Here is a 57,671-nt window from a genome sequence, read left to right on the forward strand (position 1 = left end):
CGGTTTTAACATGGCAAATGATGAAATTAATGCGATTAATGACGCCACAACTGCTAATACTAGCAAACCTAGCCACACCAGTACGATTTATAATCAAGCTACTTATGATGCTGCATATCAGGCTACAGTTAATGGATATACTGACGGTAGTCAATCAGTTACCACTAATCAACAATCAACCGTTGCAAGTCAATCCTTGGTCTACACCGATGCCTATGCTAAGGCTAAGTTACTTGGTAATTGGGCTGCCAGAGGTGGTGCCATGAAATTTAGCAACAATAATGGCAGTGGCGATACATCCGGCCAAGATGTTAATTCTAAAGCGTTCCATCAAGGATATATTGATGCCCAAAGTGCTTATACTAATGCGTTTAACGACTATACCAGCACGCAAGGCAATGGTCAGGATAATAAGACCCAAGCCTATAATGGTTATGCAGATGCAATTAAAGATGTTGTAGCTGGCAATGTATCTAAACAATTAAGTAATATTTCTGTTTACAATGCGGCTTATATTCGTGCCTTCACTGATGCCCAAGTCATCACTAGAAACGGTGCTGCCGATTACTTTGCTACTAAGAAAAATCAAAGTACTAAATCTAATACAGATTTATACAATAAAGGATATACTGACGCTACCAACGCCTATGCAGCTGCAGTAACTAGTCCTATTAGTGAACCACCAACCTATATAGCAGGAAGTAATGCTGATATTGTTTATTCCGGTGCTGCTTTAGCATTTAATGAAGTGGCGGTAAATAACACCGATATTGGAACAAATGGTAATACTAATCCAATCTATAATGCTGCTTACCAAAAGGCGTTAAATGAAGGTAATAGTTATGCTAATCAAGGTGCGATCGAATTTGGACATTTGAAGTCTCTAACTGACGCAGTTAGTGGATATTCGAACCAAATCGGTTACTCCGTTTCGATTGCCATTGGATATATTAATGCGCAATCCGCATACACTGAAGCGCAAACTAATAACGCTGATGTTCACAATAGTAATTCTTCATATGATCAAGCATATCAAGGAGCAGTTGCTGCCTTTAACGATGTAATTAATAACACCGATAAGGGTTCTGATGGTCAAAGTGATGTATTTAAGGCGATGTACAGTCGAGCATTAAGTCATGGTAAGGCATTAGCTAAACGTGGTGCGGTAGCTTTTGGTAATGGTAAAGATAGATCCAAAACCACTGATACGAATGCAGCTATGTACAATCGTGGATATGATGATGCTTCGAATGCATTTAATGCTGCTCAAGTGAATCCAAGCCAAACTCAACAAAATGGTGATACTGCAGGTAGAAACCAAAGTAATTACAATAATGCATACCTTGGTGCTGCTAATGCATTCAATGATGTTGCTACTGGAACCAACACAAATGTGAAAGCGGTTGATAGTACTGTTTATCAAGCTGTTTATGCTAAGGCACATGCTGTCGCACAAACCAATGCAGAAAATGGTGCTACCGTAGCAATGCAATTAATGCCTAACAAAGATCAAGGTTTATCTGAATTAACTGGACAAGCAGCTAAGAATGATTTCAGCCGTGGTTTCTCTGATGCAACAATCGGATATAAAGCAGCACAAACCAATATTGCTGATTCAGCAAGTCATGGAACTACTTCTAATTTAGATAGTGCTTACCGTGGAGCAGCTGCCGCGTTTAAGGATGTAATGAATAATACATTATACGCAGGACAAAAAGCAGATAGTAGTTCTGTTTACCAAGCTGCTTACACAAAGGCGTTGGCTGAGGCACGTATGATTGCTAATAAAGCAGCTGCTGACTACTCCAATAATAAGGATGACACCGATACACAAACTTATGATGCTGCAACTAAGGCGTATACAGTGGGTCGTAGTGATGCAATTAAGGGTTACCAAGCTGCTCTAGCTAACCCAAGTGATAAAACTTATACTAGTGAGTCTAATAAAGACGAGGTCTTTAGAGGAACCGTAGATGGTTATAATGCAGTGGTAAATCATAAGACTAGTGATGCAGGTAAAAATGTGAACGATACAAATCAAGCATATCTTGCTGCTTACAATAAGGCATTTAATGAAGCCACTAGCTATGCAGAAAATGGTGCTACTGCCTTTGGTAATGCTGTTGATTTAATTATTGGAAGAAATAATTTAGGATCTAATCAAGCTGCCAAAATGGTTTATTCAGTGGGCTATCAAGATGCAAATCAAGCTTATCAAGCTGCTCAATTAAATCCTATGGATGCATCCAGTCATAGATCTAATAGTAACTTTGATGAATCATACAAAGGTTTTGCAGCAGGATTTAATGATGTAACGGATACTAGTTTTACTCATGCTAATGCAGACGATAATTCAGTTTATCAAGCTGCATATCAACGTGCAGTCAAGGAAGGAAAAGCAATTGCTACTAATGGTGCCCAAACAGCATTCTTAGGAAATGGTGCAATTCAACAAGCCATATCTGCTTATGGAACAAATCAAGCAGCGATTAACATGTTCAACCAAGGAAAAGCTAATGCTTTAGCAGGATATCAAGCAGCAGAAAATAATCCTAATGATTTACCATCTAACCATGCTAGTGGTTCAGATGCTGATGAAGCATATAATGGTGCGGCAGCAGGATTTAATGATGTTGCTAATCGTTCCATTGGCAGTTTGCAAACGGCTGATGCAAGTCCAGTTTATCTAAATGCATATAATCAAGCTGTTGCAGACGGCCAAGATTACGCAAGTAGAGGTGCACAATACGCAAGTAAGGCTAATGCTGACCTTAATACAGGTGTTGCTAATATTAGTCAACAAGCATTAGTTAATGCCTTTAGTACTGGATACTCAGATGCACTTAATGGATATAATCAAGCGGTGCAAGATCCAAGTAAGAACTTCTTGCATAATAGTGGATCTAATGTGGATAAAGCATATTTAGGTGCTGCTGCTGCCTTTAATGATGTTGCTACTGATAATGCAAATGGTAAGAGTCGCAGTATTAATAATGATCCAGTATCAACGGCTGCATATGATAAAGCATACGTGGACGGATTAACTTATCAAAATCAAGGTGCGGCGGATGCTGCTAAAGGTTCTGATAAGCAACAAGGTTTAGCTCAATTCAGTAGTACGCAGGCATACTATGATGCCTATTATCGTGGGTTTACCGATGCCAATAATGGATACCAGTTAGCCCAACAAAATATAGACAATATGGCAAACCATAGTAGTACCAATAATGTTGATAGTGCTTATCAAGGTGCTGTTAATGGTTTTAATGATGCAATGTCTAATACTAATATTCATCAAGATGACCATGCTAATGTGGTTTATCAAAATGCCTATATCCAAGCAATTGCAGAAGCACAAAAAATCATGAATCAAGCTGCAGCGGATTACAATCATGGTTTGAATCAAGAAACTCAAGCCCAGTTACAACCTAATGCAACGGATACGTTGATATACAATACTGCATATAAATATGTAAAAGAGGCATATCAATTAGTACAAACTACTGGAGTTGATGATAATAATCACAGATCCAACAGTATTTCTGATCAAGAATATCGTGGGGCAATTGCAGCTTACCAAAATGTTATTGATGTAAGTGCAAATAATCATCCAAATAAAGAAGATACTATTATTTACAATGCAGCCTTTAAAAAAGCTCAGGAAGAATCAATGAATTTGGCTTTAAATGGGGCAATAAGCTATATACAACAAAATGATGATAATAGGCCAAATCAAAATAATATTGCGCAAGTTAAGGCTTATGACAAGGGTGCAAGTGATGCCCAAAGTGCTTATGAATTAGCTCAAAACGATAGAACTCAAGGTTCAAATCATTCAACTAATAGTAACTTTGATGTTGTTTACACCAATGCTATTGCTGGTTTCAATGCTGCCATCGATAACCCGTTAGCACCTGCTAAAGAAGGAAATGACCTAGCTACATTGACCTTCAATAAGGCATTGGCACAAGCTAAACAGTCTGCTCTAAACGGTGTATTGGCCTTTAACAATGATAATCATGATGAAGCGTTTGCAAAGGAAACTAAGCCAAGTGATAGGGATGCATTTACTGCTGGTTTCAAACAAGCAAAACAAGGATTTACAGATGCTGAAACTAATTACTTAGACGCAGCTCATCACGACAGTAATTCATACGCTGATCAAGTATATACAGCTGCTGCCAAGGCATTTAAGGATGTCCATGACAGAACTGGTCAAGTTAATGCCAACGCTACTAATTATGTGGATAAATCTGCATATAACAAGGCATTTAAAGAAGCGTTTGACATTGCAAACAACGGAGCTGACGATTCAGTGAAGGAAGCATCGAAAGCCGTCAATATTGCTCAATACGCTGGTAAGAATGCGTTGATTGATGCCTATGATGCCGGTTACGACGATGCAACTAAAGCATATTCAGATGCTGAAAACGACTATACCAAGGTAAACGACCATATAAGTGATAGTAACTATGATCGTGTATACCGTGGCGCAGCACTTGGATTCGGTGATATTATTGTCCACCAACCTGGTCAAAATGCTAAAATTGATTCCAACAAGGCATTTGTAGATTCCTATAACAGAGCATCACAACAAGCATTCGCTCAAGCCCATGATGGTGCTGTTGATGCCAATGGTCCAAAGCAAGTTCGTCAATTGAACACCAATATTGATAAGCAAGCTTACCAAGTTGGCTTTAACGATGCTACAAATGGTTATAGTGAAGCACAAGGTAATCCTGATGATAAGAGTCGTGCTGATCAAACAACTAATGCAGGGTTAGCATATGCGGGGGCTGCTGCAGCATTTAACGATGTTGCTGATGGCAAACCGGGTGAACATGGTCAAACAATCGCTGATCTTGTTTACCAAAATGCTTATAACAAGGCATTGTCTGAAGGTAAAGCTAACGCCAATCAAGGTGCAACAGCCTTTGGTCAAGGTCACAAATTAAGTGATGATACTAAGCAATTTGCAAGTTCCGGTGCTAAAGTAAAGGATTACAGCAAGGGTTATAATGATGCTCAGACTGCATTTGCCGCAGCTCAAAGCGATGCTAGTCAAATTGAACAACACAAGAGTGGCAGTGATTATGATGAGGTTTATTCCGGTGCTGATAATGCCTTTAATGACGTTTCCAACCATACAATTGGACAACATCGTAATGATTCAAGTAATCCTGCATACATTGCCGCATACGACAAGGCATTAACTTTTGGTCAATCAAACACGCAAGATGGTGCTTTGACATACTTGACTGACATCCAAGACTACGATAAGAAGATGGATTCCTTTACTACTCAAGCTGAAAAGAACTCATTTAAAACTGGTTTTAATGACGCTAAGAAGGGTTACGAATTAGCACAACAAAATCCATTGCTTCAAAGTCATATTGATCAAAATAACTTAGATTACACTTATCGTGGAGCGGTTGCTGCATTTAACGATGTTAAAAATAATCAATCGGGACAACATAGTAAGGATGAGGATAATTTAATTTATCAAAAGGCTTATGACAAAGCGTTGGCAGAAGGAACTAAATCATTAATTGATGGAGCTAATGAATTTGCCGACAATAAGCCAAATTCTGCTCATGAATTAGACTCAAATAGTTTAATTCGAAATCAAGGTTATAAAGATGCTAAATCTCAATATGAGAATTTATTGATTGGTGGAAATGAAAGTTTACCTGTAAATGTAAGCCCAGCGCAAAACATTGGTTATCAAAAGGCTAAGACAGTTGTCATTGGAATTATCGACGCAATAAGTGGTCAATCACAGCATTCAACAGATACTAATTATGTGTTGGGATATAATTCAGCAAAAGCTGGCTTAAATGATGGTCAAAACTTGGCTGAATCCAGTGGTGTGCTTGATAGTCTTAATAATATTTTCGTTCCTGATGGATTGGATAATGATGCATATCGTCAAGTTTTTGCTGGTGCATATGAGGGATATAAGACTGGTGCCGCTTTGCATCCAAATAATCCTAGTCAACATAATGTAGCTTTTGTGTCGGCTTATAACTATGCATACAATATCGCTTCTAGTTATGTTCCAGCCCAAAATGATTACTTATATAATGGTAAGAAGGCTGACTTTAATGGTAGCAATTCTGATATAGCTTATAATAAGGCATACAATAATACTGAAGATGGATTTAAGGATGGCATTAATAATGCAGAAATTAAGAATCCAGATTCCGGTTATTATGTAAATGGTTATAATGCAGCTAGAATCACGATTGCGGCAATGCAAAAAGCACAGACGAATGAGAAATTAACCAATGATGAGTTGATTAACCTGGGTGGACAGACTTATGTCAATGCATTTAACGGATATCGAGAAGGTATCGCAGCTGCTAAAGCGAGTGCACATACTCATAAGAAGTTAACCGATAGTCAATTGGCTGCCAGAGGACAAGTTTTTGCATATACGTACAATCAAGGATTTAAGATTGAAACGGTTCATCAGATAAAGATTGGAAAGAAGTATGGAAGTCTACGTGCTATTAAACGTAGTCCTATCCCAATTAATATCATGAAAAACCACTCGTCTGCTTATGCTAAGGCTTATATCGCAGAGTACAAACGTCAATTCAAGGCTCACATGCCAAGATATATTTACAACGTTAAGACTATCTTTACACACAGAAGAACTAAGTTCTCCAAGGGGTCAAGAATTGTTAAGTACAAGTACTCAAGAAAATACAATGCACATGTCTTCAAGGTCATTGGTATTAAGTATTATAGAAACCGTGTCCCAAGATACATCGTATCGGGAGGACTTCTAGTTACTGCTGGTCAAATGGTTCAAGATGCATATTACCGTGGTAATACTGCTAAGACCGCTAAGAATAGTAGTAATAAGAAGACTAAGAATAAACCAATGGTATTCCGTGTAATTAAACCTACCGGTGCATTGATCCATACAAGTAAGAAATACACTAAGCACAATGTAATCAGAAGAGTTCGTCAAGGACAGTTGATTCACGTTGTCAAAGTGGTTAAGTACTATGGACTAACAAGACTATACCTAGGACATAACAGATACTTTACTTCAAACAAGACCTTTGTTAAGAAAGTAAGATAGTCAAAAAAAGACCTAGCAATTTTTGCTAGGTCTTTTTTTATTATAAAGCTTAAGAAAAAACATAAAAGATTAATATTTTTTTAAGATTAGTTTAATGTTATTAACTAAAGAGTATAAACGGAATAAAATAATCTTGTATAGATATTATATAAAATTACGTCTTATATATATAAACGCTTGCTCTGATTGCATTTATATATTCATTATTGACTTTTTATATAATATATAAAATTTTTAATTGGATATTTTGTATATAGTTTTTTAATCTATATCAAGATGTGGTTTTAGAAATAAAGGGGATGTTTTCTTTTGCAATATAATAAGAATGAAATTCAAAAGACAAACGATAAAAAAATTTTACGAAAGGTAAAGAAACAATGGGTAGTTGTATCATTATCTTCGTTTGCTCTTCTTGGTGCGACATCATTGGCTTTGATGTCACATGATGTTAAAGCAAGTGCTCAGGACAATCCAGATACTCATGTTTCTAGTGTTAATCAAAATACTAGTGACGGCCAAAGTGCCAACGGAAATCAAAATACTAGTGACGGCCAAAGTGCCAACGGAAATCAAAATACTAGCGATGGCCAAAATGCCGACGATAATCAAAACTCTAGTGGCAACCAAACCGCTAATGACAAAAAGAACGATACTGGTAATACACAGCAGACATCTGATAACAGTAATCAACTATCATATAGAGATGGTGATGCTCAAGATGAATCCAGTAATAAGGTAGATGTAAAAAGTAATGCTGATGCAAATACTGCTAATCAATTTAAGCAAAATTTGTACGGTAGTCAAAATGGAACAAAAGATCAATATACAGATTTCACAAATTCTATTAATAAAGGGATTCATGATGCATATGCTGGCAAGATAAATAACTCAAGTTCAGTTAATGGGGGCAATAACCAGGATTTATATACTGCTGCATATCAGGGTGTACAAGCGGATCAGACTAAATCCACCGCGGAGAATATGATTTCTTCCACTAATGATGACGTGAAAGCAGCTGCAAATAACACAAATTCGTTTTTATACACAGCCTACCAATACGGAATCGATTTTAAGAAGACGGCAGATATGGCATATGATGATGCTATTAAAAGCAATAGTGATGTACCTACATCAGGTAAGAATAGATCTTCAATTGCAGCTAACCTATTACCAATTTATGATAATTCATATGTAGGAACTAGACAGGCACTTTCACAACAATTTGATGCATCGAACAACTTTAATACTGGTGGATACAACATTTCACCAGATTCTACTAAAATGCCAGTTCATAACAGTGATAGTAGTCAAAACCAATATCAAAGTGCCTATGATAAAGCGGTTAATAATTTTAATAATGGAATTGTGTATGTAAGTAATGCTGCGCAATATCAAAAGGCATTATATGCTTCATCAACGAGTACCGTTAATAAAATTGTCCTAACTGCTAATATTTCTGCTAGCGGTACTATGGATAATTTAGGTAATGTTATTGTTGATGGACAAGGTCAATATAATTTATCAGGAAGCTACACTTTTAACAAATCTAATAAGAATAACAACATTGTTATTCAAAACATCCGTAGTTTAAATACATCATACACGGTTAATGGTGACGGTTTTGTGGGTTACAACAATGTCAGTTATGTTGGTGGATTCAATAATTTATTTAATCCTACCCAAGGGAATGGTAACTACATTATTGGTGCAAACATTACTACCACTGATAGTTCAACTAATGGTGATGGATCAATTACCTTCAGTAATTTAGATGTAGCTGATACTAATTCTAACGGTGGAAAAATCGTAATTGGTGATAACGCTAAATATAACTTTAATTCTCTATCTGCCAACTACATCGTGGTTAATCAAGGTGCTCAATTAAAGTTAAATCCCGTGGAATTAGATAATTATGTTTATAACAAAAATCTAAAAAAAGAACTAATTAAAGATCCTAATCATTTGGATCCATCAAAAACACCTCGTTACGCAATTATGGCTAACGGTAATATTAGTATTCATCAAGGTGCAGTGGTGACTTTAACCCTTTCTAATAACACAAATGCTATTCGAGTGGGTAACGTTGCTAAGCCTGAAGATACGGGCAGCGGAGACAGTGGAAACGTCACTATCAGCGGAACTTTAAATGTGGTGGTTCCTGACGGCGTCCTTCCTACTTCTTTAGATAAGAGAGTTCAATATCCTAATTCAAAAAGAACCGACGCCGTTATTTGGCTAGGTCATGGAATGCAAGTACTAAGTGGTGGAATTTTTAACGTTGATGCTAAAACTTCCGATCAAGCTAATGCAGGCCTTTATTATGCATTTGTTTATGGGCCATACTCGAACATGCTTAAAGGTGGAGGAAGCCGTGAACCATCAATGAGTCAAATCACCGTCTTACAAAACGGATCCATGAACGTTAATATGAACACTGGTTCTAAGGGTCAACCTATTCGTTTCGCGTATGTGCCAATTGTTGCCTTTAATCCGAAAGCATTTAATATTAATTTAAACGTTACTCCCGGAACAACAACCGGAGCTGATGGAGTTAAGTTGAGTTTATCTTCAATTGACGTTTTTGGTGCCGTTTTAGATCAAGATATCATCGACAGTGTTAAGACCTCCAGTGGTTATTTAGTTAATCCATATATTTATCATTATCGTCGTAATGGAGTTGCTGCAGGTAAGACAGATTCCTCGATGATTGGTAATGAAATTTTCCAAGACATTAATGGGGTTACGAATGGATACAAAAGTTCTGATCAGTACAGTAAAGATAAATTTAGTTTTAGTTATCCTTATACCTGGAAATTAATTCCTAATACCGGAGTTACGTATAATGGAGCTAGTTTTGATAGCGCTTTGGACTATCTAGGACTTTATGTTCAATTGTACGAAGACATTATTGGATATCAGCAATCATTTGATGAACAAGTAGGTAATGGTAATTTTGTTACTAATAATAGTTCACGTGTAGCAGTGGGGGCATATAACCCAGATAAAAATAAGCATGGGGATAATCCAACTCCAGAAGATATTAACACTGCAATTAATAAAGTTTGGAAATCTGACGTTTCCAAAGCAACTGGAATTGGAATGTTTTCTGACAGTAGTTGGAACAATAAGAGCCAACAAACTTATTTAAATGGACAAACCTTTGCAGAAGTTGCGGGAATGTCAATGAATGACTTTAAGAAACGTCTAGCTAATATTTCTTCGGCCGTGTCATTGAAGTCAACAATTATTAACATTGCGAATGCATTGGGTAAAACAGTATCTAATATTGCTGCAAATAATCCTAAGGTTGCAGATAAGATTGATAATCAATTAAATGGTAATAATCCTAAAATTGTATCGGGGCAAAACTCCAGAAATGATACTTCTATTAATTTAAGTGGAGCTCCTTCAATTCAATTTATCAACAACTTATCTACGTATGTGGATGCTAATGGTTATTATCATGCTAAATTTGATGCACAAATGAATAACCAAGGTCAAGATCCACAATCCAAACAAGTTGACGTCCATTTTGTTACGGGTAGTTTTGATGCTGGAACTAACGGTAATGAAGATAGCTACCAAAATATGTATAAACAAAATGGTAATAATGAAAATTTGTACGAGACAATTACGCTGGACAATACAAATTCTGTTAAACAAAGTGATGGCTCAATATTATTTAGTGGTGATGTAAACCTAGGCGTTAAGAAATTAGATACAGTCGGAATTCGCTTAAATACTTTCCTATCCACCGGATTAAACTCTTCACAAGGTGCTTCACGTCAACAAATTGCTAGTGTAACTAGTACGCTTCGTCCATCAAATAATAGTTATCAAACTAATGTAGATGGTTATAACAGTGTTGTTGACAATGGTGGGAAGTTATTAAGAACTACTGATAATAACTTATATTCTGTTCCATCAGTGGTTAAAGCTAATGATTTCTTAGCTAATATTAGTAATACACTTGCTCACTTAAATGACTCAGATCAATCAGAAGCACAATACTATACTAATAAGACTTCTAGTGATCCACTTCCTGAACCTGCATATCGTGCATTCTCAGTTAATAACCAAAACATTACACCTTTTAATGATTCTGATTATGCAGGTGTCAATGCCGAAAGCAGTTTGATTAATGCTAAAACGATTCGAGTATATGCAGGATTGGGTACGAATAAACGCCGCTTGATTGGGGTTACTTCGGTTCCGGGAGATTCAATTCTAGCAGATGGGACCATTGATACTAACAACTTCTCTCAAGCTAGAGATCAAATTAATATCTTAAAGAATAACGTTTCAACAAATAACAAAGGATATGTGCTTGATTTTAGTAAGACACCACTAACTCAATATGACGCTAAAACATATGATGTATTAGTGCCAGAAGTACAATATATGCAAAATGGAGCACAATTATCTTTAGATACCACTAATGGAAGTCAATTACCATTTGCTGGTACTGCAACAGTCGATAATAATGGAAAAATTACGCAAATTACACCTAACTTACCAGGTTATGCAGTCGTAACGAATCCCAACGGAATCACTCCAGATTCTGCAGGAATGTACACCGTGGTACCACAAGCTGGATTAGCCGATGTTTATATTGATGATGCTAATGGTAACCCTACCGGAATCGTTGCTCATCAAATTGAAGTGATTGGTAATGCTAATGGTGGGGTGAATGCTACTAAGACCACTAAGATTCCTTCTGGTAAAAATGATGGCGTGCAATATGTAATCGACCCAAGCACTAAGATTGGTGTAGTTACAGCTGCTAATGGGGTTCAAACTTATCATGTTAAATTAACTGCGACATTAGATAAAACCAACGTGTCGGTTCAAACTGCTGATGGTTCATCTGTTGCAGGTGGTGGTACTAGAACCATTGATGCTAATGGAAACGTGATTACGACTACCAACTTACCAGGATTTGCACCTACTAAGACTTCTGTAAGTAATGGTAAAGATGTGGTTAACCCATCTGATACTCCAGTTCGTACGAAGGTAAATGTTTATGATGCTAATGGCAATCAAGTTACCAAGAACGGCCAACCAGTTACTGTTGATGTAATGGTACAAGGTCAGGCTAATGGTCAATCAATCATTAAGTCTATTAATGGTCGAGATGAAGTTACTGGTGATGACGGTAAGAAATACAAAGTTACTCCCGGTAGCGGAATTAATCCAATTATTAATAATACCGTTTACCAAGGTGCTTCTGTAACTGCAACAGTTGATAACACCAAGACAATTAATACTACTGCAGTGACTCCTAATGGCAGCCCTATTGCCGGAGGAGCTACGGTTGTTACTGATCAAAATGGTAATTCGTCTAGTCAATCTAATGTACCAGGATTTACTGGTAGTAATCCGGTACAAAAGAATGGTAACAGCACTGTTTTAACACCAACGACTTCTACTAACGTGACACTTCCGGTGGTTAATTCATCAACAGGACAAGTAGTCGGAAATGCTACGGTTGATGTCCAAGGTCATAATGATGGAACCAGTAGTATTACTAAGGTGGATACTTCTACTCAAATTACTGATGAACAAGGCAATACCTATCCCGTTGATAGTAATTCAACCATTACGGTGCAAAATGGCCAACCAGTAATTTCTGTGAATCCAGTTGCACCAAAAAACCAAAATGTCGGTGCGGTTACTCCTTCTGGTAATCAAATTTCTGCTGGGGCAGTGATTACTAATAATAACGGACGGACAACTTCAACTTCTAATATTCCTGGATTTGTAGGTTCAACTCCAGCTACAAAGGATGGAAATGGTAATGCAATTCTAACTCCTACAACTACCAACAATGTTACTATCACGATCCAAGACCCTTCTGGTAAAACTGTGGGTACTATTACCGCAACTGTTCAAGGAAATGCAAATGGAACATCCACCATTAAAAGTGTCGAAGGCAATGATACTATCATAGATTCAAGTAATCCTAATAGTGCCTATGTAGTTACTCCGGGAACACAGATTAGTGCCGATCCTAATAATCCACAACAAGCAATTGCTACGATTACACCAACATTTACCGGTTCTAAAAACGTTGGTGCAGTAACAGATTCTGGTAGTTCAATTAGTGGAGGAGCTACAATTACTTCAAATGGTGCTGGTGGCATTCAAGCCACAACAGTTTTACCAGGTTTTAACACTTCAAAAGAAGCTCAATTAGATAATAATGGTAACGCAATAATGACACCATCTAATAATCCAGTTTCTGCTAAAGTTGATGTGTATGATGACGATACTGGTAAAAAAGTGGGTACCGTACCAGTTTCTGCACAAGGTAATGAAGATGGAACTTCTAGTGTAACTTCCGGTACGACCTTTACGAATGGTAATGACAGCTACGTGATTCCTCAAGGGACTAATATTACTATTCAAAATGGTACTCCAGCGATTACCATTAAAAAGAGTAATGGTAACTACAAAGCCGGCGACCGAGTTCCACTGATAAGATCAGATGGTTATTTGCTTCCATTCACGGGAATTGTACAGTCGGATGGTACTACCATAGTGCCTAATTTGCCTGGATATTATTCCGGTAATGTTAACACCATGTCGAATGGTGCATTCACTGTATCGCCAATCCTTGATAATGGGGCAAATCCTATTGCTAATATTCATGTAGTAGACGGAATTAGTGGCCAAGATACTGGTAAATCCATTGCTGTTAACATTCTGGGTTCAGCCAGCAGCTACTATCCTAATCGATTACTAGAAATTCAAGGCGTTTCTCCGCAACAACAAAACGGAGTTATTGCATTGGCAAATACTGATGGCATTACTGCTCATGTTGAGGTAACTGAAAATGATGGTAAAACCAAGCTTACCTACAATGATACGTTTGGAAACCTAGATAATATGATTCAGGCTCACGATGGCACTGGTCCTAACGATAGTTATTACTACGTCGTATTAGGTCTTCCAGCTGATGGTTCTACCGCACCGGTGGTTACATCCACTGGGGCTCAAGTAGGTCTAGGAACCATTCATTCAAGTAATAGTGGACGTCCATATATTACGCCAGATAATCCTGGATTCACGGCAACCAGTTTACAAAGAGATAGTACTGGTAATAACTACGTAGTAACACCGACAATTTCTCAAGCTACATTAGATGTCCATGATAGCAATGGTAATAAGGTAGGAACGGTTAATGTATCCGTTCAAGGTCATGATGATGGTACTACAACAGTCAATGCTCCAAATAATCCAAGCACAGTTCAAGGTACTGATGGTAATACTTACCAGGTTAATGATGGTAATCTAGTTAATGCCAATCAGCCTAATACAATTGGTCAAGGATATAACACGGTTGGACAAATAATCGGTATTGGTACAGCTACTATTACTAATAACGGTAAAAGCACAGGAGTAACCGCTTCTAACGTTCCGGTTAATACCGATGAAGATGGGAATACAGTGGTTGCTTCCAACACAATAAGTTCAGATGGCAAGTATGTCATTCCTGCAGGAACTAAAGTAACTGTTAATAATGGTCAAGCTACGATTGAAGGTCTTCCATATGACAGCAATACACAAACTGCAACGATCCCCGCACACTTCAATCATCGTAATAAAGATACTGGGACAACAGCTTCAGTTCAAGTTACTGTTAATTCAGATGGATCTTTGACAGTTAAAAAGCCAGCTTCTGCAAGTAATAATGACACGATTTATACCACTCCTGCTGGTGGTAATGTTCATGTCGAAACCAATCAAAATGGTCAAACTGAATACCATGTTGATAGTAAAGCCGAAAAATTAACACAAACTTATTCAGCACAAACTGGTTCAAATGGTCCAGTCGTTAAAGATGCAATTACCGTTACGGTCGATCCAGCCACTGGCCAAAAGACTATCACATCTAATGTACCTGGATTTGGTTTGGATAATGGTCAAAAATCAATGACAATACAAAGTAACGTTGATACTAGTTCATTAATTCTAAAACCAATTACTGAAATTATTTCAGGAGTTAAGAATGATAGAAATGGTCAATCTACTGGTTCAACTACAGATAACTTGACTATTAAAGGTGATGATAAAGGAAACATCACCGTAGTAACTGGTAAGGCCTCAAATGACAATAACTACTTCGTACCTGCTAATACACCAGTAACTAAGGGCACTGATGGCAGCTATCATGCTAACTCACTTCCATTGAATTCAGATGGAACAGTTACATTGAATAATACCAAGTACAATGGTCAAGATGGTTCCAGTGTAACTGGTCCAATTAAAGCACACGTTAACTCAGACGGTAGTTTATCAACCGCTGGAGGTCAAACCCAAACAGATAGCAAGGGCAATGTTTATGTTGTTCCTGATAAGACATCAGTTAATATTGGTAAAAACTCAGATGGGACTCCAGCATACAATGTACCTGCTACCAAGGTTCAACAAGATAAAAAAGTACCCGCTAAGACTGGTGAAAATGGTCAAAGTGTACCAAATGGTGCAACCATTCACATCAATTCTGATGGTACTCAAACTGTTCAATCTAATGTGCCAGGATACACAGGTGACACGAACCTACCAATTACGGCAGATACAAGTAACCCAACATTACATCCAGCAGAAACTACATTGAGCAATGTTCATGCTGATGATAACCAAAGCAATGATACTGGTAAGACATTTAGCAGTTTACTAGTAAAGGGTGATGACAAGGGTAACCTAGCTACTACCAAAACTATCTACACTTCAGATGGTAGCCAAGTAGCATTACCAGGTTCTCCTGTAACTAAGGATGCTAATGGTAATTATCATGTTCAAACATTGCCAGTCCAAAATGGAACAGTAACTATTCATGATGCTGCAATATACGATGATAAAGGTAATATTATTGATCATAAGGATATTACAGCAACTGTAGATAAAGATACTGGTAAACTCACATTGAACCAGCCAGATGGTAAAGGTGTTCATACTATTATTAATAGTAACGGAACTGCCTACCAAGCTAACAATAGAACTAAAGTTGTTAAAGACGGTAATGGTTACAAGGTTTTTAGTCAATCTTCATATGTATCTATTAATAATGCACAATTGACTGATACTGCTTCTGGTAATCCAGTTGTTGGTACTGGTAAGGTGAATGTGGATACAACTACTGACAAAGTTCTTCCTCATGCTGATATCTCTAGCTTAAATGGAAAAGGTCCATATAATGCAGGATATCAAATTGCACAAGATTCTGATAAAACAGCACAAACTATCAGTTGGAAAAATCCTGATGGCACGGTAAATAATAGTGCGGTTGTTAAAGTTACAGCCAATTCACCATTTGATTATTACACACCAGTTGGATTCATGAATGCATACACTAAGCAAATGCTAACTAAAGATGAGATTGGAAATACCACATATTGGATAAAAGTAACAAGTGCTACTGGTTTGCCAGTATACTATGGTACTAAAGATGTATATAAATCCGTTGTAAATGCTAAGGGGGCACAAGGTGTTCCATCACTACCTAATAATTATATTTATGATCCTAACCAAACTATTGGTTATGATAATGGAACTAAAGAATATATAGTGTCTGTAATTCCACAAAACACATCTATTCCAACTGCCATAGTGGATGGACCAGATGGTCAAGAAAAAGCTACTACCACCTTACCTGTGACAGTAAGTAGCGATGGACAAAGTGCAACTATTATAACTTCAGCAGACCATGTAACCAAAGGTGATAATAATGATCCTAATTATTATTTCGTTCCTAAAGGAACTAACGTAGTCCAAAATCCAACAACAGGCACTTTCCATGCTGCAGGATATGAAATCAAGTCTAATAATGACGGCACGTTTAATATTGATAATGGTAAATATGACAACCATGGTAATTCATACCCAGGTCCAATGACCGTTAAGATTGATGATAAAACTGGTACTATTACTGTTGCTAAACCATCAGTTGTTAAGGATAGCGATGGTAATCTTTATCAAGTTAACCCTGGTACAGTTGTAACGCCAAAGGCTGAAAATGGAAATATTGAATACCATGCTGATGCTGTTCAAATTCCGGCAAGCACCACTGTTGATGCTCAAACTGGTAAGAATGGTCAAACTGTACCTAATGGAGCGAAGGTAGTGATTAACCCAGATACCAATACTAAGGATGTGGTTTCAAACGTTCCTGGTTTCAAGGGTACTACTGGTCTTCCATTAGATGCTGATACTAGTCATCCAGTATTACAACCATCAGATGATATTGCTAAGGGCGTTACTGTGGACTTCGGTGGCCAAGCCACTAACACTACTGCTGATCTACCAGTTAGAGGTAATGATGACGGTAGCATCACTGTAACTAAGACAGTTACCTCTCCTGATGGCAAGTACGTTATTACTGCTGGAACTACCATGGCGAAGGGTCCAGATGGCCAATACCATGCGAAGGGTTATCAAACTAACTCAGATGGTACCTTTAACATTGATAATGCTAACTTGAAGGCTAACGATGGCACATTTGTAACCCAAAGTGTGAAAGCCAAGGTTGATGCTAATGGTAACATTACATTAGCAAACACCACTGTAGGTGATGACGGTAATGGTAATAAGTTTATTTCTCAAGCTGGCTCAACCATTTACAGATCAACTAAGGATGCTAACTCAGATGGTCAATACAATGTTAGTGCTGTTAAGGTCGCCCAAGATCAATCAATTCCAGCTAAGCCAGGTCAAAACTCACAACCACAAGCAAACGCTGCCCATACCCACGTTAATGATGATGGAACAATTAGTATTGTTTCTGATAAACCAGGTTATGTTGGAACTACACTTCCTGCTGGAACTACTGATATTCCAAATAACCCAGTATTAACACCGACAACCACTAATGCTAACTTGAATCTAAATGATCCAAGCGGTAACCCAACTAGCTCAACTGCTAGTGGCGTAAAGGTTAAGGGTGATGACAATGGTGGTTTAACTACAGCTAACTCCAGCCTTAGTGATGATGGCAATAGTATTGTGCTTATTAACACACCAGTAACTACTGATGGTAATGGTAAGCTACATGCTAACTCATACCCATATGATGCTGGTAACCAAACTATCACATTACCAAATGTTCCAATTAAGGATCCAAATGGAAATGTCATTGGGAACCAAACGATTACTGGTAAGGTCGATCCAAATACTGGGGTTATCACTGTTCAAACTCCAGTTGATGCTATTAATGGTAACCATGCATACTTGGCAGACACTGGAACTGTTGTTGACAGGGGACCTAACGGTTACTCAGTTACAACTATTGATAACACAGCCGTAATTAATAATGCAAACTTATTAGATACTTTGACTAACAGTTCAATTGGAATTGGGGTTGCATATGTTGATAAGAAGACTGGCAATATTATTAACGCAACTGTGCCAACCACTGGTGGTAACCAAAATGCCGGATACAAAGTATACAATCAACCTAATCAACTTGTGGAATGGAGTAATGCTTCAGGGAATGTTAATGACAATGCAACAATTGTTGTTATCGATAACGCACCATACCACAACAACAGTAATGTTTCCTTCCTTAACATCTACACTAACCAAACTGTGTCAACTGATGGTGGTCATTACTCAATTAAGGTTAATGATAATGACCACATGCCAATTGGTGCTGGAACTTCAAATGCATCTAGTGCAGTTGAATCACTTCCAAATGGTTACATGTATGCACAAGGTCGCCAAATTATTGTTGAAGGCTATCCAAACAATGATCAAAATGATACTGATAAGAAGATGTACATCGTTCCAGTTGTCCCAATTGATGGTCAAATCAATAACGCAACTGTAAATGATGAAAGTGGTACAGCACGTAACACAAGTCAAACTCTTCCTGTTCACACAAATTCCGATGGATCAATCGCAACGACCAAGGATGTGATTTCACAAGGTAACGATGGTAATTACTATGCTGTTCCAAAGGGTACTCCGGTGGTCACAGCTATCACTTCCGATGGTCAAACTAGTTTCCAAACTGCTGGTACAAAGATTCCAGGTAATGGTTTGATTGATAACGTTCATTTTGACAACAGTGATAATGCTTCAGTTACTGATCCAGTTCAAGCTAACATCGATACTAATACTGGTAAGATTACAGCTGCTAATACCACGGTAGTAACTGATCCAAACAATCCAAAGAAGGCTTACCAAGTAACTACTGGAACTCAAATTACAATGACTAAGGATGCAAATGGTAATACTGAATACCATGTTGCTGCTCAAACCCTAGAGCAAGATAAGTCAATTCCAGCACAAGTTGGTAACCAAGGTTCAATTAAGGACGCTGCGGCACATGTTCACTACAACAGCGATGGTACCAAGGATATCGTTTCCGATGTTCCTGGCTTCGCAGGTCAAAAGAACTTACCAAATGACTACGATACCATCAAGTCCACACCTCAATTAACACCAGAGGACGCAACATTGAATAATGTTCACGTTGCTGATTTAAACGGTAATGACACTGGTAAGATTATCAATAACCTATCAATTAAGGGTCAATCTGATGGTAGCATTGAAGTTACTAAACCAACTATTACCACTGATGGACGTATTATCCTACCTGGAACTAAGGTTACTAAGGATGCAAATGGTAATTGGACTGTTGCATCATATCCATATGATGCAAATAGTAGAACGGTAACACTTCCAAATACTGCTATTAACAACGAATCTGGTAATAGATTAGCTTCTAAAGATGTCAAGGCTACTATTGACTTAAACACTGGGGCATTGTCATTATCTTCAGACGACAGTAAGGGTGTTCACATTGTGGATCAACCAAACTCAAAGGCATATCAAGCTGATGATGGTACTTCGATTACTAGAAATCCCAATGGTACCTACTCATTAGTTGCTAATGATGATACTGAAGTGATGAAGAACGTCACAATGGTTAATGATAATAATGGTCAAAATCCTGATAAGGCTACTCAAGTAATTGTTGATAAGACTACTGGAATCATCTTGAACGCAACATTACCTAAGACTGGTAGTATCGCCAACGATGGTTATAAGGTGAATAACTACGGTACTCAAACCATTGATTATAAGAATCCAAATGCACCAATTCATGTCATTGATAACGCACCAATTGATAGTTCAAGAAATGTTAAATTCGTTAACATCTACACTGGCGAAGAAGTAACTAAGCCTGGTGATAGTACTGTCACTTACACTCAAAGAGACGGTCTACCAATTTACAATGGAACCGATGAAGCTGGTAATGCGGTTAACAAGTACCCAGATGGATACAACTTTGTTAACGGAACTACTATTCAAAAGGTTAAGGATAGCCAAGGCAACGATCAATATGTTGTTTCCGTATATCCAACCGACGGTCCAATGAAGGCTGACGTTACTAATGCTAACGGAAGCATTCAATCCGCTGGTCAACCATTAACAGTTCATACTGATGATAATCACAACATTACGACTACCAAGGATTCTATTTCTAAAGGTTCTGATGGTAATTACTATGTTGTTACAAAGGGAACTTCTGTAAACAAGAACCAAAATCAAGCTAGTCTAAATGCTGCTGGTTATACAGTTACTGGAAACAAACTTCCAACTAACCAAGATGGTACAGTTACAATTGATAATGCTCACTTGGATAACAAGGATTCAAAGACTGGTGATGTTACCAGCTCAATCCTAGGTTCAATTATTGCTAACGTAAAAAATAACGGTGACGGTACAGCTAACAACCCAGTGCTTACTGTTGCTAATACTAAGGTAGTTGTTGATCCAAAGAATCCAAGTAAGGCATATCAAGTTGATAAGGATACTTCAATCACTGTTTCAAGAGATGATAACGGAAATCCGCAATACCATGTGGATTCTAAGGTAATTCAACAAGACCAAAAGATTCCTGCTAAACCAGGTCAAAATTCACAACCAGTGAACGATTCAGCACACGTTCACTACAACAGTGATGGTACCAAGGATATCGTTTCAGATGTTCCTGGATACCAAGGTCAAAAGGGATTGGATAATAATGCTGACACTTCAAATGAAACATTGACTCCTGTTGATGATGTTGCTAAGAATGTTCACTTTGATCATAATGGTCAAGACACTAACTCAATCGGTGATGTTCCGGTTCGTGGTGATGATAATGGAAATATTGCTGTTACTCAAAACACTACTTCATCAGACGGTAAATTTATGATTCCTAAGGGAACTATAATTGCTAAGAATAACGATGGTAGCTATCATGGTACATCGTTACCAGTTAATTCCGATGGAACTGTATTAGTTCAAAATGTTAACGTCCAAGATAATCAAGGTAAAAATAAGGCAAAGCATGATTTTGTAGCTAAAGTTGACAATAATGGACACTTAACTACTGCTAAGGACCAAGTTGTTCAAGGAAATGATAATAAGCAATACATTATTCCTGCTGGTACACCAATTGTTCAAGACCCAAGTACTCATGAGTACAAGGTTGTTGGAAACGGCTTGCCATTTGATAATGGGGTTGTAACCATTGACAACGGCCATTACGATAATCATGATAATCCTAGTCAATCTGTTCCTGCTAAGATTGTAGCGACTGTTGATAATCAAAACGGTAAGCTAACAATGAAAGATACTACTGTTGTTACTGATCCAAACGATCCACACACTGTATATAAGGCAAATGCCGGAGACCCAATCATTATTAAATCTGATGGTAATAACGGCGTGGAATACCATGTGAATGCAATTAAGCTTGCTCAAGATTATCCAGTTGATGCTCAAACTGGTATAAACGGCCCTGTTGTCCCTGCATCCTCAACTGTTCACTACAATAGTGACGGTAGTATGAACATCAATTCAAATGTTCCTGGATTTAAGGGATACGTTGTTCCAAATGGACAAAGTGTTCCAGATAATCCGGTTCTAACACCAGTAGATGATACAGCATCTGATGTTCATTTTGATAATGCCGGAAATGATACAGGTTCATTCAATGACTTACCAGTTAAGGGTGACGACAATGGTAATATTGTTGTAACTCATAGTACCAAGTCTACTGATGGTAAACGTATGGTTCCTGCTGGAACAGTTATTAAAAAGGGTGATGATGGTAAATACCATGCTGAATCATTACCAATCGATAAAGATGATAATGTTGTGATTGATAATGCCGATGTTAATGATGCAAACGGTATTCCAAGAGCTCAAACTAAGTTAGTCGCTAAGGTTGATGATCAAGGAAATATTGTGACCGTTAAAAATCAAATCGTAATGGGTAATGATAATAACTACTACATGGTTCCTGCTAAATCTGATGTGACAAAGAATCCATCAAATGGCAGTTATCAAGTAAGTGGTAACTTGCTACCAACCAATCCAGATGGTACAGTAACAATTTCAGATGCTCACTTTGACGATAAGACTGACCCAACTAAGTCAGTCAAAGGTGATTTAGTAGCAGTGGTTGATTCGGAAAATGGTACTTTATCTGTGAAGGATAATACTGTTGTTAATGATCCAACTAATCCAAAACGAGCATACAGAGCAGATGCTAACGAACCAATTACCGTTGTTTCAGACGGTAAGGGTGGTGTTCAATACCACGTTAGTGCTACTCCAATTGATCAAGATGCTCCAATAGCTGCCAAAGCTGGAGCCAATGGTCCTGTTGACATTCATAACGCTCACGTTCATGTTAACGGTGACGGTAGTAAGACTGTTGTTTCAGATGTTCCAGGATTTACTGGTCAAACATTTGCAAATCATGAAGATGTTCCTGAAACGCCTGTTTTGACTCCAACTGATAGTATCATTGATGGCGCTCATTTCGATAGTGATGATAAGGATACTAACTCAATTGGAAGACTTTCTGTTCGTGGTGATGATAATGGAAATATTGTTGTTACTCATCCAACTAAGTCGTCAGATGGCAAGTTCCTAGTACCCGCAGGTACTACCGCTATAAGAGATAATAATGGAAATTATCATGCTAACTCATACCCTGTAAATCCTGATGGCACTATTACAATTGATAATGTCAACTTAGATGGACAAGATAAGTCATCAATTAAAGGAACAGTTGTTGCTAAGGTAAATGATGATGGTTCATTAATCGTTGTGAAGACAACAGTAACTAATGACGGTAATGGTCATTTGTACACTGAAAATGAAAACACACCTATTCGTATTGTAATTAATTCTGATGGAACCACTTCATTACATGTTGATTCAGTCAAGAGTTATGACGGATTAACTCCTGAGGAAGCAGCTAAGAAAAAAGCAGATGCATTCCTTCCTGTTCCAAGTTTCAAGGGCAAGGATAAAGAATACATTAGTAGATTTATGGCTGCTTATAAGGAAGAGTTGAGAAGAGTTATCCCAACTTATGTATACAGTACTAGAGGTCTATATGTTCACAGTTCTGAACACTTAACAGTATTTAACAGAGTTAAGGGGTACGCTAAGAAACCAAGAAACTTAGCACATGTCTTCAAGGTTCGTGGCTTTAAGCTAGCTCAAAACAAGTACCCAAGATTAAAGGTTGATGGTGGTTACATTTCATTGAATAAGTACATTAGGGATGCTTACTACCGTACTAACCATCCATTATTCCGTGTTATCAGAAAGACTGGAGTATTGATTCACACATCTAAGAAGTTCCATTACGGAAAGAAACATGTAATTAGACTTCGTCGTGGTGCATTAATCCACGTCAAGAAGGTTGTTAAGTATCACAACATTACACGCCTATACATCGGTAATGGTAAATATGTAACTTCTAACAAGACTTATGTTGCGCTTGCTAAGAAGAGAGCACCACTTTACGTATACTGGACAAACAAACGTGGAGTTTACGTAAATACTCGCTTCACTCGTAAGAATGCTGTTAAGTACTTCTCTAAGAGACCAAGAAATAAAGCTAACGCATACAAGGTATTGAGAATAGTTAAGACTAAGAATGGTATTAAATACCGTATCAAGCCTGGCTACATCAATGCTAAGGGCACAATTCCAGCATATTACGTTCGTCGTACTAAGCTAATTCGTGTCATCAGAAATAGGGGCATCTTAGTTCACTATGCTAAGAAGTTCACTAGACGTAATGCAATTAAACATTTCAGAAAGAATACATTGATTCGAGTAAGAAGCGTGGCTAGATTCTATGGAATTACCAGATTCTATATTGGGAATGGTGAATATATCACTTCAAATAAGACCTGGGTTAACAGAATTAAATAGGATCTAAAAATACCCGTTAGGATTTTTCCTAACGGGTATTTTTTTATACTTTTGTCTAAATTTGGAGTTTTACTCCAGAAAATATTAGAAAAAATATCATCTAAATATTAAGGAGTTATTTATTTTTTTAAAATTTTATAAAATTGATGTTTTATCGAAGTATTCCCCGTGGTTATAGGGTATTATATTCGATGTATAAAAACGATTCTGTAGGTTTATTATTTAAAAATTAAAGGGGAGGTGCCTTTTCATTGAAGTATAATAAGAGAAAAATAAGAAAGCTTAACGACAAGAAAATTTTGAAAAAAGTAAAGAAAAACTGGGTCGTAGTATCCGTTTCTTCCTTTGCTCTTTTTGGTGCGGCTGGTCTTACTCTGATGACAACTCAAGTTAGTGCAAACGCTGATGAGACAATTAAAGGTCAAGCAGCGGCAGTTGTGGATCAAAGTAGTGATTCAAGTAACCAAACAAAGAGTCCAGTATTAACTAGTAAAACGAACACAATGTCTAATTCTCAAAGTAGTTCTACAACAAGTAGTTCATCTTCAAGTGCGTTGAATACTGCTAATAGCGTTAGTAGTGACAATGTACAATCAAATTTAGACACTAGTAACAATAATAGCCAAAGCAGTAACTCTAATAATTCACTAACAGGGGTTAGTCTATCTGAAGCGCAAGCAATCATTGATCAAATGGCTTCATCTGCACAAAGCAACATTGATAGTAATGCTGCCGTGTATCGTGCTAACTTGGCGCAAGGTCTAAGCTATCGTGATAACTTCGCTTCAACTTCACAATCGGTTTATTTTAATGATGTCAATGGTAATCAACCGCTAGGTGGTGGGGCATCACAAGCTTTTGTGGCGAACAACACTAATCCAAATAATTACCAAATTTTGAATTCAGCGACCCCAAATGCTAATGGTGTTAATCAATTAAATAATCCTAATAATATAACTACTCCCGGCACCACTTATGTTCTAACTGCCAACCAAACACCGGTTTTAAACTATTTAGGAACTCCTCAACTTACCGTTGAAATAAAGGGTACTAATTCCACCTTTCTTACTCCAGTTTCATTTGTTGATGGGAATGGAAGTCCGATTATAGGAACAGATGGTAACCCAGCAATGGGGATGGCAGTTTTAAACAGTTCTAATAATTCCTTGCAAAAGGTAACCAGTTTTTACAACATGAATGGTACTAACTATATTGCAAATGTCGGATCACAATTGAAAATGAATTCTAATTATAATTATGTTGTCACATTAGTACCTGCTGCAAAGCCAAAACCACTAAACTTTTATGATGCCAGCGGTAATGTAGTTGGAACAGGAACTGTTAACGTTAATAATGACGGAAGTATAACTAACACTTATAGCACAGGGAACCTACCTACCAAATACTATTACGTTCCTAATGCATCTAATCCAAGTATTACCAGTGATGCCAAAAAAAGTGGTCAGTATGCAGTTATCGTAAATAAGAAAACTGCAACACTTAACTTTGTTACTCCTAATAATCAAGTTTTATCTGATAGCAATAATAATCCAATTACTGGTACTGTATATTTAAATGCTGATGGGACGACCACGTTGGGTGATACAACTAACTTAAATTCAACCGGATATCATCTTTCATATAATTCATCAGCTCAGTCTAGCGCTACAGGTGTCTACACTATTAATGTTTTGAAAAATGCTAGAACATCGACTGTAACATTTACTAATAGAGGTTCTGTACTTCTAGATAGCAATGGTAAACCATATACTGGACAAGTAAATGTTAACGGTAATAATATTGCTCAGTTGGTTGACTATGGTAATTTGGGTAGCAGTAATTACCACATCAGTCCAAATGCTCAATTAGTTAAGGACACGAATGATGATAACTTTACCATGGAAGTATTGCCCAATAATCTTGTCAAGACTGCTAATGCGACCTTTGTTGATAAAAATGGCATCTCTCACGGAACTGGAACAATTGTGTTTGATAGTAATAATAATCCTAAGTTAGTTGATAATGGTAACTTAGATATTAATAACTACTATGTTGTTAATGGTTCCGTAGTGACTGTAAATGGTCAATACCAAGTAGTTGTTAACCCATACTCAATTACTAAAACCTTACCGGTATATTTTATCGATAGTAATGGCAGCAGTCATGGTAAAGGATCCATTGTTTTAAATTCTAATAACACACCAAGATTAGTAGATAATGGAACTTTTGATAGTAATAACTATTACATGACAACAGGTCAAATTATTAATAATAATGGTCAATATCAAATCAATGTTGCTCCAACCGTAAATGTTATCAATTATCCAATCCAATTTATTACTTCAAATGGTAGTCATGTAAGTGGACAAGGCCAAGTAGCTGTATTCAACGGTGATACTAATAATCCAGCTATTACTTCAATTACATCTTTGGATAATAATTATTATCTAAACAACCAAAATAGTACTGGCCATGTTTTGCCACAACTATGGAATGGAACTGCTTATGTTTACGTTCTTCCAAAACCAGAATTTGCTGATTCATTAGCATCCGAAAACAATTCATCAGCTGCATCATATATTCAAAGCTCTAAAGCGGCCGTTAACCAATCAATCGCTGATGCAATTAGTTCAGCATCCAGTCAAGCAAATTCAATCGCAAACAGTATTGCATCATTCAATTCTGCAATCGCTAGTGCCAACTACCAAAGATCACTAGCTGCAATTCAAAATCAATCATTACAAGCTGCACAACAGGCTGCGCAAGCTTCTCAAAAAGCTTCAAGCTATGCTCAATCATTGATTGCTTCTGCTAATAGTGCATTGCAAAGTTTGAGTAGTTCAGCTGCAATTGACAAAGCTAACGCAATTAACCAAACATTGACTTCTGTGCAATCATCAGCTCAATCAGTTCAAGACTCATTGAACACTCAAAATGAAAAACAATTAGCACAGTTGCAAACTCAATATAATAACAGTTTAGCTGCCGCATCTAGTCAGGCTGAAATTGATAAGAGTAGTGCTGTTCAATCAGCAACTGACTCGATGAATGCTGTTAATCATCAAAAGACACAAGAAATTAATTTACAAATTCAACAAAAAATTAACGAGCTAGTACAAAAGTCGATATCAGACTCACAAGCAGCACAAACACTTGCTGATTCATTAAGATCAAGTGCAATTGCTAGTGTGCAACAATCTGCTGCCGGAGTGATGACCCAACTAACTAGTCAAAACCAAAGTTTGACCAACAGTTTGAATTCAAGTTATCAAACAGCGATTCAAAATTTGAGTGATTCAGCTAATACTGCAATTAACAGTGCTGCAACATCAGCTGCCAACTCAGTGACTTCTTCTGCTCAAGGTGCATTAAACAGCACCGTTTCTTCATTGCAACAACAATATGCTCAAAGCAGTTCAGCACAACAAGCACAATATCAAGCAGCTTCTACTGCTGCTTCACAAGCAGCGCAAACTGCACTAAACAACGCTATTTCAAGTATCACCAGTTCAGCTAATGATACTTTTGCAAAACAAAGTGCAGATAACTCTTCAGCAATGCAAAACCTACTAAACAAGAGTGAAGCTGATTCCAAAGCAGCTTCACAACAAGCAGCACAAAACCTAACTGACGCATTGTCTGCAGCTAGTGTGGCTGCAAAACAAAATGCAGATAGTTTGGTTAAGTCAATTACTGATTCTAACAATGCTGCCATTGCTGCACTTCAACAAAAGAGTGAAGCTGATTCAAAAGCGGCTGCTGATAGTGCCGTTGCCGCAATCAACAGTGCGGTTCAATCTGCGATTGATGATGCTAACGCCAAATCAACTGCAACATCAATTGCCAACTCACAAGCAGTTGATCAATTGAAGGCTAAGTACGAATCAGACTCATTACAAGCATCCAACGATGCTCAAACCAAAATGAACAGTGCGGTTAAGTCCGCTCAGGATTCAGCGAGCTCTGTTGCTCAATCAGTAGCGCAACAAAATCAAAACACAATTAACAGTCTTCAAGCTAAGAGTGAACAAGATTCAATTAGTGCATCAAACAGTGCGCAAATTGCGATTTCACAAGCTGCTGATAATGCTAAATCACTTGCAGAAAGCAAGGCGGAAGATGAATCAAAAGCTGCTTCACAAGCTAATGCACAAAAGATTAACGATCTTCAAACTCAATTTAATAATAGTATGCAGGCTGCTCAAAATGATGCTCAAACGAAAATGAACAGTGCGGTTAAGTCCGTTCAAGACTCAGCTAGTTCAGTGGCTCAATCTGTTGCCAATGATAACGCGAGTGCAATTAGTAGTCTTCAAACTAAGAGCCAACAAGATTCAATTAGTGCATCAAACAGTGCGCAAGCCGCAATTGCCCAAGCTGTGCAACAAGCACAAAGTGATGCTCAAGCAAAGGCAGAGGCGGATTCTAAAGCTGTTTCTCTAGCTAACTCTCAAGCAATTTCTGATTTACAAAGTAAAGCACAAAATGATCTAAATAACGCTTCCCAACAAGCAAACAGTGCAACGAGAAGTGCTATTAAATCAGCTCAAGATTCAGCAAGTACTGAAGCACAACAACTATCTTTGGCTAACTCAAAAGCAATTGAAGATTTAACTAATAAATCAATTGCCGACTCTAAGGCTGCATTGCAAAAGGCACAAGAAGCCGTGGATTCTGCTGTGGCATCAGCAATTTCATCAGCTCAAGACTCCGCTAATTCAAAAATGGCATTATTGTCAGAGGAAAATAGTAAAGCAATTGATGCTATCAACGCTCAAAAGAGTAACGAATTAACTCAAGCTCAAAGTAGTGCCAATACGGCAATCAGCGATGCAGTATCAAAGGCATCAAGCGAAGCTTCCAGTCAAGCATCAACAGAATTCTCTGCTCAAAGTAGCGCTAACTCTGTGGCAATCGATGACTTGAACAAGAAGAAGGAACAAGACCTATCAAGTGCAGCTGACAGTGCTCAATCAGCAATTGCTAATGCGGTTAAATCAGCTCAAGCAATTGCATCACAACAAGCTGCTGAACAAATTAAAGCAATCGCAGACGAAAACGCTAGAGTAGTTAATTCATTGAGTCAAAAGGCTGCCGATGATTCTAGAGCAGCTGTTGATTTGATGAATTCCACAGTGAAAGCTGCGGTTGAAAAGGCAAAGAGTCAAGCTCAAGCAGCTGCGGATGCACAATCTACAGCTACATCAATTGCAAATTCAAAAGCAATTGATGATTTGATTGCCAAATCCCAAGCGGATTCTTCTGCTGCTTCTGTAAACGCAGAAAATGACAAGAACAGTGCCGTATCTGCTGCACAAAAAGTTCTAAATGATTCATACCAATCACAAATTAGCAGTTTGAATGCTGATTACGACAGAATTATTAATGAATTACGTAATCAAATTACTGTTGCTAATCAATCACTTGCTTACTTGCAATTAAGTGCTAGCGCCCAAAACAGTCTAAATTCATCCGCAATCAATAGTTTGTCATCTGCTAGTTATGCTTCTTCCATCCAAGCTAGCTATGATAGCTCAGTAGCCGCTAGCTCTTATAGTTCAGTGGTTGCATCATATGAAGCTGTAATTAATAGTTTACAAGCTGATAGAAATTCTGCATCTAACGAGGTAATTAAGTACCAAGATCAATTAAGCAGTATGCAAAATGATTTCAATGCAACAATCTCAGCAGCCCAGAGCGCTGCTCAAGAGGCGTCATTGCAATCATCAGCAGCCATTTCACAAGCAGCTTCTAAGGCTTCATCCATTGCTGCCGAACAATCAAAGAACTCATACGAACAAAGTGTTGCTGCTGAAGTAGCTAGAAGTTCAGCAATTGCTGAAAGAAAATCAATTGCCAACTCATACAGTGATTACATTAGTAACCTACAAAATGAATCACAAGCTAGTTCAGCCGCAGCGCAAGCTAAGATTGATAGTGCAACTTCACAAATGAATAGTTATTCAAACAAAATTAGTAGTTTAATGGCTGATAGTTCCGCTGCAGCACTTAAGAACATCTTAGCGATAACTGACGCTAACAATAAGGCAAATAGTATCGCTAGTTCTTATGCACAAGAATTAAGTGACTTGAATAGTAAATACCAAAAAGACTCAGAAAATGCAGCTAATAGCATTAGCGCACTTCAAAGTTACGCTAATAGTTTGGCCGCAGCCAACGCCATTTCAATTAGTTCATTGAACAGTTCATATGCTACTAAGCAAAATCAACTTGCTCAGTCATACGAATCTGCACAGGCAGACGCGGTTCAAAAGGCAGTCAATGATGCAAATAGTTTAGCAGCTCAACAATCACAAGCTGTTTCACTTGCTAATTCACAAGCACTAGATGCGGCACGTAGTAAAGCAATCACGGATAGCCAAAATGCGTCCTCATCAGCTCAAGCCGCAATTCAAAAAGCAGTCGACGATGCGATTGCTCAAGCCCAATCAGTAGCTGCGGCTCAATCAGATGCAACATCAACTGCGAACTCACAAGCATTATCTGCTGCCATTTCAAAGGCTAACGCAGATAGTTTACAGGCATCATCACTTGCTAAGTCCATTATGGATTCAGCAATCGCTTCTGCGCAAAAATCAGTTCAAGATTCAGCAAACTCAGTCTTTGCTAACCAATCATCAGCAAACTCACAATCATTGTCTGATGCCAAGTCAAAGGCCGATGCAGATAGTGTTTCTGCTTCTAGTTACGCTGATTCATTGATGAATCAGGCCATTGCATCAGCTCAATCAGCTGCTAAGATGGTAACAGATGCTCAAATCAAGGAAATTGAAGATTCCTATGCTAAGGTTCTAAGTGATCAAGCAGCTCAATATCAATCAAGTTTGGCAGCTGCAAGTGAAGCGGCTGATCAAGAACGAAGTAATGCTGTATCATCAGCTCAATCAGTTGCTAAGAGCATCGCTGAGGAACAATCAATCGCTGTTGCTGCCGCTAACTCACAAGCACTAGTGGATGCTCAACGTAAGGCCCAACAAGATAGTTTGATGGCAGATAGTCTATATAATATCAAACTAAGTGCCGCAAGTATTGCAGCTCAACAATCAATCACAGCTGCATTAGACAGTCAATCAGCTGCTAACTCACAAGCGTTGAGTTCAGCTCAACAAAAGGCATTGGATGATAGCTCAGCTGCATCAAGTCGTGCGGAATCAGTCAAGAATTCAGCATTGGATTCAGCAAGACAATCCGCTCAAGATTCAGCTAACTCTTTGATTGCTTCACTAAATAGTGCCAACCAAGCTGCAATTTCTGCTGCTCAACAAAAGGCCCAACAAGATAGTCTAGCAGCACTACAAAGTGCGCAAAGTGCAATTAATGCTGTTGAAGAAGCTCAAAGAAGCCTTGCTGCATCTCAAATTGCTTCATTACAAACTAAGTATGAAGAAGAATTGAATTCAGCAAGACAACAATCAACTGCTGACAGCATTGCAGCTCAACAAAAGGCTCAAAGCGATATTGCCGACGCAATCTCAGCTGCTAAGAGTTTGGCTGCTTCACAAGCCCAAGCAGATATTGATGCCATTAATTCAGCCAACTCCAAGGCTCAAGATGATGCTAAGACTAAATCTATTGCTGATAGTATGTCTGCAGCCAAGAGTGCTCAAGATGCAATTGAAGCTGCGAAGTCATTAGCTGAAAGTGTGGCAAATTCCAATATTGCCGCATTAAATTCAGCTAACGCTAAGGCATTAGATGATGCCAAGCAAAAGGCATACAACGATAGTGTCTACGCTTCAAACAATGCTGATTCAATCCGTAGTTCTGCGGTATCTGCCGCTAAATCTGCTGCGGAAAGTTTAGCTAGTTCACAATCAATAGCGACTTCAATCGCTAATTCAGAAGCACTATCAAGTGCTAATTCGAAGGCCAAAGCTGACAGTGAATCTGCTTCATCAATTGCTCAATCTGTAATGGATTCAACAATTAATTCAGCTTCAAGTCAGGCATCAAGTATTGCTAAGTCAATTGCTGATTCATACGCTGACTCATATGCTAAACAAGTTCAATCATTGAATGATCAAACAACAGCACAATCACTTGCTGCTAGCCAAGCAATTGAAGATGTGAGAAATGCTATGAACAGTTCTGCCCAAGCTCAATTGGACAGCTTAGCTCAATCAAATGCTTCAGCTGAAAAAGTAATTAAGGAAAAATATGATAGCTTAATTGCAGATGAACGTAGTAAGGCCAAATCAGAAGCTGATAGTGCTGCATCCAGTGCGGCAAGTGTTGCTAAGAGTATCGCTGATAATGACATGAGTTCTCAAAAGGCTGCCTTGGAAGAACAATACTTGGCATCATCAAATGCTGCTAATTCGACATTTGCTAGCCAAATGGCATCACTTAGTGCAGAAGTAGAGGGCAACAAGCAATCTGCTCTTGCTCAAGCTAGCTCACAAGCTGATAGCATGATGGCTGCTAAGAGTGCCGAATACGCTAGTGCGATTGCAGCACTAAGCGCTCAACGAGATGCAGAATTGAGCTCTCAAGCATCTGCTAACGCAGAAGCGATGAGAAGCGCTCAAAGCGTTGCTGCAAGTGAATCAGATGAACGTGCAAAGGCAATTAGGGATTCACTTACTGCAGATTATCAAAATGCAGTTAACATCATTAAGGCGCAACAAGAAGCAACTTCAATTGCGGCCATGAATAATGAACACTCCAAACTAAAGAGCCAAGCAGATTCACTACAAACACAATATGAAGCCAAATTAGCAGAATTGACTAAGTCATTCAATGATAAGAATGCTGCTGATGAAGCATTGATTAATCAACTAAAAGCACAAATCAATGATATCAAGGCAACTAACAGTAAGTATTACTCTACTAACGAACCTTCAAACGACTACATTGTCACATCACATAATGGTGTTTGGGTATATGGTAGTCAAAACTTCGCAAAACATGAACGTAAACGTTACATGTCTTACGGAACAGAATTTAAGGTTGAAAAGGTAGTGGAATACAACGGAATTACCAGACTATATGTAGGCAATGGTGAATACATTACTTCAAATAAGAAGTTAGTATCACTTAGAAATGATTTCGATAATGTTCCTAAGTATGTTTATGATCTTAACAAAGAAAGAAGACGTACTTCAGTTCACAAGGTGACGGGATACAGATACGTGGACGGTCATCTACAATTAAAGGTTCTCGGTAAATACGTAGACAATTCTGATTACACAGATGGTTATTATGCCGTTGAAAAGCAAAATAATAACCAATACTACCGTGTAATCAGACACAAGGGTATCATCATTTACAACAGCCCAGTATTTGCTAAGAAACATGCTATTGGACGAATTAGTGCTAATAGTAGAGTAAAAGTAGAACGAGTTGTACATTACAAGGGAATCACCAGACTATATATTGGTAATGGTAAGTACATTACTGCTAACAAGACCTGGATAAACAAAGAATAATAAAAAAGCTCCTATCAAATTGATAGGGGCTTTTTTATTTTATTTATATGGTTTCAAAGAATTGATTCCATTGTTTCATAACATTTTCGGCACTGAACTTATCAGACTTTTCAATCGCATGATTGCTAAATTGTTGATGTTTTTCATCATTGCCTAAAACGTCGATAACACGACTTGCGAATTTGCCTAAGTCACCAGATTCCACTAGGTATCCATTTTTATCATCATCGATGATTTCATTTGGACCATAGTTAACGTCGTATGCGACTTCAGGGATTCCATATTGTAGGCCTTCGATTAGAGCCATACTTAGGCCTTCACCTTTTGATGATTGAACTAGGACACGAGTTTTTTCTAGAACGTTTTGCTTATCTTTTCCGGCCTTGTAATCAATCATTGAGACACTGTCTTGGACGTTTAGTTGTTTGATGATTTCTTCTAGTTCATTCTTGAATTGAGCTGATTCGAAGTATCCCATCATGGTTAGATGAACATCAGGAATAGTTTGTTTAACAGCAGGGATGATTGAAATCAATTCAGCAACATTCTTATCCCTAAAGATACGTCCCATGTATGTGATTTCATGGTTAGTTACGTTTGCAACCGGCTTGTGTATTTCAAGGATGGCTGAATCAAAGATACTGTAGAAGTTCATCTTTGGATAACGTTTTTGCAAATCGTTACTTTGTGCTTGAGTAGGGGTGATGACACCTGCGTAACTGTTTTGATAATTATCAAATAATGGATTCAAATTATCGAATAACTTTGCATTTGGATTACCAGCTTGAGAAGCATCTTCGGTGTGTTCATTGTGCATGATTTGATACTTGTGTTTAGTATTATTAACGTTACCAACGGCAGCAGTTAATGAAGGACGGTCGTTGATAATCACTGTATCCTTATCGGAAATTTCGTTTAGGAAGAATGAGTACAATTCATCTTCAGTATTGAAACGATAAATATTTCCCTTGTAGTTTAATAGTTTAAACATGGTAGGGAGAACTTGATCGCCGATGTTCATATGGGTGATTTCCATGACCGGTTGACCAGCTTTGTTAAATACTAGTTCGTGTCCAATCTGGCCATCTGGATGCATGTAGATTTCCTTTGATTTAAAGCCACGATAGTCGAAGACATCACGACTTGCGACGTTGCCGAAATTATCGTAGTAATCAACATTACCGATTTCACCAACAGTAAGTGGGAAAATTGAAACTTTAGCAACGCGTTGACCTAACTTTTCGATGTATGATTTGTTATTATCTACACCGTCGATTTTGTATTCATGTTTGTCGACTAGGTTAGAATATCTTAGATATTCATGATGCTTTTTAGGACCCATTTCACCTTGGAAATAGTCATACATGTTGATGATGTCGTCATCATCGATACCGTATTTTTTGATTTCTTGGTGTAGTGATGGATTGAAGTTTCTGGTAACAATCTTGGCATCAACGTTATTTTGTTTGAACAGTTTGATTCGGTTCATGGCTGAAAATTCAGTTCCCGAATTGAATGTAAAAATGTTTTCATTCACGAATAAAAATTTCTTGCTCATGATTAGGCCTCCTCGTTGTGTTCCATATCACTTAGACCATTTGTAATATCGAAGTGGTATGTTTTTAGTTTGTCTTGCCAAGTCTTCTTAGCTGATTCAATTAATTGTTGCCAATCGTGCCAGACACTGTCTTCTGAGAAACGGTTTGATAATTCATAAGCTTGGTCTGACATCTTTTGTAGTAATTCGTCGTCGGTAAATAGTTTGACCATTCTCTCTGATAGGGCCTTGGTATCGTCATAATCCACGACATAGCCATTTTCGTTGTCGACGATTAATTCATTTGGACCGTAGTTAGTGTCAAAGGTAACACCAACATCACCTTGAGCTTGGGCTTCCATTAGGGCAAGATTGAAACCTTCCATGACAGAGGCTAGGGCGTATAGTTGGGCGTTTTTTTGCACACCTGCAACGTCATTGGTGTAGCTGTGTAGATGAACGGCATCCTTTAAATCATATTCGTCTAGTGACGCGTTAATGCGCTTCATTGCGATATCATCGTTGGAGTGGTCGACGTATCCATAGACGTCCATATTGATATCTGGAACTTCCTTTTTAGCCATGCCCATTGCATCGATAATCTTATTGATTTGTTTTTCAGGGGCTACTCTGGCGGTTACTACGATACTATGTTTCTTACGATCCTTCATTGGAACACGTTGACCCTTTAGGTCTTCATTCTTAATCACACCAACGGGGATGGTAAACATATCAACTGATGGATTGAAACGACGTTTAACGTCTCTAGTTTGCTTTTCAGTAGCAGAAACAATTGCGTCGTATCTGTTGGCATCAGTAAGTGAGTATTCGTAGTTGTTGTTCATGATTGAAGTATCTGGTTCTTGTGCATCACCGGCATGTGAGTTGTGAAGGTGCAAGACGGTGTAGGTAGGAGAACTCAATGTTTCCAGGATTTCTTCAAAGTAATCAGAACGATCCATTACGTATATGTTTGGATGATCCTTATCCATGAATTCAACGTTTACTTTTTCAAGGAATTCTTGAATTAGGCCAACGATATTATTGTGAGTACGAACGGTGCCGTTTTCATCGATGGTCTTAAATCCTGACTTTTCCATTTTACCTTGGGCGTTTAGTCTGAAGTAGTCCTCAATAGCAGGACGACCTTCAGGGGTGTACCAAGTTTCAGTCGCAATTTTGTTATCAGGAGTATACCATTGAGCCATTGATAAGAAACCACGGTAATCATAGAAATCAACGCGGTAAAGGTTGGCAAATCCATCGAATAGTTCAACAGATTTAACGATTGTATCGTTAGTAACTTCCTTATCAAATAGGTTGATACGAGCAACGATTTGATTCTTATTGTAGACAATTACACGGTTTTGATCTTTTTCATCTTCGTATCTTAAGTTAGCGACACCGAAGTTGATATCTTTTGGACGGATTGTCTTGTTTTGTACATTGGTAGCTTTTTGGAAATAATCGAAAATACTTAGAATGTATTTATCTGAGATTCCATTATTATTTAAATGAAAGTGTAATAGTGGATTCCATTCACGAAAGACCAATCGATAGTCTTCGCCGAATTTTTCGAATAGTTTTGCGCGTTTTAACTGGGCGTGTTCAATCCCGGAGTTTTTGGCATTAAAGCTAGAATTTAAGAAAAAATTCATATCGGATACTCCTTTTTATGTAATTACAATTATTATAACGCAGTGAGAGTTAAATTTGATTAAAGAAAATCTTAAGAAAGAATTTTCAATGTTTTTTTAACAAATGTCTAAATTAGTCTTACAATTGAAAGTGAAGTATTATTGGGAGGATAATTATGACAGAAAGACAATTAATTCAACAAATTCTAAACACCGTCGATGTGGAATACAACTTTGTAAATGTGGACTCAGATAATTCTGCATATGACATTAAGGCGTTTCAACAAAAGGAAGATCGCCGTCCACTAAAGAATGTAAATGATGAATTAAAGAAATACTTCAAAGAAGCTGGCTTTAATTACACCGAAAACATTGGTGACGATTTAGATTTAAAGATTAGCAAATAATACTAATAAAAAGACAAATAAAAAAGACTCAAGAATTATTCTTGAGTCTTTTCTTTTATAACATTGGTCCTTGATGGTTAATTTCATCTGGAGTCATGTCAGTTAGTTCGCAATCAATGCGATGTTGTTTTAAAACGCTTTGAGAGTCAACGTCAATTGGCTTGAATCCTTTGTTAACTAGACGTTTGATGTACATGGTGTTGTATCCTAGCCCCCAAATCACTGCTCCAATGAAGTAAGTGATGTTTGCTGCATTACTTGGATCAACGTTTAATACTAATTGTAAAATCATATGAGTAGCCATGTAGATACAAGCATCAACACCTAAGATGCAGGCGGTATTGTAGTAGTCAGAACGAAGAATTGAAGGAATCCAATGTAACAAGAATGATAGAATGGAAAATCCAAAACGACCAAACTTGATGCGATCGTCACGCTTAATCATAAAGACGAAGTTTTGCTTGAAATCTGGTGGTTTAGGGAAGTTATTCATTTGAATACCTACTTTCTATCGATTATTTTCTAGTGAATTTAACAACTGCTTCACAACGTGGTGTTTGTGGCATCATGTCGATTGGTTGAATATAGTCAACTTTGTATTTACGAGTTAGTTGAACTAAATCGGCAGCCATGGTTGAAGGGTTACATGATACATATACGAATTTTTCTGGCGCACTCTTTAAAATTGCGTCAATTAATTTATCGTCTAGTCCAGTACGTGGTGGATCAACGATGATAGCATCAGGCTTGAAACCTTCTTCTAACCATTCAGGAAGAAGATCCTCGGCTTTACCAACTTCGTAGTAAGCATTTCTGATTTTATTGATGATAGCATTGTGATTAGCATCTTCAACGGCTTCTGGAATAATATCCATTCCACGAATTTCTTCAGCATGCTTTGCAAGTGGTAAACCAATGGTACCAACACCTGAGTATGCATCGACGATTTTTTCATTTCCTGTAAGTTCAAGAGCTGAGATGGCAACTTCGTATAGACGAGGAAGCATGATTGAGTTTAATTGTAGGAAAGCGCGAGCTGATAGCTCGAAGCTTAGTCCCTTAATCTTTTCAACAATAGTATCTTTACCGGCTAAATGAACTGTCTTGTCACCCCAGATAAGAGGGGAGTCGCCAGGATTGATGTTTTGCATTACAGAAGTAACTTCAGGTAATTCCATCATAATCTTCTTTAGCATGAAGCCTTTTTTAACGAACTTAGGAGTGTTGGTAACGAAGACTACTTGAACATCATCAGTGTTCAATGCGGCACGGACAATCACTGTCTTAATGATTCCGGAATTGTTTGATTCATCGAAAACAGGAATTTCTAGTTCGTTAATAAATTCGATAATCTTTCTCATTACCTTCATGGTTGCAGGGTATTGAACCGAACATTCAGGAAGATCGACTAAGTCGTGAGTTCCTTCTTTGAACAATCCAGCAATTACCTTACCATCTTTCATTCTAACGGGGAATTGAGCCTTATTACGGTATTCGTAAGGGTCTTCCATTCCCATGGTAGAACGAACTTTGAAGTTCTTGTAACCTTGTGGTTGGAATTTTTCTAATGCTTGTTTAATTAGGTCGCGTTTGAAACGAAGTTGTGCAGGGTATGAAAGAGATTCAAGTTCGAATCCACCAACACTACCAGCATAACTATCGCGAGGTTCAACACGATCTTGAGATACACGGTTGATTTTGACAGCTTTTGCTTTGATGTAATTAGGGTACACCTTGGTTACTTCAGCGACGACTTTTTCATCGGTAAAAGCACCGGTTACAAACACAAGCTTGTGTTCATAAAAGCCAATTCCTTCACCATTAATGCCCATTCTTTTGATGGTCATTTTAAATTGTTGTCCAACTTCGACTTCGACGTCGTTGTAGTTGGATCGATTATTGCGATTTTGGTATGCCATTAAAAACGTCCTTTTCATTTATACATAATTAACCTACATTATATCATGGATAAAATGATTTTAAATTGAGGTACTCCTTTTTATTTAATTATTAATTGCAAATATTACCATAAAAGGTTATAAATATAGTTGGTACATACATCATGTACGGGGAGGAAATTTCGAGATGTTAAAGATAAAAAAATCATTTTTGATTCTTACAATGTCAACTTTGATGTTATCTATGCCAGCTATGGGGCTGGGAGTAAATGCATCGGCCGATAACAAGCCAGTCGCTAAAGTAACTAAGTCTGACGTTATTGACGATAAAAAACCAGAAGCCATTGATGGTGGAAGTAACACCGGATCAGCTAGTCAAAAGCCAACTGGTCCATACAATGACAATAAGAATATCGACGATAATAAGCAAAACTCTATCGCAACTACGGTAAGCGATAATGCCTATGTTGATGATAAGAAAACTGATTATCACTTGATCAACACTGACACACCAACAGTGACTCCAACGTGGGGTGACTATACACGTGTTAGTGATATGTCTGCACCTAACAGCTATTCTTCAATTGACTCTGTTAATACCGGTAAGGTTACATTCCAAACTAAATGGTTTTTCCCATTAGGTTTTCATGTAGGTCCTTCCGAACACGGTAACTACCAAGGAGCTGTAATGGCTAATGGTAGTATTTATTTTGTTGAATCAGCTGGTACCAATACTAATAAAGGTGCAATTGTTAAGTTAAAGATGGATGCTTTAGATAGTTTGGGAATTGACGCGACTTCTCAACAAGATCTAATGGCTAAGGTATTTAACTTCTTTAACCGCAAGTCAACATATGGTGAGGATAACAATAAGCAACTTTCAGACTACATTGTTAAAACTAACTCATATCGAACTGCAAACAATAAGTTACAACCAAAGGCTAACAAGCTAAACAAAATTGTGACTGCTTTCAACAAGAAGAACAAACGCATTTTAAATATTTACGCTAATGCCAAGAAAAAGATGGTAAGTAAAATTAATGCTCAAATGAAAGCTAACCGTAAAGCAGCTGCTAAGATTAGAAAACAACATCCTAAGACTAAAAAGAAAAAGCACTTAAGAGCTGTTAAACTATCAAGACTTTACAAGACATATAAGGCTTTGAAGGCAAGCAAGAATAAGCCGGTTTCATTATCAGCTAAAAACCGTCGAGCTTATGCTCAAGTTCAAAGAGCCAACCGTTCATACATGGCAAAAGATAAAAAGCAATTAGCCGCACTTCAAAAGAAGATTAACGCTAATAACCAGAAGATTGATAAGATTACCCAAGATAACGAATTATTCAAGCAATACTTCCAACTATCAAAACTAATCGAAATCAGTCCAGTAACCAACATTGGTCATGGTCAAACATTGTCATACAACCCATCAAACAACCACATTTACATCGCTCAAGACGATGAATTAGGTGTTGTGGGTGCTGACTTCTATAACCAAGTTACTGAAATGGATTCCGATACTATGCGACCTGTTCATATTTATCGTTTCAAGCTAAACAATAATGACCATTACTACGCCATTCATACTTTAGCTTTCGATAATGAAGGTAATGCTTACTTTGGAATTCATCAATCACCTGATGAAATCAAGAATGCTTACACATTATTCCGTGGAACAATGAGTGGGGATACAATTAGTTTCTCACCCGTTAGAGGTTTAATTAACTGGCCAGCTAGTTATAACCAACAAGTCACATTTAACCGTGTTAACAACCGTCTATACTTACTATCAAACGACATGATTGTTTCAATTCCTGTTGATGAAGTAAGAAATGATGATATTAAACCACAAGATGTTCACTACGTAACATTTAACACCAATAGAGAGTTCGAAAGTCTTTCATTTGATGAAAATGGTTATGGATACCTAATGATGTTATGGAGATCAGAACTTCTTAAGTCAAATGTGCCACTAGACTAAAAGTAAAAACAATCATCGATTTAACGATGGTTGTTTTTTTATTGGGTAAAAAATAATTAATGTTATCATGGGGATGACGAAATACTATTATTAAATCAATTACTTGATGAGGGATGATATTAATGCACTTGGAACCACTAAGTTGGAATGATATTTTTGAATTGGCGAGTGCAATTGGCACGTTCATTACAGCTTATATCGCTTTGTATTTAAATCGGCGCCAACCACCAATGAAAATTAGGGTGGATCGATCATCAGTTAATGGTCAAGGAGTATTTATTTATTTTCTAGACGAGAAGTTAAACACTAGTGGATTCATAAAATTGAATCGGATTTATATGACGTTACATGGTGAGGAATTAGCTCATTCGTTGAATTTAGATTTATTCAGGGAAGGATTAACGAGATGGCGTCCAATCTCCAATGATTACATTGTCACAATTTCGATTAAGCGAAGCAGTGATGATGAACAGTTAAATCGAATTATCGCTGAAGCATTCTCAATTGCTAAGCACGAACATGATGATATATCGCATAATGATATTTCTAAAAAGGATTTCCAATTAGGCTTTGAATTTATCGTTAACGATCCGAGGGTCCATTTGAACCCGGTTGAATTTAACTTAAAGAAGTTAGAAGAGTCTAGTGTGATTGATATGAATAAAATTAAGGAATTTATGCACTAAAAAATGCATGTAGATAAAAATTATCTGCATGCATTTTTTTATTTGTTCAAAATCATTTTGATGTGTGGAGTTTGGTGGAACTGGTAAACATCACCGACTGATTTAAAACCAAACTTGGCATAAAAGCCTTCTTTATCATCTTGTGAATCGATTTCAACACGTGGGTGATCAAAGTGTTCGTCGATTTCTTTTAATACGCGTTCAATTAATTGCTTTCCCAATCCTTTGCCACGAGCGGCAGGGGTGGTAAGGACTCTACCAAATGAAGTGTGATCTTCTCCATGAAAGACTCTGGCGTAGGCTAGTAGTTGCCCATCTTCTTCAGCCCAGATATGTAGTGCTTTTTTGTCGACATCATCGACTTCTTGGTAAGGACGTTTTTGTTCGACCACAAAGGTTTGAACACGGGCAAAGTAGATGGCCCATAGTTCATCACGTGTGATTTCATCAAATGTTTTTACTTTCCATTCCATGACACAACCTCCTAGATTGATTATTTTCATTCTACTATTTTTTATATTGAAAGTGTAAGATTTTGCAGATTTATCTCAAAAAAGCCGCAGTGTTATTTTGGCAGATTGTTGCTATCTTTTTATACGTTCAAGGGCCCTTGATCAATACGATAAAGGATTGATTAAGATGAATAATTTAGATGATGGTTTTACGTTTTTAATGAAACAAAATCATATTGGAATCGTTTATGGAGTATTAAAACGGTTAAACATAAGAATGGATAATCCCCAATTCGAGGACTTAAAACAAGAGGGATTTATTCAACTGGCAACAGCCTATAGTAAGTATGATGGAGATTTAGGTGATGATAGAATATGTGGTTTTTTGTACCAGTCAGTTTATTGGCATCTGTTGGATATTCTAAGAAAGCAGCAACGAATTAACAATCACCTTATTAATGTGGATGATGACAAGAATGAATGGATTGATAATGATTGTGGAATGTTTTCCCCTCATGACGAGGTTGATGGTGTCGACTTGTTAAATCAATTATGGTTACGTTGTACCGGCAATCAAAGGAAGTTCTTATGTTGTGCTTACAATGAATCATTGACGGTCACTCAGATTGCCAGGAAGTATCACGTCAGTCGAAAGACTGTATATCAATGGAAAAAGGGTGTCCAAGAAGAATTTGCAAAATTAAGGTAACACTTTTGACTGTAGAAACGTTATTAATAGTGTAAGGGTTAGCGCTAATCACTTATGAAGAATTGAAAAGAGGTAAATCATAATGCAAAAGCAATGGAATAAGTCAAAAATCACAATTGAAACATTAGGAAGCGACCAAGTTGTTAGAAAACGTAATATGGCCAATGCAATTCAAGATGTTTCTGGTGAAGAAATGGCCCAACTAACTGCAATTATCACCGAATTAACAGGTTCATCAGCTCATGGATCTAAATTAGTACAAGAAAATAGCTTCATCGGCTAATTTTTAATTGGAGGATAAATTAATGAAAAAACTAGAATTAACATTTAAGAGTGAAAACGGTAAGAACAAGAACCTAGGCTTTAATTACATTGAAGGTGATTTAACTGCTGATAAGGTAATGCCAGCAATGCAACGATTATCAGACTTGAACCTTTTCCGTGATAAAGACGGTAACCTATACAAAGAACCAGTGGCTGCTAAGATTATTGACACTAACAATCAAGTATTGTTTGATAAGAGAATCAAGAATACCAAGTAATAAAAAAGTCGTGTTGCATTATGCAACACGGCTTTTTATTTTAGGTATCCATCTGGATAGTTTGATTCGATGAATTCACGAATACATGAAACCATTTTTTGAGCAGCTGGGGTCTTCATTTGAACAGAGTTCATTACCATAAAGATTGAACGGTAGAAGTCATCGTCAAATGGGTATAGTGAAACATCACCGTTAATTCTTTGGAAAGCAAGCTTAGGTAAAATTCCCATACCTAATCCTGATTCCACCATTGCGATGATGGATTGGTCATCAATACTAAATTGAATCGAGTTAGGTGCAACGTTGTATTGATCCAAGACGGCCTTGGTATCACCATCATAGTCAGATTTTTGAAGGATGAAATGTTGGTTTTCAACGTCCTTCTTAGTGATACTCTTACCGTTTGCTGGAACGAAATCCTTAGGGGTGATGCAATAAATTTTATCCTTCACCAATAGAGCCTTTACTAATCTTTCATTGATAGGTTGGCAGGTAAAACCAAGATCGATTTTACCTTGACGGGCTTGTAAGGTGATGTCGTTAAAATCGCTTTGAATTAATTCCACCTTAACGTTTGGAAATTGGCTATGAAAGTTATGTATAATTGTTGGTAACCAGTTGATGCAGACACTACTAAAAGCACCAAGTCTAACAGTTCCAGAAGTTAGTCCCTTGATTTTATTGGCTTCTTGTTGAAGACGTTCTTCATTATTTAAGATATCTTGAATGATTGGAAGAACATCTTTTCCGTCTTCAGTTAATTTAACACCGGATCTATCACGAATAAGTAGTGAAAACCCCAGTTGCTTTTCTAGTTTGTCAATTGAATGAGAAATTGCAGAAGGTGTTACTTCTAGCTTTTGAGCTGCGTGGTGGAAGCTTTCTTCGCTAACTACGGTTACAAAAGCTTGGTATGAAAAAGAAATCATGTACATCAATCCTCTCGTCTACAATAAAAACTTATTGTTTTAGATTATATATGTTTTTGTTAAAATATGTAACAACCATTTGAAAAAAATTATGTAAACTATCGAAATAAATTCGAATAATATAAAAGACGCTATCAAGATGATGGCGTCTTTTTTGCTTATGGATACCAGAAACCAAACGCTTCTTCTGACCAGCGCTGATATCTACGAGCCTCCATATTATTAACACATTTAATAATATACTCCAGCGGTCGTGGCCTAGAACTAGTAATGATTGCTAGCATGTAGTGCATATCATTGGCACAATAAATTTTATCCAGTGCCTTATTGCAAGGATAGTAATGTTTATCTCCGACATATCTAATAAGCTGGTTTTGGATTTTTTGACGTAGCTTGCGACGGAGATGAAGATTGGCTTGCTCAAATTTGGCATCCAATTTAAGTCCTCTATATAACTTACACAAATAAATCCCTCCCTTCAAATATCTATATAAGGTAGTAGAAGAGTTAGCATTTAAATAATGAAGGAGGCATGATTAGTCCCTTTGCATTGTATCAATTAGTACGTTTAATAGATTTGGTTGATTACGATATTTATCTGTCAAGATTAGTAAATAGTTCACAACTTCAAAGTTGTTTTGATTATTTAATAGTTGTTCGAACAGAGGATAATTTTCATCATCGCCAAATCGCTTTGCAATGATCTGTTTTAAATAACCAGCGAAATAGTTACGTAATCTAAGTTGAGCCAAAAGGTGCATACTTGGATTATTGGACCTAAATGTTTCCGTCAATGGCAATCCTTCCACTAATCTGTTTACTTTACTTTAATATTTTTTGGATTAAATGTCTAAAGTATGGCACTAACTTTAAAATTATTTAATAAAACGCGACATTTTGTTAATGAAATAGTTAAAAAGTTAAATTGTGTTATAATCTAGATTATAAAATTATTGGAGGAATCAAAATGCAATCATTTTTAAAGAAGACTGTCTATGCTGGTCTAACTCTTTTTGCATTAGGTTCATTAGCTACAATTAGTTCTACTACTGCTAATGCTAATGCCAAGAGACATGTAACTACTAAACATGTTGCCAAAAAGGCAAAGAAAGTGAAGCATACTAAAAAAAGAACAAAGGTTACTGCTAATTACTACAAAGTTCATTTCGCAGAAAACGCTGCATACGCTAAATCAACAGGGATTGTTAGCATTATGAACAAGCCAGGAAGATTGGGTAATGCTAAAATAGTTGCTGGTAAGGAAACAATGCGCCGTTTAGCTAAATCCAATCTTCCTCAAAATGTATTCCACGTATACGGAATGGCTAAGACCAACACAGGTCTATACTACGCCCACGTTGTTACACTAGGTGGTAAGTACAGAGGATGGATTTACGTTGGTAAAAATGACTTCCGATACAATCTAGATAACATGACTAAAAACACTGGTTTAGAAGCTACCAAAACCTTAAGATACGGTGCTACTCCAAGCAACGTTAACGTTAAGATTTCAGAAAAGTTATGGACTTACCCTAAGTTCAGTCGTTACAACGCTCGTGTTGTAAGTCATAAGAAGGCTTCATACATCAAAGATGATTTTAAAGTTGAATCAGCCGTATACAACACTCGTGGTTGGTTATACTACTACGTTCAAGATACTAAGAAAAAGAGCGTAAATGGTTGGATTTTCAATGGTAATACAAAAGCCTTAGAGGTTAAGAAGGCTAAGAAGAAGACTACTACTAAGCCAACAGATAATAAGCAAACTCAAACAACGCCAACAACAAGTACTTACACATTAGTATTCAAGTACAATGGTAACTTTGTAAGCACTAAGATTGTTAACTTATCAGACCTATCGGTAAGCGGAACTCCCGTTGTAACTGCTGATTCAATCTCTAAGTTTATTCCAAGTAACTACCAAGTTACTTCAGATGCTAATGCTATCAATACAGATGGCCCAATCGTCAACAACGGAGCAGCGGTTATTAACTTAGCGCCAGTTCCAGCAACTCGTTTAAACATCGTACTTAAACAAAAAGATACTGGAGCGGTACTAAATCCATCATCCGACTTAGTAGCAACACTAAACCAAGTTGGACAAGATTTATTGAACCAAAAGGTTGTTCTTAACGGACAAAGCGTTAATGGTGATGCTGTTAAGACAATCCTATCTAACCGTGGATTACTAAGTATTGATCAATCAAAATTATCAACTATCGGTGCGGGAACATTGCAATTTGTCGACATTGATGCTGCCAAAGTTGATGCTTCCAACCCAACAGTTACCCTATACTACAGATAGTAAAAAAGCTTCTCCTATTTTGGAGGAGCTTTTTTATTTTTCTTTAATTTTCAGTGATTATTATATTGATATGTATTATTATTAGTGTATAAGATTAAAACGGAGTGATAAAATTTGAAAAAGTTCTTACTTTTCTTGTCGTTAATAACTGTACTTTTAATGTGTTTTTCAGTTTCGGCACCAACAGCCAATGCACAGACATATGTATATGTGACAAGAACTGGTAAAAGATATTACTACAATCGAAATGATTGGGGCCTAAAGAGGGCTCATCGAGTTTATCGAATAACTCTTAGCAAAGCTAAATCACGTGGTTTAACCTTGGCCAAAGATGAAAGTCATGACAAGATAGTAGTGGCAAGAGTATCCGTTAAAAAAGCGAAGAAGATACATAAACGCGCAGTTCGTCACAGTGGAAAGACAAAGATTTCTAAGAACCAAATTGTAGTTCTAAACGGTAATAATCCGGCCTTTAGTAAGTCTGAAATGTCATTGAAACACGGGGCTTGGGCTAGATACGGTAGCTTGGATAAGCTCAATCGTTCGACTACTGCCAATGCGATGTTAAACTATTCATTGATGCCAAAGGTAAAAAGAGAACCTTTATACGTTGATCCAACGGGATGGCATAACAAAAAAGATGGTGGCACATGGTTGTATAACCGTAGCCACTTAATCGGTTATCAGTTTACGGGACAAAATAACAACTTACGTAATCTAATGACAGGGACACGTTCATTAAATGATCCTGCAATGAGTACGTTTGAAAACAAGGTCGCATATTACTTACGTAGTAATCATCATCATTATGTAAGATATCAGGTTAAACCTGTGTTTAAGAAAAGAAACCTTTTAGCTTCTGGTGTGATTATGCGTGCCGAATCAGTTGGTAGTAATGCAATTTCGTTTAATATTTACATTAAAAATATTCAAAGTGGATTCAAGATTAACTATGCGAATGGAACAAGTGTAGTTAGATAATGAGGAGAATTAATGATGGAAAAAGTAAAGCAATTTTTAAAATGGTTAACACCATTTATTATCTTTTTAGTTCTAGCATTATTAGTTGTTTCGATTCCTATTATTAAGAAGCAAACTTTCTTAGGATCAGATTCGCTATTTCATTTTAATCGTTTTTACGATGCAGCAATGCAATTAAAGACCCATAAAATTAGTTATTTTCAAACTAATTATGGTTTCTTAGGTACTGGTAGAATGTTGAGTACTTTGTACGGACCAGTGGCAGCTTATGCTGGTGGTTTTCTTTTATTAGTAGCTGGAACATGGTTTAAGTTCGAAATCCTAACTGATTTGATTGTTTTAATTGTTTCAGCACTTGGAATGTACAAGCTATGTCGTGTTAACAATGTCGACAAGTACCCAGCAATTTTTATGGGATTCATTTACATGTACTCATCAATGGTAATGCAATGGGTGACTGCCCAACAATTTACCGGAGTAGGGGCAATGATTGTTCCGTTCGTTATGATCTATGCTACTCAAATGGTTAGAAAAAATGATGTATCATTTTTTGGTTTTGCCTTTGTAATGAGTTTATTAATCCAAACCCATTTGATGAGTGCGATGATTACAATGATTGGAATTCTTCCATTCTTCGTTGTTGGATTGGTAAAAGCCGTTGATAAAAAGCAACGTGTAAAGATGCTATTACATACCATCTACGCTGCATTAATTACATTAGTATTAACAATTAATGTTTGGTACAACTTAATCTACATTTCTGCTACCAATCACTTACTTCCGGTTTATCCAGTTCCAGAAGTTCGTACCTATGGATATAACTTTAATGTTCAATCATTAGTGAACATTATGAAACCGACCGAGTTTATTTTATTTATTTTTGTATTATACTTTGTTATTAGAAGATTCAAACAAGTTGATATCTTAACTAAGACAACAGCACTAACTGGATTTTTCTTCCTAGTTATTTCATGGAGTCACTTTCCATGGGGAGTCTTTCAATATCTTATTCCACAGTTATCATACACACTCCAATTTCCAAAACGTTTCTTGGTAATTGCGTTTGTATGCCTATTGGTGACTTTCGGCCGAATTTTAACTTATGAAATTAAAAATAATACTCATAAGAGTAACTATGCCGTTGTAGTAACAATCTTGTTGTTAATTATTGGTAGTGCCGGATTGGATTTCTATGCCATTCACCAACGTAGTGTTAACTATGTTTCATTAAATACTAAGCACCACAAGAATAATAAAAACGATAATTCAATTTATTACTACATGAAGAGGCATCACAGAACGCTTCAAAAGGATACACAAAGCCATAAACTATCGAACCTATTAGAAGATATTATTAAGGCGACTCCTGACTATGTTCCTTCATATAAACAAATTAAGGGACATAGTGAATATGACAAGTTGAATCCATACAAATTGTATTACCAACAATATATTGAAAAGAATCATAACAAGAAACTTCATTTCAAACATGTTGTAAGAAAAGATGGATCCCTAACAGTTAGATTTAAACTAAGAAAAGCACAAAAGATTCAAGTGCCATTAGCTAAGTATGCTCAAACACAAGTAACGGTTAATGGAACCGTTAAGAATGTAAAAACAACTAAGATTGGTGCAATTATCGTCTCTGCTAAGAAGGGAAAGAATACAGTTAACGTTAAATACGTAACTTCATTTACTACCCGCTTAATGATGGTATTTACATGGATCGGTTGGATTTTGTTTGGTATTTTTGCAATCACAAAAATTAAGCGTAACAAGTAATAAGATGGGGATTCTTGTTGCCTTATAGGAAATTTTATAATTTCTACTTATTGGAGGGATAGTTTTGGAACAACTGAGGAATGCGGCCAAAAAAGTACATCAAAGCCGCTTTTTCCCGCTGCTCGTATTTGGATTATTGGGGTTAATTGCGCTTAGCGGTCTAATTTTAAATAACACGTTAATTTTAAGTGTTGATACGTTATTTCACTTTAATCGTTTCTACGATACCGCAGAGCAAATTAAAAATGGAACTTATAATTATTTCCAAATGAATTATGGTTTCTCACAAACTGGTCGAATTGTAAATGCGTTATATGGGCCTGCCATTGCATACCTTGGTGGATTAATTTTATATCTAAGTTACAACTGGATTGTTTTTGAAATTGCCATTTCAATGTTTGCAATGTTAGTTGCAGCATTTTCAATGTATTGGTTATGTCGAGTTAACAATGTAAAAAGAGACTACGCAATTATAATTGGTGGTCTTTACATGACAGGATCATCAGTTTTTGGCTGGGTTTCCACACAACAATTCACGGGATTTGGTGCTGCATTCGTACCGTTCTTTTTCATCGGAGTCACTTTAATGTTGAGAAGACTAAAGATTCCAGTGATTGGAATCTCGGTCGGAATGGCAATTCTAATGCAAACGCATATATTATCAAGTTTAATTGCTTTTTCTGCAGCCGTTCCAATGATCATTGTTTCATTGATTTTAACCAAAAATAAATGGCAAATGATTAGAGACGGAATTATCACTAGTGTATTAACACTAGCGTTGACTATTAACGTCTGGGGAGTAATGCTTTCTATTTTCAAGAACAACTACTTGATTCCAACGTTTCCAAATCTTGAAATGCAGTTTAATACCGTTTCATTTGAAGCTTATTCACTTCAAACGATTGCAAAACCGATGGAATTATTGATATTCTTGTATGTTACTTACTACATCATTACAAGATGGAAACGATTGGACTATGTCTTCAGAACCATTGGTTCAGTTGCAGTTTTTTTCTTTGTATTGTCTACAAACGCACTTCCATGGGAAAGATTACAGTTTGATTTTCCAAAATTAACTACTTTGATTCAATTTCCAAAGCGTTTTGTAGTGATTCCATTTGTATTATTCTTCTTACTATTAGGAATGATTTTAAGCACCGACAAGAATGCTTTAACATTGAAGCCATTACACTACCCAAGTCGTGTCTTCACCATGGTATTGTTATTTTTTGTATATGCTTTAAATATGGAAACCAACTTCCAATCTATGAATGTGGGAATATCACAAACAGTTGCAATGAAACAAAGTATTGAAGCACAATTGCCAGTTAATCATGCTTTTAGCTATGACAAGAAATTCAATCGAACTTACAAGCAGGATTTTGAAAGCCATAATAAAACATACTTGATTCAAGATATTATTAAAACGACGCCTGATTACTTACCAAGTAATGTTGCTGTTAATGAGGCTAATTATTACCAAGTACATCCATATAGAAATAACCATATTCAATTGATTAAGCACAACTTTAAGATTAAGGGTGGATACACCAAAAAAGTGAATAAGGATGGTTCAATGACCATCACTTGGCGTAATCACCATTCAAAGACTACTCGTTACCGTGTAACCGTAGTTAAGTATGCTGCCACTAAGTTGGTCTTAAACGGTAAGAAAGTTAAGCCAGTAAACATAAGTAAAGTTGGTGCCATAACCGTAAATGCTAAGCCAGGAAAGAATGTCTTAAAAGTATCATATCGAACTGGTCTAGGCATGGATGTTATCTTCCTAGTGACAGTCGTTAGTTGGATGGGTGTCATTTGTTACGTAATTATCAAGAGATTTAAAAACAAAAAGAGTAACCAATAATGGTCACTCTTTTTTATTTGCTAAATAATCTTCATACATGTATTTAGCGGTCTTTAAATAGACTTTGTGGTATATTTCATCATCAAATAAAATCGAATTAGTGCTGGAAAGATTAGGGTTATTAAAACGACATTGTTTGACGAAATTAATGCAATCGATATTTTGCTGGGTGTAATAGAGAATGAAGTTGTGAAGCAACATGAGGTCTTTGAATTTGTTTTGCAAATAATACCCGCTGGCATGAACCTTTAGATGTGTCTCCTTACCATGCATGTATAAATATGAAAATTTATCCGTAGAGTAGGGGATACAATAGCTTAACAAGTTGGCATTGAACCAGGAATAAGTTCGACTACGATGATTGGCGGGAAGTGGAATCAGAGATGCTTCGGTTGTTAAAATGGGAAACTTATTTTTGATATGCAATTCCTCACAAATACTTCGGTTGAAATGCTCGTGGAGCATGCATTCGCTTTTTAACTTGCGATGAATCAATGCGGTTGTTGATGATTTCAATAAATAAAAGTTTAATCCATTTTCAATTACCATCGTCGAGTAGCGCTTACTTCTGTCGGCAACGTCTACTAGCATTAATAGATTATTCCAGTTAATCTGTTTAAAGTTAAAACGATGGTTAATCATACTGATAGGCAGCTTATCTATATCAACAAAGGTTGTGCCATCTTTAATCGATATAGCTTCTTTTTTCAAATTTGTTTCATTCATAAAAAAATCCTCTCGTATATTTTGCGTTTAACAAGCTAGCACGAGAGGATCTTGGAGGCTAATTATTTTAGCCAATTTAAGAAAATCTTAATTGTTTTTGATGAAATCACCTATGTAAAAGGCAAGTTTGCGGTAAGTATATGCATTGGGATGGACGTGTTGATCTTGATACATGTCCTTATAGTTAAAATCAGTGATGAATTCAGAATGGTATTCACGCCAGTCGATGAATGGCACTTGGAAGGCTAAATAGACTTCTGCTAATCCATCTAGTAGTTGGTTAAATGTATAGTTAGAGTATCGAACAACATTAGCTGCATTCTTATCGTCGTCGAAACGAGTCATTGGTAATACGGCGTAGATTTTTGCCTCGTGATGTTGACTGATGACTTTACGAACCAATGTTGTTAGTTTGGAAATGATTCTAACTAGGGGCACGTCTAAGTGACCATAATCATTGGTACCAATCATTAGGATGATGACGTCGTATTTATTATCTTTGATTTTTTCAATTTCTTTTTCTAGTGTTTCATATATGGTAGCGCCGTTGATACCGTTGTTGCAGACGCGACAATTATAGTATTTGGCTAAGTATCGTGGATAGTTGTAACGTAGGTTGACGGTTCCATCGAAGCCTCTAGTAACGGAATCACCTAAGGCCGCGACTGTTTTGTTTGTAAGATCCAATGTAATCAACTCCGATTAATATGTATATAATACCTATTATAATATCAAAAACTTAGTAAAAATTTAATTTTATATACTTATAATTTTTTTGGTATAATGAAGTTCCTTGGCAGGGGCACATAAGCCGAAAAAGACGCGGATATCCGCGTCTTTTTTTATTGACACAATTGCCATTTATGATATACTCATTTGATAATAAATAAAATTAGGAGGGCACACAATGACACACAAAAGAATGATTGTTTTGGATATTGCTTCACTTGGTTTAGGCGAAGCTCCCGATGCAAATCGCTTTGATTCTATTGGTGCCGACACATTAGGCCACATCGCTGATAAAGGGCTAAGTGCTTCTAATTTAATTAACCTAGGTCTTGGCAATGTTCGCTGGGACAACGAGATTAAATCAATTCCACAAGTTGACGCTCCTCGTGGCTTCTTTGGAAAGATGGTTACCACTGTTGATAGCAACAGGGGTAGTGCCTCATTTCGTGAGATGTTTGACTACACTGCCGGTGTCCGCACAGCTTCTGTGATGGACTTGTTGGCAGAAAAACAACATAGTGTTTCAATTATTTCAAGCTTTGCTTATTATTGGGAAAAACAGGACGATATTTCAATGGTCCAAGTCCCCGATGATAGCAAGGCTTTTATTGAATTGTCAGCTAAAATGAGGACTCAAAAGAGCGGGTTAATTTACTGCCAATTACCAGAATTAAGACACTTCGCAAGAATGGACGATAGCGTCGGTTACGCTAAACAATTAAATGTGTTAGATGAAACAATCGGTAAGGTCTTAGAACGCCTAAGAGATAACGACTTACTTATTATCACATCTTCATATGCAATTGATCCAACAATGGACAATCGAATCACTCGTGAATACTTACCACTAATCGTTTTCAATCCAAACAAGGATGAAGGAAAGTCATTAGGCATTAAGCGTTCATTGGGTGCGGTTGCTAATGCAATTGTTGCATTCTTTGATTTAGATGATGGGAAAATTACTAAACCAAACTTTATCAACGAAGTTAAATAGTTAATTAATATTGAAAGGGGTGTTGCGCAACTAAAATAAGCTATTTGTCACTATATTTTTTGTCGCAGAGAAAGGATTAGAAATTTTATGTATTTGTTAGTTAATATTTTAGGAATTATTGTTTTCCTAGGGATTGCATTTATTTTTTCAAAGAACAAGAAAGAAATTAAATGGCGTTCAGTAATTACTGTTTTAGTGTTAAACCTAGTAATCGCTTACTGTTTAACACAATTTGCATGGGGTCGTGCTGCTGTTGAAGCCGCTGCCAATGGTTTCTCAGCTTTAGTTGAAGTAGCCTACCAAGGTATCGCTTTTGCATTACCTAGTTGGGTTCACGTTAAGTCAATGGACTTTGTAACTTCAGCACTTCTACCAATTTTATTAATCGTTCCAGTGTTTGATATCTTAACTTACATTGGAATCCTACCTTGGATCATCAAGTGGGTAGGTAAAGGTTTGGCATACATAACTGGCCAACCTAAGTTTGAATCATTCTTCGCTGTTGAAATGATGTTTTTAGGTAACACTGAAGCACTTGCTGTTTCAACTCTACAATTAAAACAAATCTCAGCTGTAAGAAATGTTGTCATTGCCATGATGTCAATGTCATGTGTGACTGCCTCAATTCTTGGCGCATACACTCAAATGGTTCCAGGACAATACGTATTGACTGCCGTTCCATTGAACATCTTAAATGCTGTTATTGTAACTAGTATTTTAATGCCAACTTCAGTTAGCCCAGAAGAAGACACTATCGCTAAGTTAGGTAGTTCTTCACAAACTGCTGAAGTTGCCGTTGGTGAACATCCTGAAAACGCAGAAGAAGCTAAGAAAGAACCATTCTTCTCATTCTTGGGTGATTCAATCCTAGGTGCTGGTAAATTAATCTTAATCATTACTGCAAACGTTATCGCATTCGTTGCCTTAGCTGCTTTAATCGATAAGATCTTGGGTGCAATCAACCCTAGTTTATCCCTAGAACACATCTTAGGAATCATCATGTTCCCATTCGCTTGGTTAATGGGTTCAGACGTGCATACTGCTTTTGATTTTGCACAAAACATGGGTACTAAGCTGGTAACTAACGAATTCGTTGTTATGGGTAAGGTATCATCACACATCGGTTCATACGCACCTCACTACCGTGCACAATTAACTGTCTTCCTAACTTCATTTGCTAACCTTTCTACAGTGGGAATGATTATCGGTGCATTCAAGGGTATCGTTAACCGTGAAGTAAACAACGCTATTTCAAAGAGTGTAGGTTACATGATTCTATCAGGGATTTTAGTTTCTCTACTATCTGCAGGAATCGTTGGTCTATTTGTATGGTAAAATAGAAACATAATATATATATAGATTAAGGATTTTGTTTAATGAATAATAAGTTGAACAAAACGTCAAAAAAAGAGACAGCCTTGCTGTCTCTTTTAGACGTTTTAAGGGATAAAGAAATTTTTAAGACAGAGGTCTTAGGTGGGATTACCGGATTCTTCGCAATTTCGTATATCTTGGTGGTTAATCCAATGATATTGGCGGATGCGGGGATGGATGTTCACCAGACTGTCTTTGCGACAATTATTAGTTCTGTAATCGGATGTTTTATCATGGGATTTTATGCCAACTCCCCGGTAGTGATTACGCCGGGGATGGGCGTGAATGCGTTTTTTACCTATACGATGGTATTAAACATGGGGTTGTCATATCAAGAAGCGTTAACTGTTTCGTTGGTATCGACGATTGCGTTTGCATTAATCGCATTTAGCCGCTTTACGGACATTTTACAGGGTGGTATTCCTGATTCATTGAAGTCAGCGATAACCGCCGGTATTGGCTTATTTTTAGTTGAAATTGGTCTACAAAAAGCTGGATTGATCCAACAAGGGAAGAATTCCTTGCTAACGATTGGTTCATTTAAGAATCCATCGTTACTACTAGCTATTTTTGGTTTAATTCTAACGATTGTTTTATACATCAAAAACGTGAAGGGGAATTTCTTCATTGGGATTGTGATTACTACAATTGTTGGAATAGTATTCCATATCCATGACAGTGGGGTTAAAACCACTCACTTGATTAATATTTTGCAATACCATAAGTCACTATTTGATTTCAGTTTTAAAAACGTCTGGACGACACCTTTTATCATGGCATCATTTTCAATGACGATGATTTTGGTGTTTGAATCGATGGGATTAAACGCCGGAATTTTACCGGATATGAAGAAGTTCAAAAAGACATTTAGAAGTGTTTCCATTACCGGAATTATCTCCAGTATTTTAGGAACTAGTCCAACTGTGTCAGCTGCTGAAAGTGTGGCCGGTTTTCAACTAGGTGCTAGAACTGGAATCATGTCAATTACTGCTGGAATTATGTTTTTACTTTCAACATTTTTCATCAGCTTCTTGGACTTAGTACCACAAGCAGCAATTGCACCGGTTATTATCATTACTGGAGCATTGATGTTATCCAACCTAAAGACCATCAACATGGATGATTTTGCAGAATGGTTCCCAGCATTTCTAATCGTGGTATTGATTCCTTTGACCGGGAGTATCTCAATCGGGTTAGCATTCGGTTTTGTTGCTTATCCAATCGTGAAAATCTTCAACGGCCAAATCAAATCAATTAGTACAATTAACTATATTTTAAGTGCGTTGTTTTTAGTTAACTTGATAATGACAGCGATGCTATAGAAAAGGCGATCGAACGATCGTCTTTTTATATGTATTTTTTTGATAATCTAGTGACGAATTAGACTAATTTTGGTTATAATGGAGAAGTATATGTTTCATGATTGTAAAAAAGATTAATATCAGTTAAAGTATAGATAGATGTGAAACAATCATGTTTCACAATAGGAGGATTTGCATGAATCCAGAAGAATTTAAGAGTCAATTAGCAAAACACAATATCGAATTGACTGGTCACCAAATGCAACAATTTGCCGATTATTATGAATTGTTAGTCGCTACTAACGAACATGTTAATCTGACAACTATTGTTGACAGGGATGAGGTATATTTAAAACATTTCTTTGATTCAATTACTCCTGCATTCTTTGCAGAAGATTTGAGAACAGAAGAATTAACATTATGTGATGTTGGAGCCGGTGCCGGTTTCCCATCCATTCCGTTAAAGATAGTTTTCCCTAATTTAAAGGTCACCATTATTGATTCATTGAACAAACGAATCAACTTCTTGGATGAACTAGTTAACAAGTTAGGTTTAACCAATGTTGAATTACATCATGCCAGGGCAGAAGAATTTGGTGGTAAAAAATCTAAATACCGTGAATCTTTTGATATTGCAACTGCACGTGCAGTTGCTCGAATGAGTGTGCTTGCAGAATTTTGTTTGCCATTAGTTAAGGTTGGCGGACGAATGATTGCACTAAAAGCATCTAAGGTTAAAGATGAACTATCTGATGGAAAAAGCGCGATTACTACTTTAGGTGGTAAGATGATTTCAGATGATGAGTTCAATCTTCCAGTCTCAAATGATCCACGTAACATGGTCGTGTTAGAAAAGGTAAAGAACACACCAAAACAATACCCACGAAAAGCGGGTACACCAAACAAGAAACCAATTGGTTCAAGTAAAAAGTAGACTAGAGGAGGGGTTATAATGGGACATGTTATATCATTAGCTAATCAAAAGGGTGGAGTTGGTAAGACTACCACTTCCGTTAACCTAGGTGCAGACCTTGCAACAATGGGTAAAAAGGTATTA

28 protein-coding genes (2 of these 28 cut by a window edge) are annotated in these 57,671 nt (G+C 37.1%); 18 read left to right on the forward strand and 10 right to left on the reverse strand.

What is annotated here, in order from left to right; translation table 11 throughout:
- From JUD45_RS00055 to JUD45_RS00065, 3 genes are all read left to right on the forward strand, one after another.
- Positions 1 to 7,093, forward strand: the 3' end of a protein-coding gene (locus JUD45_RS00055) for a DUF5776 domain-containing protein (protein ID WP_203619412.1). Its footprint begins 17,768 nt before the window's first position; 7,093 of the gene's 24,861 nt are visible here — the last part of the coding sequence; its start codon lies off the left edge, out of view; it ends in the stop codon at positions 7,091 to 7,093.
- Positions 7,094 to 7,402: 309 nt separating this feature from the next.
- Positions 7,403 to 24,328: a DUF5776 domain-containing protein gene (locus JUD45_RS00060; RefSeq protein WP_203619413.1), complete on the forward strand. Its 16,926-nt coding sequence runs from the start codon at positions 7,403 to 7,405 to the stop codon at positions 24,326 to 24,328.
- A 251-nt stretch (positions 24,329 to 24,579) separates the two neighbouring features.
- Positions 24,580 to 33,777 (forward strand): DUF5776 domain-containing protein, encoded by a 9,198-nt coding sequence (locus JUD45_RS00065; protein ID WP_203619414.1) that lies wholly within the window; start codon positions 24,580 to 24,582, stop codon positions 33,775 to 33,777.
- Positions 33,778 to 33,820: 43 nt separating this feature from the next.
- Here JUD45_RS00065 and JUD45_RS00070 read toward each other — a convergent pair whose 3' ends face one another.
- Complete coding sequence (locus tag JUD45_RS00070; RefSeq protein ID WP_203619415.1) at positions 33,821 to 35,335, reverse strand: glycosyltransferase; 1,515 nt, start codon at positions 35,333 to 35,335, stop codon at positions 33,821 to 33,823.
- 2 nt (positions 35,336 to 35,337) lie between these two features.
- Entirely contained in the window at positions 35,338 to 36,972 is a 1,635-nt protein-coding gene (locus JUD45_RS00075) for a glycosyltransferase (protein ID WP_138727069.1), read from the reverse strand.
- 155 nt (positions 36,973 to 37,127) lie between these two features.
- On the opposite strand from JUD45_RS00075, the gene JUD45_RS00080 reads away from it, so the two are divergent.
- A complete protein-coding gene (locus tag JUD45_RS00080) occupies positions 37,128 to 37,358 on the forward strand; it encodes a hypothetical protein (RefSeq protein ID WP_138727068.1) in 231 nt (76 codons plus the stop codon).
- 55 nt (positions 37,359 to 37,413) lie between these two features.
- Here the strand turns inward: JUD45_RS00080 and JUD45_RS00085 are convergent, their stop codons facing one another.
- A complete protein-coding gene (locus tag JUD45_RS00085; RefSeq protein ID WP_187155681.1) occupies positions 37,414 to 37,851 on the reverse strand; it encodes a hypothetical protein in 438 nt (145 codons plus the stop codon).
- Positions 37,852 to 37,873: 22 nt separating this feature from the next.
- Entirely contained in the window at positions 37,874 to 39,277 is a 1,404-nt protein-coding gene (gene rlmD, locus JUD45_RS00090; RefSeq protein WP_138727066.1) for a 23S rRNA (uracil(1939)-C(5))-methyltransferase RlmD, read from the reverse strand.
- Positions 39,278 to 39,443: 166 nt separating this feature from the next.
- On the opposite strand from rlmD, the gene JUD45_RS00095 reads away from it, so the two are divergent.
- Together JUD45_RS00095 and JUD45_RS00100 are read left to right on the forward strand one after the other, a co-directional pair.
- Entirely contained in the window at positions 39,444 to 41,237 is a 1,794-nt protein-coding gene (locus tag JUD45_RS00095) for a hypothetical protein (RefSeq protein WP_203619416.1), read from the forward strand.
- A gap of 122 nt (positions 41,238 to 41,359) precedes the next feature.
- Positions 41,360 to 41,923 carry a hypothetical protein gene (locus JUD45_RS00100; protein ID WP_138727064.1) on the forward strand — a complete coding sequence of 188 codons (564 nt, stop codon included), beginning with the start codon at positions 41,360 to 41,362 and terminating at the stop codon, positions 41,921 to 41,923.
- Between the two features lie 38 nt (positions 41,924 to 41,961).
- On the opposite strand, the gene JUD45_RS00105 is transcribed toward JUD45_RS00100, so the two are convergent.
- Positions 41,962 to 42,396: a GNAT family N-acetyltransferase gene (locus JUD45_RS00105; RefSeq protein ID WP_203619417.1), complete on the reverse strand. Its 435-nt coding sequence runs from the start codon at positions 42,394 to 42,396 to the stop codon at positions 41,962 to 41,964.
- Between the two features lie 166 nt (positions 42,397 to 42,562).
- Between JUD45_RS00105 and JUD45_RS00110 the strand changes: the two genes are divergently transcribed.
- The 3 genes from JUD45_RS00110 to JUD45_RS00120 all read left to right on the forward strand — a co-directional run bounded on the left by JUD45_RS00110 (position 42,563) and on the right by JUD45_RS00120 (position 43,626).
- The gene (locus JUD45_RS00110; RefSeq protein ID WP_138727062.1) at positions 42,563 to 43,084 is read left to right on the forward strand and encodes a sigma-70 family RNA polymerase sigma factor; all 522 of its coding nucleotides are present in this window, start codon (positions 42,563 to 42,565) and stop codon (positions 43,082 to 43,084) included.
- Positions 43,085 to 43,166: 82 nt separating this feature from the next.
- The gene (locus JUD45_RS00115) at positions 43,167 to 43,367 is read left to right on the forward strand and encodes a hypothetical protein (RefSeq protein WP_138727061.1); all 201 of its coding nucleotides are present in this window, start codon (positions 43,167 to 43,169) and stop codon (positions 43,365 to 43,367) included.
- 22 nt (positions 43,368 to 43,389) lie between these two features.
- Positions 43,390 to 43,626 (forward strand): DUF2922 domain-containing protein, encoded by a 237-nt coding sequence (locus tag JUD45_RS00120; protein WP_138727060.1) that lies wholly within the window; start codon positions 43,390 to 43,392, stop codon positions 43,624 to 43,626.
- A 35-nt stretch (positions 43,627 to 43,661) separates the two neighbouring features.
- On the opposite strand, the gene JUD45_RS00125 is transcribed toward JUD45_RS00120, so the two are convergent.
- From JUD45_RS00125 to JUD45_RS00135, 3 genes are all read right to left on the reverse strand, one after another.
- Positions 43,662 to 44,555, reverse strand: coding sequence for a LysR family transcriptional regulator (locus JUD45_RS00125; protein WP_034531417.1), 894 nt, complete (start codon positions 44,553 to 44,555; stop codon positions 43,662 to 43,664).
- 158 nt (positions 44,556 to 44,713) lie between these two features.
- Positions 44,714 to 45,019 carry a hypothetical protein gene (locus JUD45_RS00130; RefSeq protein ID WP_138727059.1) on the reverse strand — a complete coding sequence of 102 codons (306 nt, stop codon included), beginning with the start codon at positions 45,017 to 45,019 and terminating at the stop codon, positions 44,714 to 44,716.
- A 72-nt stretch (positions 45,020 to 45,091) separates the two neighbouring features.
- Positions 45,092 to 45,349 carry a hypothetical protein gene (locus JUD45_RS00135; RefSeq protein WP_138727058.1) on the reverse strand — a complete coding sequence of 86 codons (258 nt, stop codon included), beginning with the start codon at positions 45,347 to 45,349 and terminating at the stop codon, positions 45,092 to 45,094.
- 173 nt (positions 45,350 to 45,522) lie between these two features.
- On the opposite strand from JUD45_RS00135, the gene JUD45_RS00140 reads away from it, so the two are divergent.
- The 4 genes from JUD45_RS00140 (at position 45,523) to JUD45_RS00155 (ending at position 51,490) form a co-directional block, all read left to right on the forward strand.
- Positions 45,523 to 46,860: a hypothetical protein gene (locus JUD45_RS00140; protein WP_203619418.1), complete on the forward strand. Its 1,338-nt coding sequence runs from the start codon at positions 45,523 to 45,525 to the stop codon at positions 46,858 to 46,860.
- A gap of 114 nt (positions 46,861 to 46,974) precedes the next feature.
- The gene (locus tag JUD45_RS00145) at positions 46,975 to 47,841 is read left to right on the forward strand and encodes a DNA/RNA non-specific endonuclease (protein WP_438800464.1); all 867 of its coding nucleotides are present in this window, start codon (positions 46,975 to 46,977) and stop codon (positions 47,839 to 47,841) included.
- A 12-nt stretch (positions 47,842 to 47,853) separates the two neighbouring features.
- Positions 47,854 to 49,623 carry a putative glycosyltransferase family protein gene (locus JUD45_RS00150; protein ID WP_203619419.1) on the forward strand — a complete coding sequence of 590 codons (1,770 nt, stop codon included), beginning with the start codon at positions 47,854 to 47,856 and terminating at the stop codon, positions 49,621 to 49,623.
- A gap of 64 nt (positions 49,624 to 49,687) precedes the next feature.
- Positions 49,688 to 51,490 (forward strand): putative glycosyltransferase family protein, encoded by a 1,803-nt coding sequence (locus JUD45_RS00155; protein ID WP_203619420.1) that lies wholly within the window; start codon positions 49,688 to 49,690, stop codon positions 51,488 to 51,490.
- A 3-nt stretch (positions 51,491 to 51,493) separates the two neighbouring features.
- Here the strand turns inward: JUD45_RS00155 and JUD45_RS00160 are convergent, their stop codons facing one another.
- Both JUD45_RS00160 and JUD45_RS00165 read right to left on the reverse strand, forming a co-directional pair.
- Entirely contained in the window at positions 51,494 to 52,216 is a 723-nt protein-coding gene (locus tag JUD45_RS00160) for a hypothetical protein (protein ID WP_138727053.1), read from the reverse strand.
- 87 nt (positions 52,217 to 52,303) lie between these two features.
- Complete coding sequence (locus JUD45_RS00165; RefSeq protein ID WP_203619421.1) at positions 52,304 to 52,903, reverse strand: SGNH/GDSL hydrolase family protein; 600 nt, start codon at positions 52,901 to 52,903, stop codon at positions 52,304 to 52,306.
- A gap of 220 nt (positions 52,904 to 53,123) precedes the next feature.
- Between JUD45_RS00165 and JUD45_RS00170 the strand changes: the two genes are divergently transcribed.
- The 5 genes from JUD45_RS00170 to JUD45_RS00190 all read left to right on the forward strand — a co-directional run.
- Entirely contained in the window at positions 53,124 to 53,939 is an 816-nt protein-coding gene (locus JUD45_RS00170) for an alkaline phosphatase family protein (protein WP_203619422.1), read from the forward strand.
- Positions 53,940 to 54,026: 87 nt separating this feature from the next.
- Positions 54,027 to 55,274 (forward strand): NupC/NupG family nucleoside CNT transporter, encoded by a 1,248-nt coding sequence (locus tag JUD45_RS00175; RefSeq protein WP_034532671.1) that lies wholly within the window; start codon positions 54,027 to 54,029, stop codon positions 55,272 to 55,274.
- Positions 55,275 to 55,315: 41 nt separating this feature from the next.
- Positions 55,316 to 56,635 (forward strand): NCS2 family permease, encoded by a 1,320-nt coding sequence (locus JUD45_RS00180; protein ID WP_203619423.1) that lies wholly within the window; start codon positions 55,316 to 55,318, stop codon positions 56,633 to 56,635.
- Positions 56,636 to 56,810: 175 nt separating this feature from the next.
- On the forward strand, positions 56,811 to 57,548 hold the full coding sequence (gene rsmG, locus JUD45_RS00185) for a 16S rRNA (guanine(527)-N(7))-methyltransferase RsmG (protein WP_203619424.1): 738 nt from the start codon (positions 56,811 to 56,813) through the stop codon (positions 57,546 to 57,548).
- Positions 57,549 to 57,566: 18 nt separating this feature from the next.
- On the forward strand, positions 57,567 to 57,671 hold the 5' end (the start) of the coding sequence (locus JUD45_RS00190; RefSeq protein WP_034535006.1) for a ParA family protein. The gene runs 663 nt beyond the window's last position; only the first 105 of its 768 coding nucleotides appear in the window; the start codon lies at positions 57,567 to 57,569; the stop codon falls past the right edge of the window.

Origin of the sequence: Apilactobacillus nanyangensis (assembly GCF_016861915.1) — a bacterium.
In the GTDB taxonomy this organism is placed as follows: domain Bacteria; phylum Bacillota; class Bacilli; order Lactobacillales; family Lactobacillaceae; genus Apilactobacillus; species Apilactobacillus nanyangensis.

What these genes read in the sequence shown, in the direction of transcription:
- JUD45_RS00070 (WP_203619415.1), bottom strand. Translation starts at nt 35,335, where the DNA reads ATGAGCAAGAAATTTTTATTCGTGAATGAAAACATTTTTACATTCAAT.
- JUD45_RS00075 (WP_138727069.1), bottom strand. Translation starts at nt 36,972, where the DNA reads ATGAATTTTTTCTTAAATTCTAGCTTTAATGCCAAAAACTCCGGGATT.
- JUD45_RS00080 (WP_138727068.1), top strand. Translation starts at nt 37,128, where the DNA reads ATGACAGAAAGACAATTAATTCAACAAATTCTAAACACCGTCGATGTG.
- JUD45_RS00085 (WP_187155681.1), bottom strand. Translation starts at nt 37,851, where the DNA reads ATGAATAACTTCCCTAAACCACCAGATTTCAAGCAAAACTTCGTCTTT.
- rlmD (WP_138727066.1), bottom strand. Translation starts at nt 39,277, where the DNA reads ATGGCATACCAAAATCGCAATAATCGATCCAACTACAACGACGTCGAA.
- JUD45_RS00095 (WP_203619416.1), top strand. Translation starts at nt 39,444, where the DNA reads ATGTTAAAGATAAAAAAATCATTTTTGATTCTTACAATGTCAACTTTG.
- JUD45_RS00100 (WP_138727064.1), top strand. Translation starts at nt 41,360, where the DNA reads ATGCACTTGGAACCACTAAGTTGGAATGATATTTTTGAATTGGCGAGT.
- JUD45_RS00105 (WP_203619417.1), bottom strand. Translation starts at nt 42,396, where the DNA reads ATGGAATGGAAAGTAAAAACATTTGATGAAATCACACGTGATGAACTA.
- JUD45_RS00110 (WP_138727062.1), top strand. Translation starts at nt 42,563, where the DNA reads ATGAATAATTTAGATGATGGTTTTACGTTTTTAATGAAACAAAATCAT.
- JUD45_RS00115 (WP_138727061.1), top strand. Translation starts at nt 43,167, where the DNA reads ATGCAAAAGCAATGGAATAAGTCAAAAATCACAATTGAAACATTAGGA.
- JUD45_RS00120 (WP_138727060.1), top strand. Translation starts at nt 43,390, where the DNA reads ATGAAAAAACTAGAATTAACATTTAAGAGTGAAAACGGTAAGAACAAG.
- JUD45_RS00125 (WP_034531417.1), bottom strand. Translation starts at nt 44,555, where the DNA reads ATGATTTCTTTTTCATACCAAGCTTTTGTAACCGTAGTTAGCGAAGAA.
- JUD45_RS00140 (WP_203619418.1), top strand. Translation starts at nt 45,523, where the DNA reads ATGCAATCATTTTTAAAGAAGACTGTCTATGCTGGTCTAACTCTTTTT.
- JUD45_RS00150 (WP_203619419.1), top strand. Translation starts at nt 47,854, where the DNA reads ATGATGGAAAAAGTAAAGCAATTTTTAAAATGGTTAACACCATTTATT.
- JUD45_RS00160 (WP_138727053.1), bottom strand. Translation starts at nt 52,216, where the DNA reads ATGAATGAAACAAATTTGAAAAAAGAAGCTATATCGATTAAAGATGGC.
- JUD45_RS00170 (WP_203619422.1), top strand. Translation starts at nt 53,124, where the DNA reads ATGACACACAAAAGAATGATTGTTTTGGATATTGCTTCACTTGGTTTA.
- JUD45_RS00175 (WP_034532671.1), top strand. Translation starts at nt 54,027, where the DNA reads ATGTATTTGTTAGTTAATATTTTAGGAATTATTGTTTTCCTAGGGATT.
- JUD45_RS00180 (WP_203619423.1), top strand. Translation starts at nt 55,316, where the DNA reads ATGAATAATAAGTTGAACAAAACGTCAAAAAAAGAGACAGCCTTGCTG.
- rsmG (WP_203619424.1), top strand. Translation starts at nt 56,811, where the DNA reads ATGAATCCAGAAGAATTTAAGAGTCAATTAGCAAAACACAATATCGAA.